Genomic DNA, 44,171 nt, shown 5'->3' on the forward strand with positions numbered 1-44,171 from the left:
GGTCCGGCCACCACCCCCCGGCTCCGGCGGGCCCCGGGAGCGGGAACCGGGGCCCGGGGGTGGTGGCGGGACCACCTCCCTGCCCGGCGCGTCTCCCGTCAGCCTCTGGACATCAGGGCCTTGAGGGCGATGTTGAGCTTGAGGACGTTCACCCGGGGCTCGCCCAGGAAGCCGAGCGTGCGGCCCTCCGTGTGGTCCGTGACGAGCTTGCCGACCGCGCCGGCATCGAGGTGGTTCCGCTCGGCGACCCGGTGGATCTGGAGCTTGGCGTACGCCGGCGGGATGTGCGGGTCGAGGCCCGAGCCGGAGGAGGTGACGGCCTCGGCCGGGATGTCGGACGGCTCGAGGGGGTGGCCGCTCACCGAGTTGTCCTGGATGACGGCCTGCTGGGCGGAGAGCACTTTGTAGCAGAGGGTGCCTTGCGCGTCCTCGGTCCTGTAGTCGGAGAGCTTCGCCGGGCACTTGCCGTCGACCGCGCCACTGTCGCCGGAGAGGTTCGTCGCGCCGGAGAGGATCAGCTCGTACTGCGTGTTGACGCTGTTCGCGCCGAGCCCGTGGGAGGGGCGGGGCTGGAACCAGCGCAGGTCCGCCTTCGGGGTCTCCTCGGGGTCGTCGGGGTTCTTCGGAGGGAGGTGGTAGCTCTGCCCGATGAGCTCGGACCCCACCACCCGCCCCGTTGCCGGATCCTTGATCTGGGAGCCGTTGGCCCTGCCGGAGAAGACGGCTTGGGCGATGCCGGTGACAGCGAGCGGGTAGAGCACGCCGCACACGACGGTGAGGACGAGCAGGGCGCGCAGCCCCGCCCAGAGCAACCGGGCTGTGTTTCCTGCGGAGTTGTTCATGACGTGATCAGCACGCTTTCTGGTTAACGCAGCCCGGGGACGAGAGAGAGGAGCAGGTCGATGATCTTGATGCCGATGAAGGGGGCGATCAGGCCGCCGAGCCCGTAGATCCCGAGGTTGCGGCGCAGCATCCGGTCGGCGCTCATCGGCCGGTAGCGGACGCCCTTGAGGGCGAGCGGTACGAGCGCGATGATGATCAGCGCGTTGAAGATCACGGCGGAGAGGATCGCGGACTGCGGGCTGTGGAGGTCCATGATGTTGAGCTTGTCGAGGCCCGGGTGGACCACCGCGAACATCGCCGGGATGATCGCGAAGTACTTCGCGACGTCGTTGGCGATCGAGAAGGTTGTCAACGCGCCCCGGGTGATGAGGAGTTGCTTGCCGATCTCGACGATCTCGATGAGCTTGGTGGGATTGGAGTCCAGGTCCACCATGTTCCCGGCCTCCTTGGCGGCCGAGGTGCCGGTGTTCATGGCCACGCCGACGTCGGCCTGGGCGAGGGCGGGCGCGTCGTTCGTACCGTCGCCGGTCATCGCGACGAGCTTGCCGCCCGCCTGCTCGCGCTTGATGAGCGCCATCTTGTCCTCGGGCGTCGCCTCGGCCAGGAAGTCGTCGACCCCGGCCTCCTCGGCGATGGCTTTCGCGGTCAGCGGGTTGTCACCCGTGATCATGACCGTCTTGATGCCCATCCTGCGGAGCTCGTCGAACCGCTCGCGCATGCCCTCCTTGACGACGTCCTTGAGGTGGACGACACCGAGGACCCGTGCGCCGTCAGCGTCTTCCAGAGCCACCAGCAGCGGCGTGCCACCAGCCTGGGAAATCCGGTCGGTGAGATCCTGGGCGTCTTCCGCAACACTGCCGCCCTGCTCCTTCACCCACGCCACGACCGACCCGGTCGCACCCTTGCGCACCTTGCGCCCGTCCACGTCCACACCCGACATCCGGGTCTGCGCCGTGAAGGCCACCCACTGCGCCCCGGCCGACTCACCCTGATGACGCTCGCGCAGGCCGTACTTCTCCTTCGCCAGTACGACGACGGAGCGGCCCTCGGGAGTCTCGTCGGCGAGCGAGGAGAGCTGGGCGGCATCGGCCAGTTCGGCCTCGGTGACACCTCGTACCGGAAGGAACTCGGCGGCCTGCCGATTGCCCAGCGTGATCGTGCCCGTCTTGTCGAGGAGCAGGGTGGACACGTCGCCCGCCGCTTCGACCGCGCGCCCCGACATGGCCAGTACGTTGCGCTGGACGAGGCGGTCCATGCCCGCGATGCCGATCGCTGAGAGCAGCGCGCCGATCGTCGTCGGGATCAGGCAGACGAGGAGCGCGACGAGCACGATCATCGACTGCTCGGCGCCGGCGTACGTGGCGAACGGCTGGAGCGTGACGACGGCCAGCAGGAATACGATCGTCAACGAGGCCAGCAGGATGTTCAACGCGATCTCATTGGGCGTCTTCTGCCGGGCCGCGCCCTCGACCAGGTTGATCATCCGGTCGATGAACGTCTCGCCGGGCTTCGTCGTGATCTTGATGACGATGCGGTCGGAGAGCACCTTCGTGCCGCCGGTGACCGCACAGCGGTCGCCGCCCGACTCCCGGATGACGGGGGCCGATTCACCGGTGATGGCGGACTCGTCGACGGAGGCGACGCCTTCCACCACGTCACCGTCGCCGGGGATGACGTCACCGGCCTCGCAGACCACCAGGTCACCGATCCGCAGGTCCGTCCCCGGCACCCGTTCTTCGTTCGGCCCGATGACGCGGCGCGCGACGGTGTCCGTCTTGGCCTTGCGCAGGGTCTCGGCCTGGGCCTTGCCCCGGCCCTCGGCGACCGCCTCGGCCAGGTTGGCGAAGACGGTCGTGAGCCACAGCCAGGCGGTGATCGCCCAGCCGAACCAGTCACCGGGGTTCATGACCGCGAAGGCCGTGGTCAGCACCGACCCGATCTCGACCACGAACATCACCGGGGACTTGACCATCACCCGGGGGTCCAGCTTGCGCAGCGCGTCGGGGAAGGACCTAAGGAGCTGCTTGGGGTCGAAGAGGCCCCCGCCGGTCCTCCCCCGGCCTCCGCCGTCGCTCTTGTGGCCGGGGGGTACGTCCGGGTGAGGTGCCCGGGTCCCGGAATTCCCGGTGGTCACAGTGGGTGTGCTCATGATGCGAGCCCTTCGGCAAGCGGTCCCAGCGCGAGCGCGGGGAAGTAGGTGAGACCGGTGATGATCATGATCGTGCCGACCAGCAGGCCGGTGAACAGCGGCTTCTGGGTGCGCAGAGTGCCCGCCGTCTCGGGGACGGGAGTCTGCTCGGCCAGCGAACCGGCCAGGGCGAGGACGAACACCATCGGCAGGAAGCGGCCGAGCAGCATCGCGATGCCGATCGTGCTGTTGAACCACTCCGTGTCCGCGCTCAGTCCGCCGAACGCGGAGCCGTTGTTGTTGGCGCCCGAGGTGTAGGCGTACAGGATCTCGGAGAAGCCGTGCGCCCCCGAGTTCAGCATCGAGTCGCCCGGGGTCGGCAGGGCCATGGCCACGGCGGTGAAGCCGAGCACCAGTGCCGGGGTGACCAGGATGTAGCAGGCGGCGAACTTGATCTGCCGCGTGCCGATCTTCTTGCCCAGGTACTCCGGGGTCCGGCCGACCATCAGGCCGGCGATGAACACCGCGATGACCGCCATGACGAGCATCCCGTACAGGCCGGAACCGACACCGCCGGGTGCGATCTCGCCGAGCTGCATGCCCAGGAGGTTGATGCCGCCGCCGAGTCCGGTGTTGGAGGAGTGGAAGGAGTTGACCGCGCCGGTCGACGTCAGTGTCGTGGCGACCGAGAAGATCGCGGAACCGGCGATGCCGAAGCGGGTCTCCTTGCCCTCCGTCGCGCCGCCGGCGAGGTCGAACGCGGGGCCGTGGTGGGCGGACTCCGTCCACATCATCAGCGCGGTGAAGCCGAGCCAGATGGTCGCCATCGTGGCCAGGATCGCGTACCCCTGCTTGAGGGAGCCGACCATCTTCCCGAAGGTGCGGGTCAGCGCGAACGGGATGACCAGGATGAGGAAGACCTCGAAGAGGTTGGAGAGCGCGTTGGGGTTCTCGAAGGGGTGGGCGGAGTTGGCGTTGAAGTAGCCGCCGCCGTTGGTGCCCAGCTCCTTGATGACCTCCTGGGAGGCGACCGCGCCGCCGTTCCACTGCTGGGTTCCGCCCGTGAACTGGCCGACCTCGTGGATGCCGGAGAAGTTCTGGATCGCGCCGCAGGCCACCAGGACGAGTGCGCCGATGACGGAGATCGGGATCAGGATGCGGACGGTGCCGCGCACCAGGTCGGCCCAGAAGTTGCCGAGCTCACCGGTGCGGGACCGGGCGAAGCCGCGTACGAGAGCGACGGCGACGGCCATGCCCACGGCCGCCGACACGAAGTTCTGCACTGCCAGGCCGCCGGTCTGGACGACGTGGCCCATGGCCTGCTCGCCCGCGTACGACTGCCAGTTGGTGTTGGCGACGAACGACGCGGCGGTGTTGAATGCCTGGTCCGGGTCGATGGAGGAGAAGCCGAGGGAGCCGGGCAGGCTGCCCTGCACCCGCTGCAGCAGGTAGAGAAAGAGAACGCTCACCAGCGAGAAGCCGAGGACGCCGCGCAGATACGCGGGCCACCGCATCTGAGCGCCGGGGTCGGCGCCTATCGCCTTGTAGATCCACTTCTCGACCCGCAGGTGGCGGGGCGAGGAGTAGACGCCGGCCATGTGGTCGCCGAGGGGGCGGTAGGCCAGCGCGAGAGCGGCGAGGAGTGCGAGGAGCTGGAGCACTCCGGCAAGGACGGGAGACATGACGGGCTCAGAACCTCTCCGGGTACACAAGGGCGAGGATCAGATAGCCCAGCAGGGAGACGGCCACGACCAGGCCGACGACGTTCTCGGCGGTCACAGCTTCGTCACCCCCTTGGCGACGAGTGCCACCAGCGCGAAAACCGCGAGCGTGGTCACGACGAAGGCCAGATCGGCCATCGCGAGCTCCTGAATGCAGTGGGTGGGTGGAGGGGGTCCGTACGACCCGGGGCGCGCGGCCTGCGCCGCACGTCCCGAGTAGAGAGAAACCCCTTCCAGCCACCTCTTGACCTGCGTTGACGCTCTCCTGACGCCCAGGGCCGTGCTCTTGACGCGTCCCCTACGGGTCTTGACGTGCCCCATACGCGGACACGCCGCTGCGGGTACCGGACAAGGCCGGTACCCGCAGCGGCGTGTCCGGGGCCGTCACCGTCGCTCCGACGGGCTCACCCCCTCGACGCGGCCTCCGCCTGCTCCGGCCCGTCAGGAGGAGTGCGGGACGGCGCCGCTCCGCGAGCGGATGCGGAGGCCGGTGACGATCTCGACGACACCGACGGCCACCAGCCAGCAACCGCCGACCACCGTCAGGACGGCCACCGAGTCCAGCGGCGACGTGATCAGCACGACTCCGGCGAGCGCGCTGAGGACGCCGAGGCAGATCTGCCAGCCCCTGGCGGGCATCTCGGAGTCCGAGATGCCCGCCACCGTCTGGGTGATGCCTCGGAAGAGCCAGCCGATGCCGATCCACAGCGCGAGCAGCAGCAGCGACTGCATCGCTCCGCGGAAGCAGAGGAGGCCCAGCAGGATGGACAGGGCGCCACTGATGAACGCCATCACCCGCAGTGCCGCCGACACATGCGTACCGAACGCCGCGACCAGTTGGAGGACGCCGCTGACCAGCAGATAGGCCCCGAAGAAGGAGGCCACCACGAGCAGTGTCACGCCGGGCCACACCAGTACAGCGACACCGAGGACCAGGGAGAGCACCCCCGCGGCGAGCACGGCCTGCCAGGCGCCCCGGGTGAGCCGGTGCAGCGGCCCCTCGGCGGGCCGGGGCCCCCACCCCTGGCGCTCCTCGTCCTGCCGGGGCGTCCGCTGCGGCGGTTCCTGCCGCGGATCCCGGGCGTGCGGATCCTGCGCCGCTCCCTGACGCGGCTGCTCCTGCTGCCACGGCTCCCTCGGGGGTTCCTGCCCGGGCGACTGCTGCCACGGCTCCCTCGGAGGTTCCTGCCCGGGCGCCTGCTGCCACGGCTCCCTCGGAGGTTCCTGCTCCGGCGCCTGCTGCCACGGCTCCTGGGCCGCTTCCCGACGCCGAGGATCCTGCTGCCACGGCTCCTGCGGCGGTCCCTGCTGCGGTTGGGTGGTCATGCGACAGCTCCTCCGCCGGGGCGCGCCGGCGGGTCACCGGCTGTCACCGCTGCCTCTCACTAGACCAAACGCCCCCAATAACCGCATTCCGGGCACTGACGGGCCCACACACCAGGACATGCCACCCCGTAGCCACGCTGCTACTTTTTGCCACATGTCCGTATTCACCCCATTCAACCGATACGGCGACTGAGGGCATGGGCGTCATCCGTGACCACCCCGAACTCGCCGTCTTCCTCTGTCTGGCCCTCGGCTATCTCTTCGGCAAGCTCCGGGTGGGCCCCATCACGCTGGGCGGCATCTGCGGCACCCTGATCGTCTCGCTGCTGCTCGGCACCCAGAAGATCAGCGTGGACGACGACGTGAAGACGCTCTTCTTCGCGCTGTTCATCTTCGCGCTCGGCTACATGGCGGGCCCGCAGTTCTTCGCCCATCTCAACCGCAAGGGGCTGCGTTTCGGCGTGCTGTCCCTGATCGAGATGGTCAGCGTCCTGCTGATCGCCTACGGCCTGGCCAAGGCGTTCGACCTGGACGTGGGTACCGCGTCCGGCATCCTGGCCGGTGCCGCCACCGAGTCGGCGGTGGTCGGCACGGCCACGGAGTCGATCGGCAAGCTGGCGAGTCTGACCCCCGACCAGATCACCCAGTACCAGAGCCATGTGGCCACCGCGTACACCGTCTGCTATCTGTTCGGCCTGGTCACCATCGTCATCCTGACCAGCCAGATCATGCCGATGATGATGCGGATCAACCTGCGCGACGCCTCCCGCGAGCTGTGGGAGAAGATGCGCGGCGACTCCGCGGCGCTGGAGGACGACGAGACGGAGGCCCTGCCCGCCCTGGTGGGCCGCACCTTCCTGGTGACGCACGCCGACGGCCGCACCATCGGTGACCTCGAGTCCGCCTTCGACGGGCGGGTCACGGTGGAGGGCATCAAGCGCGGCAGCCGGCTGCTCAAGCCGGAGCCGGGACTCGCCCTCTCCCTCAGCGACCTGGTGCAGGTGGTCGGCCGCCGGGCGGCTGTGATCCCCGCGGGCCGGGCGATCGGCCCGGAGACCCCGTCGATTCCCGGTCTGGACACTCCGATGGTGGTACGTCAGGTGGTCCTCACGGACAGGGCGATGGACCGCAAGTCCATCGACGCGCTCCAGAAGGCCCACCCCGAGTTCATCAAGTCCGGGGTGTACGTCACCGACGTCCTGCGTGCCGAGCAGCATCTGCCCGCCGCCCCGGAGACCGAACTGCGCCGTGGCGACGTCCTGACCCTGGTGGGTGCGCGGGCCGGGCTCGGCAAGGTCGTCGACAAGATCGGCGCCCTGGTCAAGAACGAGTCCACCGACTTCGTCTACATGGGTCTGGGTCTGGTCGTCGGCTCCCTGATCGGCCAGCTCGTCCTGCGGCTCGGTGACGTACCCCTGTCGCTGGGCACCGGCGGCGGCTGCCTGGTGTCCGGGCTGTTCTTCGGCTGGCTGCGCTCGCGCCGCCCCACGTTCGGCGCGTTCCCCCCGCAGGCCGCGAGCACCATCAAGGACCTCGGCCTGTCCGTCTTCATCGCCTGCACCGGGCTCGCCTCGGGCGCGACGGCGGGTCCGCTGCTCAAGCAGTACGGGGCGCTGCTGCCGCTGGCCGGCGTCGGCATGGTGCTGATCCCCGCGCTGATCTCGCTCTTCGTCGGCCTGAAGCTGCTGAAGATCGAAAAGCCTCTGCTGGTGGGCGCGATCGCCGGACAGCAGTGCTCGACGCCCGCGATCACCGCCATCACCCAGGTGTCGCAGAGCTCGGTCCCGCTGCTCGGCTACACGATCACCTACACCCTGTCCAACTTCCTGCTGCCGCTCACGGGACCGATCCTCGTCGGCGTACTGGGGGCCTGACATGATCGATTTCCTGGTGCGCGACATCTTCCGGCCGCACCCCGAACTGCTCGTCTTCCTGGTCGTCGCCCTCGGCTTCCTGGCCGGCAGGATCCACTACAGGACGATCGCCCTGGGCGCGGTCACCGGCTGCCTGGTCATGGGCCTGCTCTTCGGCGCGCAGCTGAAGGTGCCGGTCAACGGCACGGTGAAGGACCTGTTCTTCATCATGTTCCTGTTCGCCCTCGGCTACAAGGTCGGCCCCCAGTTCTTCCGGGGCCTGAAGAAGGACGGACTTCCCCAGGTCCTCAACGCGGTCATCGTCTGCGTGACCGGTCTGCTGGTGGCCTGGGGCTTCGCCGCGATGCTCGGTTACGGTCCCGGGCTCACGGCAGGTCTGATGAGCGGTTCGCTCACCCAGTCCGCGGCGATCGGCGTGGCCCAGGACGCCATCGGCACCCTGCCGGGCATCAGCGCGGGCGAAGCAAAGAGCGAAGAGAATTTGGTCGCGGTGGGGTACGCGGTGACGTACCCGCTGGGCACGATCCTGTGCGCGATGCTCCTGGCGAACGTGCTGCCCAGGCTCTACCGCCGCGACCTGGCCGCCGAGAGCACGGCCCTCGCCCAGGAGCTGGACGCCCCGAGCGACAACCCGGACCTGGGCGCCGGCTACTACGAGGTGGTGCTCCGCGCCTACCGGGTGGAACGCCCCGACCTCGCGGGCCGCACCATCGAGGACTTCGAGCAGCAGCAGAAGGAACTCGGCCGCCGCATCTACCTCACCCAGGTCAGACGCGACGGCGAGATCCTGCCGCAGTCCCAGTCGACCGTCCTGAGGCAGGGCGACGTGGTCGCGCTCAGCGCACTGCGCGGCGATCTCGTCGCGTACGACGCCCGTACCCACATCGGCGGCGAGGCCGACGACGTCAAGCTCCTCGGCTACCGGACCGAGCAGCTGCACGTCGTCGCCTCCCACAAGGCTCACCTCGGCAAGACCGTCGCCGAGCTGCGGCGCGAGCCGTTCATGGTCGGCGTGTACATCGAGAAGCTGTACCGCTCGGGAGCGGAGTTCCCCTTCCGGCTGTCCACCCCGCTGGAGCGCGGCGACACACTCGTCCTGACCGGCCCCGAGCGGCTCGTCGCTCCGGCGGGCAAGGAGCTCGGCAAGCCGGTTCCCACCAGCTTCGCCACCGACATGATCTGGGTCGGCCTCGGCATCTTCCTCGGCGGCTGCATCGGCATCCCGGCCCTCACCATGGGCGGCGTGCCGATCTCGCTCTCCACTTCCGGCGGCGGCCTGATCATGGGTCTGGTCTTCGGTTATCTGCGGGGCAAGTACCCGACGTTCGGCAATGTGCCGCCGGGCGCGCAGTGGCTGATGGACACCCTGGGGCTGTGCATGTTCGTGGCGATCGTCGGCATCAACGCGGGCCCCAGCTTCACCAGCGGCCTCTCGACGGCCGGCTGGGGCCTGCTCGTCTTCGGCGCCGTCACCACCGTGGTCCCTCTGCTCGTCGGCTTCCTCTTCGGCCACTACGTCCAGAAGATCCGCTTCCCGATCCTGATGGGCGTCCTGGCGGGCGGACAGACCACCACCGCCGCGATCGGCGCCCTCAACGAGAACGCCAAGTCCCAGATCCCCACGCTCGGTTACACGATTCCGTACGCCATCGGGAACGTGCTGCTGACGATCTGGGGCGCGGTCGTCGTCCTGCTCCACCACTGACCCTCCCCGCACCTTCCAAGGAGTTCCCGTGCCCAAGTCCACGTACAGCCGCGAGGAGATGAAGCGGCTCTCCTCGCTGAGCCCGTTCGAGCTGAAGGCGGAGTTCATCAAGCTCGCCGAGGCGCATCAGGAGGGCAGGCCCGGCCAGAAGGGCGAGGCCACCCGCACGATGCTCAACGCCGGGCGCGGCAACCCCAACTGGGTCGCCACGGGCCCGCGCGAGGCGTTCTTCGCCCTGGGCCACTTCGCGCTCTCGGAGTCCCGCCGCGTGTGGACCGCCGACAATCTGGGCGGCATGCCGGAGAAGAAGGGCTCCGCCGCACGCTTCGAGCGCTTCGTGCGGACGCATCCGGAGCTGCCCGGCATCGAGATGCTCAAGGCGGGCTTCGACCTGGCTGTCGAGCGCTTCGACTTTGACCCCGATGCCTTCGTGCACGAGATGAGCGACTCGGTCATCGGGGACAACTACCCGAGCCCGGACCGGATGCTGACGCACTGCGAGGACATCGTGCGCGGCTACCTCCAGGACGAGATGTTCGCCGGGAACCCGCCCTCGGACCGTCTCAGTCTGTTCGCCACCGAGGGCGGCACGGCGGCGATGTGCTACACCTTCGACTCGCTGATGAAGAACGGCATCCTGAAGAAGGGCGACAAGATCGCCCTGATGGTGCCGGAGTTCACCCCCTACCTGGAGATCCCCGAGCTCGACACGTACGACTTCGACGTGGTGCCCATCGAGGCGAACATGTTCGCCGAGGAGGGGGTCCGCGAGTGGCGCTATCCCACCGAGGAGGTCGCCAAGCTGGCCGATCCGCTGGTGAAGATGGTCTGTCTGGTCAACCCGTCCAACCCGCCGTCGCTGGCGCTGTCCCAGCGGGTCACCGACCAGATCAAGGAGATCGTCGCCGCCTCGAACCCGAACCTCGTCATTGTCACCGACGACGTGTACGGCACCTTCGTGGAGGGCTTCCGCTCGATCGCCGCCGACCTCCCGCGCAACACCCTCCTGGTCTACTCGTACTCCAAGCACTACGGGGCCACCGGCTGGCGTCTGGGCGTGATCGGGCTGCACGACGACAACGTCATCGACGACATGCTCCGCGCCCAGCCGCAGGAGCAGAAGGACCGGCTCAACGACCGGTACGGGACGCTGTCGCTGGAGCCGGAGAAGATCAGGTTCATCGACCGGCTGGTCGCCGACTCCCGGCAGGTGGCCCTCAACCACACGGCGGGGCTCTCGCTCCCGCAGCAGGTCATGATGGCCCTCTTCTCCCTCTTCGACATGCTGGAGGAGGGGCAGGCGTACAAGCTCCGGATCCGCGAGATCGTGCAGCGCAGGCTCCAACTGCTGCTCGAAGGCGCCCAGATGAAGATCGCCGAGGACCCGCAGCGGGCGGCGTACTACATCGAGCTCGACCTGCTCGCCGAGGCGGAGCGGGTCCAGGGCAAGGCCTTCGCGGACTTCCTCGAGCAGCACTACGAGCCGGTCGACCCGCTGTTCAGGCTGGCCGAGCAGACCGGGGTGGTCCTCCTCAACGGCGGCGGCTTCGACGGGCCCCAGTGGTCGGTGCGGGCCTCGCTGGCCAACCTCGACGACCTGGACTACCTCCAGATCGGCCATCACCTCCGCAAGATCTTCGACGACTACATCGCGGAGTGGAAGGCGGCGGGGGGCACTCCGGTGGGGTAGCAGGGCACGCACCGGCAGTTCACGGACCGCGGCCGCCCGGGGCCGCGGCCCGTACACCGCACCCCGTCAGCGGCAGGAGGCCAGGGGCATGAGGCGACACCTCAGCAGGATCGACCGGCGCTGGTTCGAGCAGGTGGCCAGTGCCCGGCTGGCCGGGGCGGAGCGGGTACTGCCCGCACTGTCCAGGGCGGCGAACCACGGCAAGCTCTGGCTCGGGGCCGCGGCGGTGCTGACGGTCGCGGGCGGACCCACCGCCCGGCGGGCCGCCCGCCGGGGGGCCGGCTCCCTGGTGCTGGCCTCGCTGACGACGAACGCGGTCGCCAAGTACGCGGTGCGCCGTGCCAGGCCCGTCGCCGACGGCGTCCCCTTCGTCCGGCGCCCGCTGACGGCCCCCTGGACGCCGTCCTTCCCCTCCGGCCACTCCGCGTCGGCGGCGGCCTTCGTCGCGGGAGTGGCGCTGGAGGCACCCCGCTACGGTGCGCTGCTGGCACCGCTGGCCGCCGCCGTGGCCTTCTCACGGGTGTACGTGGGGGTCCACTACCCCGGCGACGTACTCGCGGGGTGCGCGCTGGGTGTGGCCGCCGCCGCGGTCACCTGCCACTGGTGGCCGCCCCGCCCCGCTTCGGTACGCAGCGGCCGCACCCGGGTCGAGGCGCCCGCACTGCCGGACGGGGAGGGGCTGGTCGTGGTCGTCAACTCCGGGTCGGGAAAGGGCGTTCCCGGCCGGCTGCCCCCGCACGAGCACCTGCGGCTGCTGCTGCCCGCGGCGGAGATCCGGGTCCGGGGAACGGGCGAGGACCTCATGGCGGTGCTCGACAAGGCGGTGGTGCGGGCGCAGGAGCGGGCCGGGGTCCTCGGGGTGTGCGGCGGTGACGGCACGGTGAGCGCGGCGGCCTCCAAGGCGGCAGCCGCCGGACTGGCGCTCGCCGTGTTCCCCGGGGGCACGCTGAACCACTTCGCGCTGGACGTCGGCGCGGCCACCTTCGAGGACACGGCGCGCGCCGTCCGGTACGGGGAGGCGGTACGGGCCGACCTGGCGCGGGTCACCGACAGCGACGGCGGGCACGTCACGGACTTCGTGAACACCTTCAGCATCGGTTTCTACCCGGAGCTGGTGCGGCGCCGCGAGAAACTGGAGGGCCGGATCGGGAAGTGGCCCGCGGCCGCGGTCTCCCTGGTGCGGGTGCTGCGCGACGCCTCTCCGCTGCACATCGACGTCGACGGCAGGCCGCGCACCCTGTGGCTGCTGTTCGCGGGCAACGGCCACTACCTGCCCGACGGCCTCGCCCCGTCCCACCGCCCGCACCTCGACGACGGCCGCCTGGACGTCCGTACCGTCGACGCCGAGGCACGCCTCGCGCGCACCCGGCTGGTGATCTCCGCCCTGGCCGGCGCCCTGGGCCCGTCCCACGTCTTCCGGTCGCAGCGCGTGGAGCGCCTCGAACTGGGAGCCCTCGACAGCGTCGCCCTCCTCGCCTACGACGGCGAGACGGCCGCCGCGCCCGCCGGCCTGCTCCTCGCCAAGGAGGGCGCCGCCCTCACGGTCTACAGCCCGGTGCGGGACCTCGGCGAGATCGGCCCGCAGCTGCGCACCGCAACGGCCGCGGCCCGCGCGGGCCGCCAGGTCCCTTAGGGCTTCGGCGGCGCAGGCGCACCACCGCTCCCGGCGTCCCGCGTGCCCTTCGCCCAGCGCTCCACCACGTCCTGGGTGTCTGTCACGGTGGCCACCAGGGCCAAGGTGTGGCGCACCAGCTGGGCCGTGTAGGGCGAGGGCACGCCCGCGATGGCGTCGGCGGCGACCACCACCCGGTAGCCCGTGTTGACCAGGTCGAACACCGCGTTCGGAATCGCCACGTTCGCCGAGACCCCCACCACGACCACGTTGCGGCACCCGAGGTTGCGCAGCAGCGCGTCCACTTCCGTCCCCGCCACCGGCGACAGCCCGTGCAGCCGCCGCACCACGAGGTCCGCGTCCGCCACCTCGACGGGCGCGGCCACCCGTACTGCTTCGCTGCCCGTCCACTGCTGTACGGGCAGACGCTCCGCGGCCCGGAAGAGCCGTGCGTGCCGGCTCGCTCCGCGCCCGTCCGGCCGCCGCTCGGCGACCGCGTGCATCACCTGCACCCCGGCCCCGTGCGCGGCGTCGACCAGCCGCGCCACGTTCCGCAGGGCGCCCGAGGACCGCATTTCCTCGGCGAGTTCGGGCAGGGCGCTGCAGGTCCCGACCACCCCCTCCTGGCACTCCACGGTGAGCAGCACCGTGGCCGCCGGGTCGAGCTGTTCCGCGAGCTGTGCGGCACGTGGTTCCTGTGACGGCATGGCGACACCCCTCCGCTCCCCGGGCCCTGCGAACGGCCCGGAGGGTAGCGGGCATTGCGTACCGGGGGAAGGAAGCCCCATGATTCCTGACGGCACATCAGGCCTTCGTCCGGCTCACCGCAATCCCCACGAGGAGCACGAGATGACCAGCAGCACCCAGCGCCGCGGCCGCCGCATCATGATGAGCGACAGCGAGCGCGACACGTACCTCGGCGAGCAGCGCACCTGCCGGGTGGCCACCGTCTCTGCGGGCGGCGCCCCGCACCTGGGTGCGCTGTGGTTCGTGTGGGACGGCGGTTCGCTCTGGCTGTACTCGATCACCCGCAGCCGCCGCTGGTCCCAGCTCCGCAAGGATCCGCGGATCGCCGTGGTGGTGGACGACGGCGTCGAGTACGGCGACTTGCGCGGGGTGGAGCTCTCCGGTTCGGCGGTCTTCGTCGGCGAGGCGCCGCGCACCGGCGAGCTGTGCCCCGAACTCGCGTCACCGGAGCGGCTGTTCGCCCAGAAGTACTTCGGACTCACCGAGATGCCGCACGACGGACGCCACGCCTGGCTCCGGCTGACCCCGGACGCCGTCGCCTCGTGGGACTTCCGCAAACTGGCCTCTCTCTAGGGCCTGTCCGGCGCGCCTTGGCGCGGTCGCGGGTCACTCCCGGCCCGATCCGCCCAACCGGCCCCGGCCCGCGGCGGGCACTCGGCTCGCGACCCGCTCCCCCGCCGCCGCCAGCGCGTCGACCACGGCCCGGACGGACGGCCGGCGGTCGGCGTCGGCGCGCCACACCGCGTACACATGCCTGCGCATGGCATGGTGCACCGGGACCACCCGCACCCCGTCCGGGACCGGCCCGCGCCCGAGTCTGGGTGCGACGCACACCCCCAACCCGGCTTCCACCAGTGCGAGTTGCGTCGCGTGTTCTTCTGCGACGTGGGCGAGCCGGGGCTCCACTCCCTCGCCCCGCAGGGTGAGCAGCAGCCACTCGTGACAGAACTCCCCCTCCGCCCAGGTCACCCAGTCGTCGTCGGCGAAGTCGGCGAGCTCCACCTCGGTCCGTCCGGCGAGCCGGTGTCCGGCGGGCATCGCGACGTCCGCCGGGTCCTCCAGCAGGGCACGCTTGGCGAGCCCCGCCGGCATCGACAGCGGCTTGTTGTACCAGTCGAGGACGACCGCGAGGTCGAAGTCCCCGCGCACCACGCCCCGTACGGACCCCTCCGGTTCCATCTCCCGCATTTTCACCCGGAGTTGCGGATGCCGGTCGCGCAGTTCCGTGAGGGCCGGCGGCACGAGTCCCCGGGCGGCCGTCGGGAAGGCAGCCAGTGCCAGGTCCCCGACCACCCGTCCGCGCTGCGCCTCGATGTCGGACTGGGCGCGCTCCGCCTGCGAGAGGATCCGCGCCGCGTGGCCGGCGAGCAGCCGTCCGGCCTCGGTGAGCCGGACGCCCCGGCCGTTCTTGGCGAGCAGCGGTTCGCCGACCTCCCGCTCCAGCTTCGCCATCTGCTGCGACACGGCGGACGTGGTGACGTGGAGCCCCTCGGCCGCGCCGCTCACCGAGCCGTGCCGGGCGAGGGCGTCGAGGGTCCGCAGCCGCTCCAGGTTCAACATGTAAGCAATGCTACGCGATCGCCCCAACAGAACTTGCTTGTGCTACGAGGTTGCACCCGCCATGGTGGTCCCCATGCCCCCCGTGCCCGCGGCTCACCCCCGCACCACAGAGCCCCCGGCGACACCCACGCCCGCCGCTGCCGCGCCGCACCCGCGCCCCGCACTCGACTGGCGCGTCCGGTTCGCGGCGCTGGCCCTCATCTGGGGCTTCAGCTTCCTGTTCATCAAGGTGGGCACGCAGGGGTTCGCACCGTTCCAGGTCACCTTCGGCCGGCTGCTGTTCGGCACTCTGGTCCTGGTCGCCGCGATGGCGGTCAAGCGCACCCGGCTCCCCCGCTCCGCCCGCACCTGGGGTCACCTCACGGTCGCCGCGTTCTTCCTGAACGCCCTCCCCTTCTCGCTCTTCGCGTACGCCGAGCTGACGATCCCCTCGACGCTGGCGGGCATCTGCAACGCGACGTCGCCGCTCTGGGGCATGGTGCTGTCCCTGGTCGCCCTCTCGGAGGACCGCCCGTCCCGGCGCCGGGTGGCGGGGCTGGGTCTGGGTTTCCTCGGCGTGCTCACCGTGCTGGGAGCCTGGCAGGGGTTCTCCGGCCTGGACCTGACCGGTACGGCGATGGCCCTGCTGGCGTCGCTCAGCTATCCCGTCGGCTGGACCTATCTGCGCCGCACGCTCGGCGGCAGCAAGGACTCGGCCCTCTCGATGACGGGTGCGCAACTCCTGCTCGCCACGGTGCAACTGGCCGTCGTCACCCCCCTGTTCACCACTCTCCCCAGCTCCTTCCCGGTCCTCCCGCTGGCCGCGACGGTCGCGCTGGGGGCGCTGGGCACGGGCCTGGCCATGCTCATCCAGTACAACCTGGTGGCGGAGATCGGCCCGACGACGGCCCAGATGGTCACGTACTTCGTCCCGGTCATCGCCACGGTCGCGGGCGTCACCCTGCTCGACGAGCACCTCGCCTGGAACACCCCTGTGGGCGCCCTGGTGATCCTGGCCGGCGCCGCCCTCACCCAGAGCAGACCCCGCCGCAGGAGCGCGACCCCCTAGACCTGCCGCAGAAGTGCGTTCCCCCAGACCTCACCGCAGAAGCGTGATCCGCCGGACCTCGCCACAGAAGCCCGATCCGCCGGAACGTCACAGGCACGCGACCTCTGGACCCCGCCGGGGACGCGGGCCCCACCCGACCTCGCCGCGACGCGGGCGACCTCCCGCACCCCCGCGTCCCTGCGTCACCGGGCCCCCGTCCCGCCCTCACTCGTACCGCCGTCCCACGACCTCCCCCACCGCCGCCGCGAAGACCCGTGCGAGGTCCGCCATCTCGCCGGGCTCCAGCGTGGACACGGTCACCCGCACCCCTTGCCCCGCCCCCAGCCGGAACCGCGCTCCCGGCGCCACCGCCCATCCCGCGTGCAACAGCCGTGACACCACCCCCGTCTCGTCCCCGACCGGGATCCACACGTTCAGCCCGCTGCGCCCGCGTGCGGCGATCCCCCGTTCGGCGAGCGCCGCGATCAGTGCCCCCCGCCGTTCTCCGTAGGAGCGCGCCACCGCCGCCGTGTCGACCGCACCGGTCTCCCACAGCCGTACCACCGCCCGCTGGAGCAGCAGACTCACCCACCCGGGGCCCAGCCGCTGCCGCCCGCGCACCCGGTCCAGCGTCTGCGCGTCCCCGGTCAGCACCGCCACCCGCAGATCGGGCCCGTACCCCTTGGACACCGACCGTACGAACACCCAGGGCCCGCCGCCTGCTCCGGTTCCGCTGCTCCGTGGCCCGGTTCCGTCTCCGGCAGCCCCGCTCCCCCGCACCCCCACCACCGGATGCACCGGCAGGTCCACGATCCCGTGCCCGTGGTCGTCCTCGACCAGCAGCACCGAGGGGTACGCGCGGAGCGCCTCCCGCAGGCGCAGCGCGCGCTCCTCGCTCACCGCGGCCCCCGTCGGATTCTGCGCCCTGGCCGTGACGACGAGGGCTCGCGCTCCGCCCCGCAGCGCGCGTTCCACGGCGTCGGGCAGCGGTCCCTCGTCGTCCACGGCGACCGGGACCGCGCGCAGGCCGAGCGCCGGCACCAGGTCGAGCATGGCCCCCCACCCCGGATCCTCCACGGCGACGGCGTCCCCCGGCTTCAGATGGACCGCGAGGGCCCGCTCGATCGCGTCCAGCGAACCGGAGGCGACGGCGACCGGCCCCCCGGGCACCCCGGCGGCGTCGAAGCCCTCCCTGGCCAGCCGCGCGAGAACGGGGTCGACGGCCTCCTCCCCGTACATCCGGGGCCGGGCGTCGGCCTGCTCGGCCGCGTACCCCAGCGCGTCCCGCAGCGGGGGGAGCAGCGCGGTGTCCGGGTTGCCCAGCGAGAGGTCCCGTACGCCTGCCGGGACGTCGGCCCGGATCGCGTCGCGCGCGGTGCTCACCGGTCTGGCCCGGATGCGACTGCCCCGCCGGCCGGCGGTCTCGATGACACCGCGCTCACGCAGGGTCCGGTAGGCGGCGGCGACGGTGTTGGGATTGACCCCTAGTTGCGTCGCCAACTCCCGCATGGGGGGCAGGACTTGGCCTGGCTCCAGGGCGCCTTCACTCACCCCCCGCTCCACACTGGCGGAAATCTCCGATGCACGCCGACCGCTGATCCGATACTCTCCTAGCACAAACCATAGTATGCACTAGTGCAATGGAGAGCGCAATGCAGGACAGCACCGCCGCCGCCACGGAGCCCATCGCCCCCACGCCCTCCGGCGCGTACACCCCCACCGCCCGTACGGTCCCCACCCGGTCACCCGAACGCGCCTCCTACGACCGCGAGCTGGTGCACTCGATACTCGACGAGGGGTACCTCTGCCACCTGGGCTTCGTCCGTGACGGCGCTCCGGTCGTCCTGCCGACCCTCTACGGCCGGATCGGCGAGAGTCTGTACGTGCACGGCTCAACCGGTTCGCGTCCGCTGCGCGCCGCGGGGCGCACCGCAGAGGCGCCGGGCATCGAGGTCTGTCTGACCGTGACCCATGTGGACGGCCTGGTGCTGGCCCGTTCCGCCTTCCACCACTCGATGAACTACCGGTCCGTGGTGGTCCTGGGCACCGCTCGGCCAGTGGTCGACGAGCAGGAGCGGCGGACCGCTCTCGACGCCCTGATGGACCAGGTCGTCGCCGGCCGCTCCGCCGATTCCCGCCCCGCCAGCGCCAAGGAGCTGGCCGCGACCGCCGTACTGCGCCTGGACCTCGACGAGGTGTCGGCGAAGGTCCGCACCGGCGGGCCCAACGACGAGCCCGAGGACGCGGACCTCCCGTACTGGACCGGCGTGGTCCCGCTCACCCGCGGCCACGGCGTGCCCGTCCCCGCCGACGACCTCGACCCGGCGATCCCGCTGCCCGGTTACCTCGCCGGCCTCTGAGACGGAAACCTCCGGGACGGGGACCTCCGAGACGGCGACCTATCGGACGGGACCTCCGAGACGGGGGCCTTCAAGGCGGGGGCCTCCAAGACGGGGGCCGGGCAGCGGCGGCACACACCGCCGGTGCCCGGTCCCCTCTGCCGGACCTACTGGACCGCGATGGCCGTCCGGCGCACCCTGGCTGCCTCCCGTGCCTCCCCGTATGCCAGCGCGGCCACGGCGGTGAGCAGCAGCAGCGTCCCGAGGACGGTGGCGGTCGTCAGCCGTTCGCCGAGCACGGCGACGGCGATGACCGCGGCGCTCACCGGTTCGAGCAGCATGATCACGGACACCGTCGCAGAACGCACGACGGAGGCCCCCGCGAAGTAGAGGGCGTAGGCGAGTGCGGTCGGCACCGCGGCGACGTACACCAGCAGGGCGATCACCGGCCCGAGCACGGCGGTCTGCGGCAGCATTCCCTCGGCCAGTGCGAGCGGCAGCAGGCACACCGTGCCGATCCCGAAGGACCAGGCGGAGGTGGTGACGGGGTCGCCGCCCTCGCCCTCCCTGCCGAACCAGCGGGTCAGCAGTGTCATCACCGCGTACCCCGCGGCGGAGAGCAGCGCGAGGAGCACTCCCGCGGGGCGCACCTCGCTCCCGCCGCCGCCCAGCACCAGCACCCCGAGCCCGGCGAGCGCGCCCGTCACCGCGCAGACCCCGCCGGCGCCGAGCCGCTCGCCGAGCAGCGCTCGCGCGCCCAGCGCGATCAGGACGGGCCCCGCACCGAGGGTGACCACGGTGCCGACGGCCAGCCCGGTGTCCTGGACGGCGGCGAAGTAGGCGGTCTGGAAGACGGTGAGGGTGAGCCCGGTGGCCAGCAACCGGCCCACCCGCCGGCGGCGCGGCCCGGCTGCCGCCCGCCTCTCCCGGCCGGCGGCGCCACGCCTCAGCAGCAGCCGGGTGGCCAGCAGCAGCAGGCAGCCGCCCGCGCACCGCCAGAAGGACAGGGCCATCGGCCCGAGGTCGCTCACCCCGTACAACAGGGAGGCGGCGGCTCCCGCCGTACCCCAGGCGATTCCGGCGAAGATCAGATACGTCAGGCCACGCCCGACGGACAACACCACAGCAGACACGTACGTCTCCACGTGAAGGAAGCGAGACAGGAAGGTGGTCGGCTCCGCACGCGGGCAGCGACGAACCGCTCGGGGACTTCCCGAGCCCGGTCTTCGTCCTCAGTGGGCCTCGCGCGCTAGGACGCGGCGGGAGGCGGAAGTACGGTCAGCTGCATGGGCGCCACCCTAAGGCGCGATCCGTCCGGCGGACAATGTCCCTTCCGCATCCTGGACCCCACCGTCCCGCGCCGGGCCGGGTCCGCCCGCCACCGGCCCCTCGCCGGGCGCCTTCGGTGTGGACGACTGCGCGATGAAAGCACCGATCAGCACCACGGCCCCGCCCACGATCTGCGGCAGCGACAGGTGCTCCCGCAGCAGCACCCATGCCGCCACCGTTGCGATGACCGCTTCCAGACAGGCGACCACTCCGGCGACCTGCGGCGACAGCTTGCGCACGGAGACAACTCCCATGGCGTACGCGAGCACGGTCGCCACCAGCACGATCCAGCCGAGCAGCAGCCAGGCCCGCACCGGGGTGCCGCCCATGTCGGCGGTACCGCCGAGGAGTTCCCACTTCATGCCCCACGGCTGGGCGACCACCGTCAGGACGGCGGCGCCGACGAGCAGCCCGTACGCGATGACGCCCAGCGGGTCGGCGGCGTCGTCGCCTTCCCCGCCCTGGTCGGACAGCACGAAGTAGCCGACCTGGCAGCAGGCGGCCCCGATTGCGAGCAGCAGTCCCAGCACGTCGAAGGAGAGTCCCGCCCACACCTCGACCACACACGCCAGCCCGCCCACCGCGAGCACCACGCCCACGGCGGCGGCCCTGGTCACCGGCCTGCGCTGGACGAACCGCACCCAGCCGAGCACCAGCGCGGGCGCCAGATACTCGATGAGGAGGGCCACGCCGACCGGGATGCGCGAGAGCGAGGCGAAATAGAAGGCCTGCACGCCCGCCACGGCGAGCAGGCCGAACCCCACGAGCAGCGCGGGCTTGCGCCGCACCAGGTCGCGGTGGCGCCAGGCGACCGGCAGCATCACCAGCGCCGCGCCGGCCACCCGCAGCCACACCACGTGCAGCGGGTCGAGCCCCGCCTCGATCAGCGGCTTGGCCGCGACACCTGAACCACCGAATGCGAGCGCCGAGACCAGGGCAAGACCCAGGCCGACGCTCCTCCCCTGAGCGTGCATCGGCACATCATGCCAGGTGGAGTCAGGACCTTCACCCGGATGACACCTGTCGAGACGCGGCCTCGGCATACCGCCGCAAATCCCCCCGGAGGCCGGTGCACGCTGCCGTTCTCGTCAGGCCCGGCGGGCCTCGGCGTCTCCCAGCCGTTCCACCAGCAGCTCCGTATCCACTCCGGCCCGTCGCAGCACCTCCACGGCCCGGCAGTCCGGATCGGCCGCGAGCGCGGCCAGTAGATCGGCACCCCCGGCGCGCGGGTCCGTACGCTTCACCGCCCGCTCCAGGGCCACTTCCATCGCCGTGACGGCCGCGGGGGACCAGCCCGTGAGGAGGGCCGACCCCTGCATGCCCTCCGCACCGGCCTGCCAGCGCAGTCCGTAGCCGATGCTGCGCTGCACGAGATAGCCGAGCACCTTGGCCACCTGCTCCCCGTCCGGGAACGCGGCGCGGGCTTCGGGGTCGGCCTCCAGCAGGGAGTGCAGCAGATGGGCGGTGTCGATCTGACGGTCGCCGTCACGCAGCGCCCGGCGGCGTGCGCCCGCGACCGTCCTGGCCATCTCGTCGGTGAGTCCGGTCTCGATGCCTGCACTGAGTGGGACGGTCTCTCCGGAATCGGAGACCCGTCGGAGGGGGCTTTGCACCCCTCCACCCCATCATCACGGGCCCTCCCCGGGCATCCGCGCGGGGGAGCATTCCGGCATCCCACCGGAGGTGGGCACGGCGGCCCGGATTCTCCTCCTCGCGGAGGAGATCAGCTGAATCTTCCCTGAGGAGCAACTCGGCCTGACGGCTCATCAGTATGGAATGTTCGCGGCCGTTCCGCTACGTTCCGCGACACCGGTCAGGCACCGGGCAGGCACCGGGCAGGCATCCGGCATTCCCGGTCAGGCACCGCGCAGTGGTCGGATCAGGCATCCCGTCGGAAGGAACCGCCCCATGGCCGAGGTCAGCGCAGAGGCACGCATCGAAGCACCGGCCGGCCGGATCTGGGAGCGGATGACCGACTTCACGACGTACGCCCAGTGGAACGCCACGCACACCTCGTTCCCCAAGGGCGGCCCGGACACCCTCGCGGTCGGGGCGACGTACGAGGAGAACCTGAAGCTGATGGGCTTTCCCGCGGAGGTCGCCTGGACGGTCGAGGAACTGGAGCAGGACCGGCTGCTCACCGTCCGCGGCAAGGGCCCCATGGGTGTGAACCTGGCCATGCGCTATTCCCTGGCCCCCACCGACGCGGGCGGCACACTGGCGCGTATCGACGGCGAGTTCACGGGCGCGGCCGTGTCCCTGATGGCGGCCAAACTCAAGGACTCGGCGACCACGGCCCTCCAGGAGTCGCTGCGCAAGCTGGCGGCCCTGGCTGTTTGACTGCTGCCGGAAGCCGGCGGCCCCCACCGCCTGACGGCTGCCCGGAACCCGGAACCGGCCACCGGCCACCGGCTCAGCCGAGCTTCCCCGCCAGCTTCCCGTGCATCGCCGCGCTCGTCTCGTTGAGCCCGGTGACCGTGACGGTCTTGCCGTACCGCGCGTACTTTGTCTCGACGGCGTCCAGGGCCGCCACGGACGAGGCGTCCCAGATGTGCGCCCGGGACAGGTCGATCACGATCTCGTCCGGGTCGTCCCGGTACCGGAACTGGAAGACGAGGTCGTTCGACGACGCGAAGAACAGCTCACCGGTGACGGTGTAAACGGCTCGCCCGCCGTCCGCGCTCCGCACCACGTCCACGAGGTGCGCGACCCGCTTGGCGAAGATGACCATCGCGCTGACGGACCCGACGATCACGCCGATGGCAAGGTTGTGGGTGGCGACCACGCACGCCACCGTGATCAGCATGACCAGCGTCTCGCCGAGCGGCAGCCGCCGCAGTGTCTTCGGGCTCACCGAGTGCCAGTCGAAGGTCGCTGCGGACACCAGCACCATGATCGCGACCAGCGCCGCCATCGGAATGTCGGAGACGACGGGCCCGAGGGCGAGACACAGCACCAGCAGGAAGGCGCCCGCCAGGAAGGTCGAGAGCCTGGTTCGTGCCCCCGACACCTTCACGTTGATCATCGTCTGGCCGATCATCGCGCAGCCGCCCATGCCGCCGAAGAGCCCGGTCACGATGTTGGCGACGCCCTGCCCGATCGACTCGCGGGTCTTGTTGGAGTGCGTATCGGTGATGTCGTCGACCAGCTTCGCCGTCATCAGTGACTCCAGCAGCCCGACGAGGGCGAGCGCGAAGGCGTACGGGGCGATGGTCGTCAGCATGTCCATGGTGAACGGCACCTGAGGCAGCCCCGGCACCGGCAACGACGACGGCAGCTCACCCCGGTCCCCCACCGTCGGTACGGCGATGCCCGCCCCCACCGTGATCAGCGTGAGGATCACGATCGACACCAGCGGCGCGGGCACCGCGGTGGTCAGCCTGGGAAACAGGACGGTCAGCACCAAACCGCCCACGACCAGCGGATACACCGCCCAGGGAACGTCGGTCAGCTCCGGGAACTGCCCCATGAAGACCAGAATCGCCAGCGCGTTGACGAACCCCACCATCACGCTGCGCGGCACGAACCGCATCAGCCGCGCGACCCCCAGTGCCCCCAGCACCACCTGCATGATCCCGCCGAGGATCACGGCGGCGACCAGATAGCCGAGGCCGTACTCCTTGTTGAGCGGGGCGACCACGAGCGCGACGGCCCCGGTCGCCGCGGAGATCATCGCCTTCCGCCCACCGACGAACGAGATCACCACGGCCATGATCACCGCGGAGAACAGCCCGACGCTGGGCGAGACCCCCGCGATCACCGAGAAAGAGATCGCCTCGGGAATCAACGCGAGCCCGACCACAAGACCGCCGAGCACCTCGGTACGGAACACTCGCGGGGAGGCCAGCCAGTCGGGACGGGACGGGCGGGGCAGGGACAGGGAGGACATGGAACCGTTTCCTTAGGCGCACCGAGGTGCCACTGGGCGCAAAGACTCCACTCTAATACCGCGCCCCAGGACCGCACGAAGCACCATGCCCCGCCCCGGCCGGCCACCCGCTCACCCGCACGGCCCCCGGCACCGCCACCACCGCCGCTCCCGCCATCGACCTCATGGAACGGGCCTCACCCCCGCCCGGGGGCACCGCCACCGCCTCAGTAACACCACCAGGTGCCACTCGCGGGCTGCGGAATCCATCCGTAGCTCCCGGAGTCCCCCGGCCCGCGCCGGAACACCGCCGTCACCGCGTCGGGCCGATAGGTCTTGATGCGAACGGGCTTGCCCGAGGCGTCGGCGGCCTCCAGCACGATCTCCCCCGACTTGATGCGCCCGGCCGCCTGTGCCTCGACCACATCATCGACACCTTCGGCCAACTGCACCATAAACACGGCCACAACGCCTCCTCAGCCCCAACTGCGAACCGAAGCACCCTAACCCCCCAAACCCCAACACCCTCCCCACAACCACCCATTAAGCCCAACCCCCACCCCCTCCCCCTCAGCCCCCTTGGGCGACGGGGCCGCCCACACCCTTGCACCCCAGCCCCCTTGGGCGACGGGGCCGCCCACACCCTTGCCCCCAGCCCCCTTGGGCGGCGGGGCCGCCCCCGGGGGCGGAACGGGCGGGCAAGGGGGCGGCCCCCGGCGGAGCCGAACAATCCGGTCCTGCCGCACCGGAGCCCGCCCGCCCCACCGAACCCCCGCCCCACCCTCCGCCCCCCACCCGGCACCCCCACTCCACCCAACCCGAATTGGCCCTACCCCTCTCCCCGACCCACCCCCCTACCCTCTCCCCATGCGCATCCGAACCGTCGACGCCTTCACCTCCACCCCCTTCCACGGCAACCCCGCCGCAGTACTCCTCCTGGAGGACCCCGCCTTCCCCCACGCCGACTGGCTCCAGCAGGTCGCCACCGAACTCAACCTCTCCGAAACGGCATTCGCCCACCCCCTCGCGCCCGGCGAGGACAAGGACGCCGACTGGGCCCTGCGCTGGTTCACCCCCACCACCGAGGTCGACATGTGCGGCCACGCCACCCTGGCCACGGCCCACGTCCTCCGCACCACGGGCATCGCCACAGGCACCGTCCGCTTCACCACCCGCAGCGGTGTCCTCATCACCACGGCCCGCCCCGACGGCTCCCTGACCATGGACTTCCCCACGGCTCCTCTCATCCCGGTGGAGGCGCCGCCCGGCCTCGCCGAAGCCCTTGGCACTGAGCCCCTCAGCATCCACTTCACCGGTGACCTCGTGGGCGACCTGCTGGTCGAATGCCGTTCCGAGCAGGACGTACGGAACCTCGACCCGGACCTCCGGGCCCTGGCCGGTCTCTCCCGCCGGGGTGTCATCGCCACCGCGCGGGCCGAGGACCCGGAAAGGGGCTACGACTTCGCCACCCGTTGCTTCTTCCCGGCCGTGGGCGTCGACGAGGACCCGGTGACCGGTAGCGCGCACACCGCGCTTGCCCCGTTCTGGTCCGCCCGTCTGGGCCGCACCGAACTCACGGGGCTCCAGGGCGGCGCCCGCACCGGCCTCGTACGTACCTCCGTGCACGGCGACCGCACCCACCTCACGGGCCACGCGGTCACCGTGGTCGACGGCGAGCTCCTGCACCCACTCCCTGGCGCCCACTAGCCACCGGCCAACCCCAGCACGAATCGCCCACCCACCTGGCCGCGACCGCGCCAGCAGCAGCACCAGCACCAGCACCGCCAGCAGGCCACTCCCCCGACCTAGAGGGTGGGCAGCCAGTCCACCTTCCCCGCCAGCACCGCGTACCCCACGAACGCCCCGATGTCGAGCAGCGCGTGGGCCGCCACCAGCGGCCCCACCCGCCCCCACTTCCGGTAGAGCAGGACGAAGACCACGCCCATCACCACGTTGCCGATGAAGCCGCCCACCCCCTGGTAGAGGTGGTACGAGCCCCGCAGTACCGAACTCGCCACGAGTGCGGCCATCGGCGTCCACCCCAACTGGCCGAGTCGGCGCAGTAGATAGCCGACGACGATGACCTCTTCCAGCACCGAGTTCTGGATCGCCGACAGGATCAGCACCGGGTACTTCCACCACACCTCGGGGAGCGACTCCGGCACCACGGTCAGGTTGAATCCGGTGGCATTGGCCACCAGGTAGAAGGCCAGCCCCGCGCTGCCGATCCCCGCAGCGACCAGCGTCCCGCGCCCGAGGTCCGACCACGGCCGCAGCCGGTCGAAGCCGATCGCACGCAGTCCGCTCCCTTCCCTGAGCAGCAGATGCGCCACCAGTGCCACGGGCACCAGAGCGGTCGAGATGCTGAACAACTGCCAGGCGAGATCGAGCCACGGCCGGCCCGGCGCGGCGGAACTGTTCAGGTTCGCCGCCTGGTCCTTCAGCCCGCCCGGCCTGGTGACCGCACCGATGAACCGGATCAGGGCGGAAACGCCGCTCGCCCCCAGTGAGAGGGCCAGCACGAGCAGCAGTTCGGTGCCCAGCACCCTGCGGCTCAGAACCTGTTCACGCCGCGGAACCGGCCCCTCGGGCGACACTCCGGCCGTCTGCCCCGGATCCGCTCGCACTTCAACCTCCAGTTGGGTGGTCCCGCCTCATCCCGCCCCCCGCACCCAAGGCACTCGCCCCCAGGCACGAAGATCGCACACGCCAGTCACAGCTTGCCCGACCCCCACCCCAAACCCCCACCCACCCCCAGCCCCCTGGGGCGCCCACCCCCCTCGGGCGCCAAAACCGCCCCAATTACCCCAGCTCCCTCGGACGCCCATTGCCCCAGCCCCCTTGGGCGGCGGGGCCGCCCCCCGGGGGCGGAACGGGCGGGCAAGGGGGCGGCCCCCGGCGGAGCCGAACCCTGGGCCCCGGCCCACCCCGGCCCCCGGCCCCGGGCCCCGGCCCCGGGCTGGACGGAGCCACTCACTCCCACCCCACCCACACCACTCCCCCGCCCCGCGCCCGCCGCCCCCTCACCCCTGCCCCGGAAACCCCACCGGCCACAAATGCACCGCCTCCCCCTCCCCCGCCAACTCCCCATACCGCCGGGTCATCGCGGCCAGCGCCGCCTCCCGCCCCAGCCCCGCCTCCACCGCCCGGTGGTACGTCTCCACCTGCCACGAAGCCCCGTTCACCTTCCTCCGGCACCGCTCCTCGATCACTCCCAGATACCGGTCCCGGTCCGCCGCCTCCACCCCCCACGCATCCAGCCCCGCCGCCGCCAGCGGCAGCAGTTCGTCCCGCACCAGCTTCACCGCCGGCACCCGCTGCGTCCCCGACCCCCGCCCCGCCCGCGGCCACACCAGCTCGGCATCGATCCCGTACCGGCACGCCGCGTCGAAGTTCGCCTCGGCCTCCTCGAACCCCATCCGCCGCCACACCGGCCTGGAGTCCTCTGCGAGCGCCCGCACCAGCCCGTAGTAGAAGGCGGCGTTGGCGATGACGTCGGTGACCGTCGGCCCGGCCGGCAGCACCCGGTTCTCCACCCTCAGGTGCGGCACGCCGTCGGCGATCCCGTACACCGGCCGGTTCCACCGGTACACGGTCCCGTTGTGCAGCACCAGCTCGTGGAGGCTCGGCACCCCGCCGTCGTCCAGCACCCGCAACGGATCCTCCTCGTCGCAGATCGGCAGCAGCGCGGGGAAGTAGCGCAGGTTCTCCTCGAAGAGCTCGTACGCGGAGTCCACCCACTTCTCCCCGAACCAGGTCCGCGGGCGTACCCCCTGCGCGACCAGCTCCGGCGGCCGGGTGTCGGTCGCCTGGGTGAACAGCGGCGGCCGCGACTCCCGCCACAGCTCCCTGCCGAAGACGAAGGGCGCGTTGGCCCCCACCGCGATCTGCGCGCCGGCCACCGCCTGCGCCGCGTTCCACACATCGGCGAACCGCCCCGGCGTCACCTGGAGGTGCAGCTGCACGGAGGTGCACGCCGATTCCGGCACGATCGACGCGGAAGTGCAGGTCAGCCGCTCGACACCCTCGATGTCCAGCTGGAAGTGCTCGCCCCTGGCCGCCATGATCTGGTCGTTGAGCAGCACATAACGGTCCACATCGGAGAGGTTCGAGTGCACCAGGTCGTCCTGCCCCAGCGTGGGCAGAATGCCGATCATCATGATTCCCGCATCGAGCTCGGCAGCCTTCCTGTGCGCATAGCCGAGCCCGGTCCGCAGCTCCTCCGCCAGTTGATCGAGAACACGCCCGCCCAGCCGGTGCGGGACAATGTTCACTTCCAGGTTGAACATCCCGAGCTCGGTCTGGAAATCACGGCTCGCAATGCGCTCGAGGACCTCCGCATTCATCATCTTCGGCATCCCGTCGGGGCCCGCAAGATTGAGCTCGATCTCCAGCCCCATAAGATTCTTCGGCTTGTCGAACCGCTTCTCTTCCAGGAGCCTCCCGAGCCCCTCCAGACACTCGTGGAGCTTCCGCCGGTACCTCTGCCGGTCCGACAGATCGAACCCGTCTGCCACGACCTTCTCACCCATCAAGCGTCCTTCCTGGAACGGGAGAGCCTGCGGCAACGGCCGCTGCACCTGTGTGTTCACGGTCGATGATGCCCCGGCGGGCTGATCCATAACGCCCCGCCCGCACCAGGCACGTAGTACGCTCGACACGAATTCGCCCAGGCACATTCCGCAGGCAAGGTGCAGGGTGCAGTTACCGGCCCCGGCAAAGTGGTCATAAACGCCGACGACTTCAAGCCGACCGCTCCGGTCGTCGGCACCTGGGATAAGCCCTCCGGGGACCGGACCAATCGGGTGATTTCCCGTGCCGGAAGGGCATGCGGAAAGGCTGAATACCGCCTTGCTCGCAATATCCCGGACAGCTAGCTGAAACGCGATGTGAACACGTGTCGTATAAACTCCGCGAACGAGGCGGAGAGTTGACGCCGGGCCCCCGCCCAAGGCCTCCTCCGGCCCCGCACCGCTGACAGCGTCGTCCGCACTTCCCAGGCTTCACCGTGTCTCCCGAGCGAGAGGCGACCCACCATGCCGCTGCACGTACCCCCGGCTCCCGCGCCCGCCCTGCGCAGCGTCCTCGCGGCACTCGGCTCCCCCACCGCCGTACGCGAGCCCCGCACCCCGGCCCTCCGCTCCCACCAGGGGCCGCTCACCGCCGAACTGCCCCTGCCTGTGCACGTCTGGGACGAGATCACCGTCGGGGGCCGACCGCCGCACACCCGGCTCACGGGTTGGCGGTTCCTGATCCGGGACGCCGGCCGGGCCGTGGCCGCGGCCGACACCGTCCTGACCCCCGACGGCTGGACCTTCTCGCACTTCTTCGAAGGTCCCTACCTGAGCTCCACCGAGCGGGCACTGCGCCACGCCGAGTCCATGCCCACCGCCTACCAGCCGCGACTGCTGTCCATACCCGCCCTGTACATGCTGACCCTGTGGCTGCACGGCGATCCCACCGCGGACGCCACCGCGGGCGCTCCCGCCCCGTCCGACGTCCTGGTGCCGCTGGCCCCCGCCCCGCCCGGCATCGCCGCGCACCGCCCGTGCACCGTCGCCGACCTGCTGCCCGTGCTCTCCCTGCGGCTGCGTCCCGCCCCGGCCCCGGCCGCCCCGCTCCTCGGCCAGCCCGCCTGACCCTGTTCGCGTACGGTGCCCCGCCCCGGCCGCCCCGGCGCGGGGCACGGCGCTGCCCGGATACCCCATCCGGAGTAGCCCACCCGGGCCATCCCGAACCACCCGAAGAGAGGGGCAGTTGGACTGAACCGTCCGCACGGGTGACGCGTCCTCACCCAATAAGAAGTGCTGCCGTGAAATCCCTGCGGATCGACGCCCGTGGGGCAACACTGGGACCGGACCAACTGATACGGGGGGCGGCCATGAACACCGATTCGAGCCGCGGGACCACCTTCACCACCACGACGCAGCGAAAGAACCCATCCATGTGCCAGCACCAGCCACTCTGCCCGTCCGCCGAATCCGCCGACCGTGAGGCCGCCCGTCCGATGGCCCACCACCCGGAGCAGGGCTGGAGCCTGCTGTGCAACGGCGTCCTGCTCTTCGAGGACACCGGCGAGCTGCTGCCCAACGGGCAGATCATCGCGCCGCACCGCCCGCTGGACGTGGCCACCGCGGCCTGACCGGACGCGGTCACGCTGCCTGACAGCCCGCCGCGGACCAAGCGGCGGGCGCACAGTACGCACGACGAGGGGCCGGCCCGGAGCATCCGCTCCGCACCGGCCCCGACGCAGTTCAGCGTCCCGTCAACCGCCCGCCACCGTGCGTCAGTTGTCGTACTCGTCGATCGGCGGGCACGAGCAGACGAGGTTGCGGTCGCCGTAGGCGCCGTCGATCCGGCGCACCGGCGGCCAGTACTTGTCGGCGGCCGAGACCCCGGCCGGGAAGACCGCCTCCTCGCGGCTGTAGGCGTGGTCCCACTCGCCGCCGAGCGCGGCGGCCGTGTGCGGGGCGTTGCGCAGCGGGTTGTCCTCGGCGGGCCACTCGCCGCCGGCGACCTTCTCGATCTCGCCGCGGATGGCGATCATCGTGTCGCAGAACCGGTCCAGCTCACCGAGGTCCTCGCTCTCGGTCGGCTCGATCATGAGCGTTCCTGCGACCGGGAACGACATGGTCGGCGCGTGGAATCCGTAGTCGATGAGCCGCTTGGCGATGTCGTCCACGCTCACGCCGGTCGCCTTGGACAGCGGGCGCAGGTCGACGATGCACTCGTGGGCGACGAGGCCGTGCGGGCCGGTGTAGAGGACCGGGTAGTGCGGCTCCAGACGCTTGGCGATGTAGTTCGCCGCCAGTACGGCGACCTGGGTCGCGCGCTTGAGGCCCTCCCCGCCCATCAGGCGTACGTACGCCCACGAGATCGGCAGGATGCCCGCGGAGCCCCACGGAGCGGCCGAGACCGGGCCGACGCCCGTCTCGGGACCCGCCGACGGCTGCAGCGGGTGGTTGGGCAGGTAGGGCGCGAGGTGCGCACGCACACCGACCGGGCCGACGCCCGGACCGCCGCCGCCGTGCGGGATGCAGAAGGTCTTGTGCAGGTTCAGGTGGCTGACGTCGCCGCCGAACTTGCCCGGCTTGGCGAGGCCGACGAGCGCGTTCAGGTTGGCGCCGTCGACGTACACCTGGCCGCCGGCCTCGTGGACGGTCGCGCAGATGTCGGCGACGTGCTCCTCGAAGACTCCGTGCGTGGACGGGTAGGTGATCATCAGCACCGACAGCTGGTCGCGGTACTGCTCGATCTTGGCCCGCAGGTCCTCGACGTCGATCTCGCCGTCGTCGGCGGTCTTCACCACGACGACCTTCATGCCGGCCATGACCGCGCTGGCGGCGTTGGTGCCGTGCGCGGAGGACGGGATCAGGCAGACGGTGCGCTGCTCGTCGCCGTTGGCGCGGTGGTACGCCCGTACGGCGAGGAGTCCGGCGAGCTCGCCCTGCGAACCGGCGTTGGGCTGGATGGACACCGCGTCGTACCCGGTGACCTCGGCGAGGCGCTCCTCCAGCTCATGGATGAGGGTGAGGTAGCCGTCTGCCTGCTCGACCGGCGCGAAGGGGTGGATCTGCCCGAACTCGGGCCAGGTCACCGGCTCCATCTCGGTCGTCGCGTTCAGCTTCATGGTGCAGGAGCCGAGCGGGATCATGCCGCGGTCGAGCGCGTAGTCGCGGTCCGCCAGCTTGCGGAGGTAACGCAGCATCGCGGTCTCGGAGCGGTGCTGGTGGAAGACCGGGTGCGTCAGGAACTCGTCGGTCCGCAACAGTGCCTCGGGCAGCGTCTCCGCGGTCGCCTCGTCCAGTGCCTCGATGTCGGCCTCGACCCCGAAGGCCGCCCACACCGCGTCGACCTGGGCCCGCAGGGTGGTCTCGTCACAGGCGAAGGAGACGGTGTCGGCGTCGACCAGACGCAGGTTGACGCCGCGGTCACGGGCGGCGGCGACGATCTGCGCGGCCTTGCCCGGCACCTGCGCGGTCACGGTGTCGAAGAACGCGTCGTGCGCGAGGGCGACCTTGCCGGCCCGCAGCCCCTCGGCGAGGATCACGGCGTAGCGGTGGGTGCGCCGGGCGATGCCCTTGAGCCCGTCGGGGCCGTGGTACACGGCGTACATCCCGGCCATGACGGCGAGCAGGACCTGCGCCGTACAGATGTTGCTGGTGGCCCGCTCGCGGCGGATGTGCTGCTCGCGCGTCTGCAGGGCGAGGCGGTACGCCTTGTTCCCGTCCGCGTCCACGGAGACGCCCACGAGCCGACCGGGCAGGCTGCGCGCGAACTTCTCGCGTACGGCCATGAATCCGGCGTGCGGTCCGCCGAAGCCCATCGGCACACCGAAGCGCTGCGTCGTACCGACCGCGATGTCCGCGCCGAGCTCGCCGGGCGAGGTGAGCAGCGTCAGTGCCAGCAGGTCGGCCGCCACGGTGACGACGGCACCGAGCTCGTGCGCCGCGTCGATCACCGGCTTGATGTCGCGCACGACACCGGAGGCGCCCGGGTACTGCAGCAGCACGCCGAACACACCGCGCTCGGCGATCTCGGCCGGAATGCCCTCGGACAGGTCCGCGACGACGACCTCGACACCGGTCGGCTCGGCGCGCGTCCGGATCACGGCGATGGTCTGCGGAAGCGTTTCAGCATCGATCAGGAAGACGCCGTCCTTGACCTTGCCCACCCGGCGCGCGAGCGACATGGCCTCGGCGGCCGCGGTGCCCTCGTCGAGCAGCGAGGCCCCGGAGGTCGGCAGCCCGGTCAGCTCGGCGACCATGGTCTGGAAGTTGAGCAGCGCCTCCAGCCGGCCCTGCGAGATCTCCGGCTGGTACGGGGTGTAGGCCGTGTACCAGGCGGGGTTCTCCATCACGTTGCGCAGGATGACCGGCGGGGTGAAGGTCCCGTAGTACCCGAGCCCGATCATCGGGGCGAGCACCTGGTTGCGGTCGGCGAGGGTACGCAGTTCGGCCAGCACCTCCTGCTCGGTGCGCGCCTCCGGCAGCCCGAGGGCCGCAGCGTTCTTGATGGCATCCGGTACGGCGGCGTCGGTCAGCTCGTCGAGCGACCCGTAACCGACCTGCGCCAGCATCTTCGCCTGAGCCTCGGCATCGGGTCCGATGTGACGGTGCTCGAAGGGGATGCCACGCTCGAGTTCTTCGAGCGACATACGGTTGGCGGTCATCTGCGGAAGGCCTCCTGGTCTGACACGACCTGCGAGGGGCACCACGGCACGGGCGCCCGGACGGCCTCCCCCTCTGTCATCTCAACCTGAGAGCTTCACCAGGACATCAAGAGCGCGGATGTCCCGACTTTCACCGTCGGTGAGGATGGTCCACGCCCCGGCCTGCGCCGTGTACGTGTTCCACCCTGCTTTCCAGAGTGACCTCGTCCGTGCGGTACAGGGGCCTGAGAGATTCCGGGGAGGAGTTGCTCCTTCGGCGCCTCCGACACATTCCTCTTCGAAGGACTCTCCCGCACGGGGTCAGCAGCCATTGGCCAGCCTACCAGCGCACTCCCGCCCCGATCCCTCGAGTGGCCAGCCTCCCGAATCTGCACTTTCGTAGTGTTTTACGGGGTTCATGCAGGAGTGGCGACCAGTTGGAGGGACCGTGCAGACCGACGTCGATCCGCGCAGCCTGATCGGCCGCAAGGCACTTGACCGCAACGGCAACAAGATCGGAACGGTGGACGAGGTCTATCTGGACGATGCCACCGGCACCCCGGAGTGGGCGGCCGTCCGCACCGGACTCTTCTCCCGGGACGCCTTCGTGCCGCTGGAGCCCAGCACCCTCGTCGGCAACACCCTGCGCATCCCGTTCGAGAAGTCCCTGATCAAGGACGCCCCCGACTTCGGCGTGGGCCGCCACCTCTCCCCCGAGCAGGAGCTCCAGCTCTACCGCCACTATGGGCTGGACTCCCCGGCCCCCACGCCCCCGGACCGCGACTTCGGCACCCTCGCGGGCGACGACAACTAACCACAACCACCTCTCCGCGAACCGCCAGGCCCCCACGCCAGAAGCCAAACCCCCAGGCCCCAGCCCCCTCTCACGCCTCCCGCGGCTCCGTTCCCACCAACGGCAAGGGCTCCGCCGGTTCCAGCTCCGGGTCGTCCACCCGGAAGGTGCGCACGCGCCCCGGCACCCGCGACCCCGGCTCCTCGAACCGCACCGTCACCCGCCCCACACCGCTCCCCTGCACCCACCCTGCCCCGTATTCCGCATGCCGCACGTCGTGCCCCGCATGCCATCGCCGCTCAGCCGCTTCTTGGGCCTGTGCCGCCGCCGACAGCTCGCCGCCCAGCCCCGCCTCGGCGCCACCCGAAGCCTGGTCACCCGCTTTCGGGCCCTCCGAAGCCGCGCCGCCCAGTACCTCCACGTCGCCCTCGCCCTCGGCCGCCTCCGCGGCCCCCACCAGAGCCCCCGCGCCCATACCGCCTCCTGCTTGCGCTTCCGCTGCCGCCAGCGCCTCGCGGGCAGCGGCCTGCGCGAACAGGTCCTCCTGCGTGAAGTCCGCCAGTCCCGTCACCCCCACCCCCAGCAGCCGCACCCCGCCCGTGGTGTCCACACCCTCCAGCAGCCGCGCCGCGGCCTCCCGCACCACCCCGGGGTCGTCCGTGGGCCCGCGCAAGGTCTCCGACCGCGTCAGCGTCGAGAAGTCGAACCGGCGCACCTTGAGCACCACGGTCCGCCCCGACCGCCCCGCCCCGCGCAATCGCTGCACACACCGCTCGGCCAGCCGCTCCACCTCGCCGCGCACCCGCACCCGGTCGTGCAGGTCCACGTCGAAGGTGTCCTCGACCGACACCGACTTGGCGTCCCGCTCCGCCACCACGGGCCGGTCGTCCAGCCCGAGAGCCATGCGGTGGAGCGAGGCCCCGTGCGCCTTCCCCAGGAGCCGTACGAGCTCGTCCACGCCCGCGGACGCGAGGTCGGCCACCGTCGTCATCCCGGCCCGCCGCAGATGGTCCCCGGTGGCCGGACCGACCCCGGGCAGGATCCGCACCGACATCGGAGCCAGCAGCTCGCGCTCGGTGCCCGGCTCCATCAGCACCAGCCCGTCCGGCTTCGCCTGCTCGGAAGCGATCTTGGCCAGCATCTTGGACCCCGCGAGCCCCACCGACCCGCTGAGCCCCGTGACCGTACGGATGTCCTTGCGCAGCTGCTCCCCGACCGCCCGCGCGGACTCGGCGTCATCGGCCGTGCCGCCCGCCTCCAGGTCCACGAAGGCCTCGTCCAGGCTCAGCGGCTCGACCAGCGGCGACAACCGCCCCAGCAGCTCCATCACCTGGTCGCTGACCGCCCGGTACAGGGAGAAGCGCGGCACCAGATATGCCGCGTTCGGCGCCAGCCTCCGCGCCTGCGCGGTCGGCATCGCCGAGTGCACCCCGAACCGCCGCGCCTCGTACGAGGCGGTGGCCACCACTCCGCGCGGACCGAGTCCGCCCACCACGACCGGCTTCCCGCGCAGGCTCGGCTTCGCCGCCTGCTCCGTGGCGGCGTAGAAGGCATCCATGTCCAGATGCAGGATGGTCGGCACGCTTCTCACACCAACGATGCTGCCCTACGCCACTGACATTCGGCCGGACCGGCCGAGGGGCACCCCGCCCGCCCCGTACGGCCCGGCGGCCGGGCGCAACCGGTGCAGCTGCGCAGCCGGTGCAGACGCACGGTGGGCGCACCCTCACGGTCGGCTCAGCCGGGACGGCGGGTGCGGCCCTTCAGCCGGCCCGGTTCCGCCGCCGAGCCAGCTCGTCCCGGGGGTTGTTCCCGATCAGCGTCTCACCGGTGTCGACCCGCTCGCCGTGCAGCTGCGAGAGCGCCGTCTCGACGTCCCGCCACACCACACCGACGGCGATCCCGAAGATGCCCTGCCCGCCCTGCAGCAACGTCACGACCTCGTCCGGCGACGTGCACTCGTACACGGTGGCACCGTCGCTCATAAGTGTCATCCGCTCCAGGTCCTCGAATCCCCTGGCCCGCAGGTGCTGCACCGCGGTCCGGATGTTCTGCAGGGCGACCCCGGTGTCCAGAAACCGCTTGACGATCTTCAGGACGACCACGTCGCGGAAGCTGTAGAGCCGCTGCGTCCCGGAGCCGTAGGCCGGCCGCACGCTCGGCTCGACCAGCCCGGTGCGCGCCCAGTAGTCCAGTTGCCGGTACGTGATACCCGCGGCCGCACACGCGGTGGGCCCCCGGTATCCGACCGTCTCGGCCGCTTCGGCGGCCCGCGCCGGAGCGAGGGGGTGCTGACTGCTCATGGGGTCGGCCGGACTGCCGAGCGGATACGGCCCGCCCGTCGCCGTACCGTCGCCGCTGATTCTCACGCCGACCTCCGTCCTTGACCTGCCCTGTCGACGGTAGGCAGTCACCCGGGGTGCGTCAACGATCGCCACACTCGGCATGCCGAGTGATAATCACCCTGAGAGTGGTTTCCCGTATCTCTCATCGGGGAAAGGCTACTCGAATGCCCTGAAAAGCCAGGGCCGCACATGCCCCTCAAGCAACGGTGCCCGGCCGGGAATCCCGGCCGGGAATCCCGGCCGGGCAGCGCCGCTCACTGACTGTTGGTACCGAAATCCTCCGGCGAGATCTGGTCGAGGAACTCGCGGAACTTCTCCACCTCGTCCTCCTGCTCGTCCGGAATCGCGATCCCGGCGTCGTCCAGCACCCCGTCACTGCCGTAGATGGGCGTACCGGTGCGCAGCGCCAGCGCTATGGCATCGGACGGGCGCGCACTGACCTCCACCCCGCTGGCGAAGACCAGCTCGGCGAAGAACACCCCGTCCCGCAGGTCGGTGATCCGTACTTCGGTGAGCTCCTGGCCCACCGCTTCCAGCACGTCCTTGAACAGGTCGTGCGTCAGCGGCCTGGCAGGCGCCAGACCCTGCTGGGCAAAGGCGATCGCTGTGGCCTCACCCGGTCCGATCCAGATGGGAAGGTACCGATCGCCTCCCACTTCACGCAGGAGCACGATCGGCTGGTTGTTGGGCATCTCCACCCTGACACCTACGACGTCGAGCTCGTTCACACAGCAACCCTAGGACGTGCCCGACCGGTTTGGGTAGTCGGGCTCCTGTTCACTCCGAGTACAGCTCAGTTCGAGCCGGACCTCAGCGCCGTCTGCACCAGTGCCGCGTGCAGCCGCACCGAGATGCCGGCCAGCTCTCTGGTGGTGGCCTCGGCATGTGCCCTGGTCTGCGGATTACGGTGCCGGCGCAGGGGAGCGACGACGTTGTCGATCAGCCCGGCCTCCCGGTCCGCGGCGGCCTTCATGGCCCGCAGATGGCGCGGTTCCAGACCGAATCGCCCCAGATCCGCCACAAGCCTGGCGACGGTGACTGCCTCCGCGTCGTAGCCGCCGTCCGGCAACGCCGAGATCAGGCCGTACGCCTCCCACTCGCCGAGGTCGCTGTCCACCACCTCGGCGGCGGCGAGCAGCTCCTCACGGCCGATGCGGGCAGCGGTCGGGCCCTCGCCTGCCGTCTCGGGGGCACCGTCGAGCAGCTCGCGGGGCCCGCCGGCAGCCGGCAGCTGGACCTGCTCGCCGCGCTCCAGAGCGTCCAGGTGCTCCTTGATGACCTTGAGCGGCAGGTAGTGGTCGCGCTGCATGCGCAACACCTGGGCGAGCCGCTCCACGTCCGCCGGGCTGAACTTCCGGTACCCGGACGGCGTGCGCTGCGGCTCGACCAGCCCCTCCGCCTCCAGGAAGCGGATTTTCGAGATCGTGACTTCGGGAAATTCCTCACGCAGCAGGCTGAGCACAGAACCGATGCTCATCAGCCGGCTGCCGGCTGAGGTGGTGCCGCGCACGGCACCACCTGTCGGGATTCGCAGCATGGACCTTCCCTGGAAGGATCAGACGCCCTGCTGGCTCGCGTAGAAGACCAGCCGGTACTTACCGATCTGCACCTCGTCGCCGTTCGCCAGCAGGACCGCGTCGATGCGCTCCCGGTTGACGTACGTGCCGTTGAGGCTGCCGACGTCGGAGACGGTGAATCCGCCGTCCGCACCCCGGCGGAACTCCACGTGCCGTCGCGAGACGGTCACGTCGTCGAGGAAAATGTCGCTCTGCGGGTGACGGCCGGCCGTGGTCAGCTCGCCGTCGAGCAGGAAGCGGCTCCCCGAGTTCGGGCCGCGGCGCACCACCAGCAGCGCCGCACCGAGCGGAAGCGCGTCGACCGCGGCCTGGGCCTCGGGCGACAGCGACGGCAGAGAGGTCTGTCCGGTCTTCTCCGCCTCGTACGCCTCCAGCCCCGAGATCGAGATGGTCGAGGTCGTCTCCGAAGGGCGCTCGGCGGCGGCCCCGCCCCGCAGCGGCGCTCCGCAGTTGGAGCAGAACCGGCTGGCCTCGGCGTTGCGGTGCCCGCACCTCGTACAAACCGGCAAGGCCGACATGGACGGATCCTCCTGCCGCGGCTGCCCCGCGTGGTGGGCGCTGGTTGCGTACGGATCGGCGGCAAACCCTCCACCCGTACCTGAGGTTGATGGATCCCCGGAACCTATGCGGCCGGGACCTGCCGGGTCAACAGACGACGCGCCGTGTCCGCCGACCTCGTCACGGAACAGCGGGCGCTCGCCGCTCTGCTCCTCGGCCTCGCCGGGGCGCGGGGCACGGTGACGCGCAGTGTGGGAGCTGCTGTCGTCACGTGCACTCTTGCCGAACAATTTCGCAAACAACTTCACGGGCGATTCCCCTTGACCGAAACAGACCCGCCCGTGGGGCAGGACGAACCCTGCATCAACAAACTCTGCATCTACCGACAACCTGCTGACGTGGACATCTGTACAACGTCCGTATCCATCAGACAGTTTCCACCACGCACCGCGTCCTGGATGCGCCGACCCCCCGCAACCTCATGCCCGTGTCCGACACCGCTCATTCGCCCCGCCTTCACTGGGGTGACAACCGAGCGTAGTCAGGCCGCTTCGCCGGTCGCAAGGCATTCACGACGATCTTCTCAAGTCGTTGCACGACGGCCGTGGCCTGCTCCTTCTCCAGAGTCTGCACAACACCGCCGGGGATGTTGAGCGCGGGCTCCAGGTCCTGCGGCTTGCCGATCACCTTGAAGCTGTACGGCGCGGAGACCTTCTTGCCGTCCACCTGGATGCTGCCGCCGACATCGGAGAAATAGGTGTTGGCGACGACTCGTACGTCATTGATCTGGATCGCTTCCGCCCCTGCCGCCCGCAGTTCCTGAATGGTGTCCAGCAGCCGGTCCGCCTCGACCACCCCGCGCGGATCATTGATGGTCAAGGTGATTCCCGGCCCCTGTGCGCCCACCGTCCCCGCGAGCACCCCGAGCTGACGCTCCTTCTCCTGCGTCTGCTTGCGGGCCTCTTCGGCCTGGTCCGAACTGCTCTCCAGCTCCGTCCGCTGGTCGACCAGCCGCTGCTTCTCGTCCTCGAGCCGCTGCGTACGGTCGTCCAGCTCGTCCAGGATCCGTACGAGGTCCTCCTGCCGCGCACCGCGAAGCGCCCCGTTGTCACTGGTCGAATTGACCTGAATGGCCAGCCCGAGCCCCAGCCCGAACAGCAGCAGGGCGACGATGAGCTGGGCGCGGCTGAACCTCGGCGGCCACAGTCCCGCCGCCAGCCGCTGGCGTCCGGTCAGCTCCGGCCGCTCTTCCTTCTCCTCCGTGCTCACCGGCATCACGCCCGGAAGATGTGCCGCCGGATGGCGGCAGCGTTGGAGAAGATCCGGATGCCGAGAACGACGACCACGCCCGTCGACAGCTGCGCGCCGACGCCCAGTTTGTCGCCCAGGAAGACGATCAGGGCAGCCACGACCACGTTGGACAGGAAGGAGACGACGAAGACCTTGTCGACGAAGATCCCGTCCAGCATCGCCCGCAGCCCGCCGAAGACCGCGTCCAGTGCGGCCACGACCGCGATCGGAAGGTAGGGCTCGACCACCGCCGGCACTTCGGGCCGGACCAGCAATCCGACCACGACTCCCACGACGAGGCCCAGTACTGCGATCACGATGTGCCCTTCTCCGTCTTCTGTGTGTCGGCCACGCCCTTTCCGGCGTCCGCGGCCTGCGGTTGTGCGATGCGTACGATCAGGCTCGGCGCGGCCGGCAGCCGCACCTCGTCCTGGTCGGACATGCTGGTGCGGATGCCGTAGCTCTCCTGCAGCACGTGCAGGTACTGGCCGTCCGCGCTGTCGTTGAACGCGGTGTTGAGGTGCTTTCCGCCCACGGCCAGCACGGTGTAGGGCGGCACCAGAGGCTTGTTGTCGACCAGTATCGCGTCGCCCGCCGCCCGGATCGCCGAGAGCATCGTCAGGCGCTGGCCGTTGATGGCCACGGCCTCGGCGCCGGACTGCCAGAGCCCGTTGATGACGCGTTGCATGTCGCGGTCCCGCACCCGGCCGGTGTCGGAGAATCCGCTGTCTCCGCGCGGTCCGTCGGCTCCCCCGCCGGTCTCCTTGGCATCGTCCACGACGAGTTTGACGCCCGGACCCTGCACCGGGGTTGCTCCGGACAGCAGAGCAACCAGTGCACCCTGATCTCCGCCGTGTTGCTCAAGAGCCTTGCGCTGGCGCTCACTCACGTCACCGCGGAGCGCCTCGACGTCCTTCTCCAGGCCGTCGGCATCCGAGGTCTCCGTCTGGATCCGCTCGACGAGTTCCTCACGTTCCTTGGCCACTACCGGAGCAGCTATCCGCGCGTTCGCCGCTCCCAGCGTGACCACCGCGGCCGCCAGTACGAGACCGCCCGCCAGGGCGAGTTTCGTCTTCAGGGTGCGCGGCATGCCGGCGGTGCCGTCGGCCTTCTGACGGGCGGCCGCCTGTGCGTAGCCGTCGTCGAGACTGTGCTCCATCACGTTCGTCAGCAGCGACATCGACGCATCCGGGCGTCGCGGTGGAGATGAGGTGCTCCGGACGGGGGGCTGCTGCGACATGCCGCACATCGTCGCACGTCGCGGCCGCTCCCACCGAATGGCCCCACCGGTGTGCAGGAAGGCTCCGTGAGGCGCCTTCCTGCACACCGGCGTGACGTCAGTGATCTGCGCCGTCGACGATCGCCGCCCACTCGTCGAGGAGCGCCTGGGCGGACTCGTCGTCCGGTCCCTCGGCCCACAGATGAGTGACGGCCTCCGCGGGATCCGGCAGCACCATCACCCAGCGCCCGTCGGCCTCGACCACCCGCACACCGTCGGTGGTGTCCACCGACCGGTTCCCGGCCGCCTCGACCACTCGTCGCATGACCAGGCCCTTGACCGCCCACGGAGTGGCGACGTCGCGCCGCAGCACATGCGCCCGCGGAATCCGCGCGTCGATCTGGCTGAGCGTCAACTGGGTCCTGGCCACGAGCCCGATCAGCCTGACGAAGGCCGCGGCCCCGTCGAAGACGCTGCTGAACTCCGGCACGATGAACCCGCCGCGCCCGTCCCCGCCGAAGATGGTCGTCTCCTCGCGCCCGACCCGTGTCAGGTCGTCGGGCGAGGTGGTCGTCCACTCCACCTGCGTTCCGTGGTACGCGGCGACCTGCTCGGCCACGCGCGTGGTCGTCACCGGCAGCGCTACCCGCCCGCTGCGCCGCTCCGCGGCCACCAGGTCGAGCATGACCAGCAGAGCACGGTCGTCCTCGATGATGCGGCCCCGCTCGTCGACGAGCGAGAGCCGCTCACCGACCGGGTCGAAGCGCACCCCGAAGTCCGCCCTGGCCGACGCCACGATCTCACCGAGCCGCACGAGCCCCGCCCGCCGCGAGTCGGCAGTCTCGGTGGGACGCGCCTCGTCCAGCCCCGGGTTGATCGTCAGCGCGTCCACCCCGAGCCGTCCGAGCAGGCTGGGCAGCACGAGCCCCGCGCTTCCGTTCGAAGCGTCGACGACGACCTTCAGCCCGGCTTCCGCGATCCCTGTGGCGTCCAGGTTCCGGAGCAGCGACCCGGTGTACGAGTCGAAGACGCTCGCCGGGAAGTGCAGGTCGCCGATCTCGCCGGGGAAGGCCCGCCGGTACTCCTGCCGCGCGTACACCCGGTCCAGCTTCCGCTGACCGGCCTGCGACAGATCCGCACCACGCTCGTCGAAGAACATGATGTCCACCGAGTCCGGCACACCGGGTGTCGTACGGATCATGATCCCGCCGGCACTGCCACGCGCGGTCTGCTGCCGCGCCACGGGCAACGGCACGTTCTCCAGGTCGCGTACATCGATGGCGCTGGTCTGCAGCGCGGAGATCATCGCCCGCTTCAGCGCTCGGGCACCACGGGAGTGGTCCCGGGCCGTAGTGACCGTGGACCCCTTCTTCAGGGTCGTCGCATACGCGCCGGCCAGGCGGACAGCCAGCTCCGGCGTGATCTCCACATTCAGTACGCCGGAGACGCCGCGCGCACCGAAGAGGTGCGCCTGCCCCCGCGACTCCCAGATCACCGAGGTGTTGACAAACGCACCGGCCTCGATGGTCTTGAACGGGTACACCCGCACATTGCCCTGAATGATCGATTCTTCGCCGACCAGGCACTCGTCGCCGATGACCGCCCCGTCCTCGATCCGGGCCGCCCGCATGATGTCGGTGTTCTTGCCGATCACGCAGCCGCGGAGATTGCTGTGCTGCCCGATGTAGACGTTGTCGTGCACGACAGCCCGGTGCAGGAAGGCGCCGCTCTTCACCACGACGTTCGAGCCGATGATGCTGTGCTCGCGGATCTCCGCCCCGGCCTCGACCTTCGCGTAGTCACCGATGTACAGCGGGCCCCTGAGTACGGCGTCCGGGTGCACCTCGGCGCCTTCGGCAACCCATACTCCGGGAGAGATCTCGAAGCCGTCGAGCTCGACGTCGACCTTGCCCTCGAGGACGTCCGCCTGGGCCTTCACATAGCTCTCGTGCGTACCGACGTCTTCCCAGTAGCCCTCGGCGATGTAGCCGTAGACCGGCTTGCCTTCCTTCATGAGCTGCGGGAAGACATCGCCCGACCAGTCCACCGGAACGTCGGCTTCGACGTAGTCAAAGACCTCCGGCTCCATCACGTAGATGCCGGTGTTCACCGTGTCGGAGAAGACCTGGCCCCAGGTCGGCTTCTCCAGGAAGCGTTCGACCTTTCCTTCCTCGTCCACGATCGTGATGCCGAATTCCAGTGGATTCGGCACCCGCGTCAGGCACACCGTGACCAGCGCGCCCTTTTCCTTGTGGAAGCGGATGAGGTCGGTAAGGTCGAAGTCCGTGAGCGCGTCGCCGGAGATGACCACGAAGGCATCGTCCTTGAGCGCTTCTTCCGCATTCTTGACGCTGCCCGCAGTGCCGAGTGGCTTCTCCTCGTTGGCATAGGTGAGCTCCATTCCGAGCTCTTCCCCGTCGCCGAAGTAGTTCTTGACGAGCGAGGCCAGAAACTGCACGGTTACGACGGTCTCACTGAGCCCATGCCGTTTGAGCAGCCTCAGTACGTGCTCCATGATCGGCCGGTTGGCGACCGGCAGGAGCGGCTTGGGCATGCTCGAAGTCATGGGGCGAAGGCGTGTGCCTTCGCCGCCGGCCATCACGACGGCCTTCATGTCGGAAGAGTCCTCCTTTGAAGAGAAAATCTGGCCGACTTCACCCGCCCGGAGCCCTCCCGAGGACGTCAGAGGTCCGGAAGGGCCGGCGCCTCACTGCGCCACTGCGACAGGTTCAATCAGCCGGGGCGTCGGCCTTGACCAGCCGACGGACCTGAACCACGTAAAGAATTCCTGCCCACCAATAGAGGGTTGTACCCCATCCGGCGAACGCCCATCCGAAAATAGCACCGATTGGCCCGAGCCACCCGGGCTGAGCGCTGAGCAGCAACAGGGGGAAGGCGTACATGAGATTGAAGGTGGCTGCCTTGCCGAGGAAGTTCACCTGGGGCGGAGGATAACCGTGCCGACGGAGGATACCCACCATCACGAGAAGCATGAGCTCACGGGCCAGGAGGGCTGCCGTGACCCACCAGGGAAGGATCTCCCGCCAGGTGAGGCCGACCAGAGTGGACAGGATGTAGAGCCGGTCCGCGGCCGGGTCGAGCAGCCGCCCCAGCTTGCTGATCTGATTCCACTTACGTGCAAGCTTGCCGTCGAGGTAGTCGCTGACACCACTGAGCATGAGCACCGCCAGCGCCCACCAGTCACTGTTGGGACCGCCGAACACAGGGCGAAGGATCAGCCACAGGAACACGGGTACGCCAACAAGACGAGCCATGCTCAGAATGTTGGGGATGGTGAGGACTCGGTCGGTCTGAACGCGAGTCTCCTGGACCTCCACCCGGGGGCCTCCTGTGGGAACGTGCCAACGATTTTCCCCCCGACCCTACCCTCAGCCACCACGGCCGGCCGCACAGGGGTACAGAGCCTCGCGGTGAACGCAAAAAAGCCCCGTACCGGTATCCCCGGTACGGGGCTCTTCGCAATGATTGTTCGGCGGCGTCCTACTCTCCCACAGGGTCCCCCCTGCAG

At 70.4% G+C, this 44,171-nt stretch carries 39 protein-coding genes and 1 riboswitch; of the genes, 12 read left to right on the plus strand and 27 right to left on the minus strand.

What is annotated here, in order from left to right; genetic code table 11:
• Positions 1-98: 98 nt before the first annotated feature.
• The 6 genes from ACFWVV_RS33670 to ACFWVV_RS33695 form a co-directional block, all read right to left on the minus strand.
• Positions 99-842, minus strand: a complete 744-nt coding sequence (locus ACFWVV_RS33670; RefSeq protein ID WP_384358260.1) for a potassium-transporting ATPase subunit C — start codon at positions 840-842, stop codon at positions 99-101.
• Between the two features lie 23 nt (positions 843-865).
• On the minus strand, positions 866-2,992 hold the full coding sequence (gene kdpB, locus ACFWVV_RS33675) for a potassium-transporting ATPase subunit KdpB (protein WP_384358258.1): 2,127 nt from the start codon (positions 2,990-2,992) through the stop codon (positions 866-868).
• Positions 2,989-4,653, minus strand: coding sequence for a potassium-transporting ATPase subunit KdpA (kdpA, locus tag ACFWVV_RS33680; RefSeq protein ID WP_384358256.1), 1,665 nt, complete (start codon positions 4,651-4,653; stop codon positions 2,989-2,991). Before kdpA ends, kdpB begins: the two co-directional genes overlap by 4 nt.
• 7 nt (positions 4,654-4,660) lie before the next feature.
• On the minus strand, positions 4,661-4,750 hold the full coding sequence (gene kdpF / locus ACFWVV_RS33685) for a K(+)-transporting ATPase subunit F (RefSeq protein WP_384358254.1): 90 nt from the start codon (positions 4,748-4,750) through the stop codon (positions 4,661-4,663).
• The gene (locus tag ACFWVV_RS33690) at positions 4,747-5,013 is read right to left on the minus strand and encodes a hypothetical protein (RefSeq protein ID WP_384422879.1); all 267 of its coding nucleotides are present in this window, start codon (positions 5,011-5,013) and stop codon (positions 4,747-4,749) included. Before ACFWVV_RS33690 ends, kdpF begins: the two co-directional genes overlap by 4 nt.
• A gap of 120 nt (positions 5,014-5,133) precedes the next feature.
• Entirely contained in the window at positions 5,134-5,685 is a 552-nt protein-coding gene (locus ACFWVV_RS33695; RefSeq protein ID WP_384358485.1) for an HdeD family acid-resistance protein, read from the minus strand.
• Between the two features lie 530 nt (positions 5,686-6,215).
• On the opposite strand from ACFWVV_RS33695, the gene aspT (ACFWVV_RS33700) reads away from it, so the two are divergent.
• From aspT (ACFWVV_RS33700) to ACFWVV_RS33715, 4 genes are all read left to right on the plus strand, one after another.
• Positions 6,216-7,892, plus strand: coding sequence for an aspartate-alanine antiporter (gene aspT / locus ACFWVV_RS33700; protein ID WP_384358448.1), 1,677 nt, complete (start codon positions 6,216-6,218; stop codon positions 7,890-7,892).
• A gap of 1 nt (position 7,893) precedes the next feature.
• Positions 7,894-9,597 (plus strand): aspartate-alanine antiporter, encoded by a 1,704-nt coding sequence (gene aspT, locus ACFWVV_RS33705; RefSeq protein WP_384358451.1) that lies wholly within the window; start codon positions 7,894-7,896, stop codon positions 9,595-9,597.
• Positions 9,598-9,625: 28 nt separating this feature from the next.
• A complete protein-coding gene (locus ACFWVV_RS33710) occupies positions 9,626-11,287 on the plus strand; it encodes a bifunctional aspartate transaminase/aspartate 4-decarboxylase (protein ID WP_384358453.1) in 1,662 nt (553 codons plus the stop codon).
• An 88-nt stretch (positions 11,288-11,375) separates the two neighbouring features.
• Positions 11,376-12,920 carry a bifunctional phosphatase PAP2/diacylglycerol kinase family protein gene (locus ACFWVV_RS33715; protein ID WP_384358455.1) on the plus strand — a complete coding sequence of 515 codons (1,545 nt, stop codon included), beginning with the start codon at positions 11,376-11,378 and terminating at the stop codon, positions 12,918-12,920.
• Here the strand turns inward: ACFWVV_RS33715 and ACFWVV_RS33720 are convergent.
• Entirely contained in the window at positions 12,917-13,606 is a 690-nt protein-coding gene (locus ACFWVV_RS33720) for an isochorismatase family protein (protein WP_384358457.1), read from the minus strand. The genes ACFWVV_RS33715 and ACFWVV_RS33720 overlap by 4 nt on opposite strands.
• Before the next feature lie 142 nt (positions 13,607-13,748).
• Between ACFWVV_RS33720 and ACFWVV_RS33725 the strand changes: the two genes are divergently transcribed.
• Positions 13,749-14,219, plus strand: coding sequence for a pyridoxamine 5'-phosphate oxidase family protein (locus ACFWVV_RS33725; protein ID WP_384358459.1), 471 nt, complete (start codon positions 13,749-13,751; stop codon positions 14,217-14,219).
• Positions 14,220-14,252: 33 nt separating this feature from the next.
• On the opposite strand, the gene ACFWVV_RS33730 is transcribed toward ACFWVV_RS33725, so the two are convergent.
• Positions 14,253-15,206: a LysR family transcriptional regulator gene (locus ACFWVV_RS33730; RefSeq protein WP_384358461.1), complete on the minus strand. Its 954-nt coding sequence runs from the start codon at positions 15,204-15,206 to the stop codon at positions 14,253-14,255.
• Between the two features lie 37 nt (positions 15,207-15,243).
• On the opposite strand from ACFWVV_RS33730, the gene ACFWVV_RS33735 reads away from it, so the two are divergent.
• Positions 15,244-16,254, plus strand: a complete 1,011-nt coding sequence (locus ACFWVV_RS33735) for a DMT family transporter (RefSeq protein WP_384358463.1) — start codon at positions 15,244-15,246, stop codon at positions 16,252-16,254.
• A 204-nt stretch (positions 16,255-16,458) separates the two neighbouring features.
• Here ACFWVV_RS33735 and ACFWVV_RS33740 read toward each other — a convergent pair whose 3' ends face one another.
• Positions 16,459-17,850, minus strand: coding sequence for an aminotransferase class I/II-fold pyridoxal phosphate-dependent enzyme (locus ACFWVV_RS33740; RefSeq protein WP_384358465.1), 1,392 nt, complete (start codon positions 17,848-17,850; stop codon positions 16,459-16,461).
• Positions 17,851-17,885: 35 nt separating this feature from the next.
• Here ACFWVV_RS33740 and ACFWVV_RS33745 point away from each other — a divergent pair, with 35 nt between their 5' ends.
• Positions 17,886-18,593 carry a pyridoxamine 5'-phosphate oxidase family protein gene (locus tag ACFWVV_RS33745; RefSeq protein WP_384358467.1) on the plus strand — a complete coding sequence of 236 codons (708 nt, stop codon included), beginning with the start codon at positions 17,886-17,888 and terminating at the stop codon, positions 18,591-18,593.
• 146 nt (positions 18,594-18,739) lie between these two features.
• On the opposite strand, the gene ACFWVV_RS33750 is transcribed toward ACFWVV_RS33745, so the two are convergent.
• The 3 genes from ACFWVV_RS33750 to ACFWVV_RS33760 all read right to left on the minus strand — a co-directional run bounded on the left by ACFWVV_RS33750 (position 18,740) and on the right by ACFWVV_RS33760 (position 21,514).
• A complete protein-coding gene (locus ACFWVV_RS33750; RefSeq protein ID WP_384358469.1) occupies positions 18,740-19,705 on the minus strand; it encodes a DMT family transporter in 966 nt (321 codons plus the stop codon).
• A 165-nt stretch (positions 19,706-19,870) separates the two neighbouring features.
• Entirely contained in the window at positions 19,871-20,875 is a 1,005-nt protein-coding gene (locus ACFWVV_RS33755) for a DMT family transporter (RefSeq protein WP_384358471.1), read from the minus strand.
• A gap of 114 nt (positions 20,876-20,989) precedes the next feature.
• Complete coding sequence (locus ACFWVV_RS33760; protein WP_384358473.1) at positions 20,990-21,514, minus strand: Clp protease N-terminal domain-containing protein; 525 nt, start codon at positions 21,512-21,514, stop codon at positions 20,990-20,992.
• 295 nt (positions 21,515-21,809) lie between these two features.
• Here ACFWVV_RS33760 and ACFWVV_RS33765 point away from each other — a divergent pair, with 295 nt between their 5' ends.
• A complete protein-coding gene (locus ACFWVV_RS33765) occupies positions 21,810-22,241 on the plus strand; it encodes an SRPBCC family protein (RefSeq protein WP_384358475.1) in 432 nt (143 codons plus the stop codon).
• Between the two features lie 73 nt (positions 22,242-22,314).
• Here the strand turns inward: ACFWVV_RS33765 and ACFWVV_RS33770 are convergent, their stop codons facing one another.
• Positions 22,315-23,790: a SulP family inorganic anion transporter gene (locus ACFWVV_RS33770; RefSeq protein ID WP_384358477.1), complete on the minus strand. Its 1,476-nt coding sequence runs from the start codon at positions 23,788-23,790 to the stop codon at positions 22,315-22,317.
• A 206-nt stretch (positions 23,791-23,996) separates the two neighbouring features.
• Complete coding sequence (locus tag ACFWVV_RS33775; RefSeq protein WP_384358479.1) at positions 23,997-24,236, minus strand: hypothetical protein; 240 nt, start codon at positions 24,234-24,236, stop codon at positions 23,997-23,999.
• 400 nt (positions 24,237-24,636) lie between these two features.
• On the opposite strand from ACFWVV_RS33775, the gene ACFWVV_RS33780 reads away from it, so the two are divergent.
• Positions 24,637-25,476 (plus strand): PhzF family phenazine biosynthesis protein, encoded by an 840-nt coding sequence (locus tag ACFWVV_RS33780; protein WP_384358481.1) that lies wholly within the window; start codon positions 24,637-24,639, stop codon positions 25,474-25,476.
• Between the two features lie 98 nt (positions 25,477-25,574).
• On the opposite strand, the gene ACFWVV_RS33785 is transcribed toward ACFWVV_RS33780, so the two are convergent.
• Both ACFWVV_RS33785 and ACFWVV_RS33790 read right to left on the minus strand, forming a co-directional pair.
• Positions 25,575-26,396, minus strand: a complete 822-nt coding sequence (locus tag ACFWVV_RS33785) for a CPBP family intramembrane glutamic endopeptidase (protein WP_384358483.1) — start codon at positions 26,394-26,396, stop codon at positions 25,575-25,577.
• Positions 26,397-26,792: 396 nt separating this feature from the next.
• Positions 26,793-28,301: a glutamate--cysteine ligase gene (locus tag ACFWVV_RS33790; RefSeq protein ID WP_384358768.1), complete on the minus strand. Its 1,509-nt coding sequence runs from the start codon at positions 28,299-28,301 to the stop codon at positions 26,793-26,795.
• A 504-nt stretch (positions 28,302-28,805) separates the two neighbouring features.
• On the opposite strand from ACFWVV_RS33790, the gene ACFWVV_RS33795 reads away from it, so the two are divergent.
• A complete protein-coding gene (locus ACFWVV_RS33795; protein WP_384358766.1) occupies positions 28,806-29,408 on the plus strand; it encodes a hypothetical protein in 603 nt (200 codons plus the stop codon).
• Positions 29,409-29,713: 305 nt separating this feature from the next.
• Positions 29,714-29,911, plus strand: a complete 198-nt coding sequence (locus ACFWVV_RS33800; RefSeq protein ID WP_384358770.1) for a DUF5999 family protein — start codon at positions 29,714-29,716, stop codon at positions 29,909-29,911.
• Between the two features lie 144 nt (positions 29,912-30,055).
• Here the strand turns inward: ACFWVV_RS33800 and gcvP are convergent, their stop codons facing one another.
• Positions 30,056-32,941, minus strand: coding sequence for an aminomethyl-transferring glycine dehydrogenase (gene gcvP, locus ACFWVV_RS33805; RefSeq protein ID WP_384358764.1), 2,886 nt, complete (start codon positions 32,939-32,941; stop codon positions 30,056-30,058).
• Positions 32,942-33,143: 202 nt separating this feature from the next.
• Positions 33,144-33,244, minus strand: a riboswitch (glycine riboswitch).
• 94 nt (positions 33,245-33,338) lie between these two features.
• Here gcvP and ACFWVV_RS33810 point away from each other — a divergent pair.
• A complete protein-coding gene (locus tag ACFWVV_RS33810) occupies positions 33,339-33,734 on the plus strand; it encodes a PRC-barrel domain-containing protein (protein ID WP_384358762.1) in 396 nt (131 codons plus the stop codon).
• Between the two features lie 70 nt (positions 33,735-33,804).
• On the opposite strand, the gene ACFWVV_RS33815 is transcribed toward ACFWVV_RS33810, so the two are convergent.
• From ACFWVV_RS33815 to ACFWVV_RS33860, 10 genes are all read right to left on the minus strand, one after another.
• Positions 33,805-35,304, minus strand: a complete 1,500-nt coding sequence (locus tag ACFWVV_RS33815; RefSeq protein ID WP_384358760.1) for a DNA polymerase IV — start codon at positions 35,302-35,304, stop codon at positions 33,805-33,807.
• Between the two features lie 172 nt (positions 35,305-35,476).
• Positions 35,477-36,082 carry a MerR family transcriptional regulator gene (locus ACFWVV_RS33820; protein WP_384358758.1) on the minus strand — a complete coding sequence of 202 codons (606 nt, stop codon included), beginning with the start codon at positions 36,080-36,082 and terminating at the stop codon, positions 35,477-35,479.
• A gap of 230 nt (positions 36,083-36,312) precedes the next feature.
• A complete protein-coding gene (locus ACFWVV_RS33825) occupies positions 36,313-36,786 on the minus strand; it encodes a bifunctional nuclease family protein (protein ID WP_345225142.1) in 474 nt (157 codons plus the stop codon).
• A 65-nt stretch (positions 36,787-36,851) separates the two neighbouring features.
• The gene (locus tag ACFWVV_RS33830; RefSeq protein WP_384358756.1) at positions 36,852-37,595 is read right to left on the minus strand and encodes a MerR family transcriptional regulator; all 744 of its coding nucleotides are present in this window, start codon (positions 37,593-37,595) and stop codon (positions 36,852-36,854) included.
• Between the two features lie 18 nt (positions 37,596-37,613).
• On the minus strand, positions 37,614-38,522 hold the full coding sequence (locus ACFWVV_RS33835; protein ID WP_384358754.1) for an FHA domain-containing protein: 909 nt from the start codon (positions 38,520-38,522) through the stop codon (positions 37,614-37,616).
• A 127-nt stretch (positions 38,523-38,649) separates the two neighbouring features.
• Positions 38,650-39,408 (minus strand): DUF881 domain-containing protein, encoded by a 759-nt coding sequence (locus tag ACFWVV_RS33840; RefSeq protein WP_384358752.1) that lies wholly within the window; start codon positions 39,406-39,408, stop codon positions 38,650-38,652.
• Entirely contained in the window at positions 39,408-39,740 is a 333-nt protein-coding gene (locus ACFWVV_RS33845; protein WP_040019805.1) for a small basic family protein, read from the minus strand. Before ACFWVV_RS33845 ends, ACFWVV_RS33840 begins: the two co-directional genes overlap by 1 nt.
• The gene (locus ACFWVV_RS33850; RefSeq protein ID WP_384358749.1) at positions 39,737-40,663 is read right to left on the minus strand and encodes a DUF881 domain-containing protein; all 927 of its coding nucleotides are present in this window, start codon (positions 40,661-40,663) and stop codon (positions 39,737-39,739) included. Before ACFWVV_RS33850 ends, ACFWVV_RS33845 begins: the two co-directional genes overlap by 4 nt.
• 97 nt (positions 40,664-40,760) lie before the next feature.
• The gene (locus tag ACFWVV_RS33855; RefSeq protein ID WP_384358747.1) at positions 40,761-43,256 is read right to left on the minus strand and encodes a sugar phosphate nucleotidyltransferase; all 2,496 of its coding nucleotides are present in this window, start codon (positions 43,254-43,256) and stop codon (positions 40,761-40,763) included.
• A 115-nt stretch (positions 43,257-43,371) separates the two neighbouring features.
• Positions 43,372-43,980 carry a CDP-alcohol phosphatidyltransferase family protein gene (locus tag ACFWVV_RS33860; protein WP_384358745.1) on the minus strand — a complete coding sequence of 203 codons (609 nt, stop codon included), beginning with the start codon at positions 43,978-43,980 and terminating at the stop codon, positions 43,372-43,374.
• Between the last annotated feature and the right edge of the window lie 191 nt (positions 43,981-44,171).

Origin of the sequence: Streptomyces sp. NPDC058663 (assembly GCF_042716745.1) — a bacterium.
GTDB lineage: Bacteria > Actinomycetota > Actinomycetes > Streptomycetales > Streptomycetaceae > Streptomyces.

Coding starts and splice junctions, on each gene's coding strand:
- ACFWVV_RS33790 (WP_384358768.1), bottom strand. CDS start 28,301: ATGGGTGAGAAGGTCGTGGCAGACGGGTTCGATCTGTCGGACCGGCAG.
- ACFWVV_RS33745 (WP_384358467.1), top strand. CDS start 17,886: ATGCAGGACAGCACCGCCGCCGCCACGGAGCCCATCGCCCCCACGCCC.
- aspT (WP_384358451.1), top strand. CDS start 7,894: ATGATCGATTTCCTGGTGCGCGACATCTTCCGGCCGCACCCCGAACTG.
- ACFWVV_RS33715 (WP_384358455.1), top strand. CDS start 11,376: ATGAGGCGACACCTCAGCAGGATCGACCGGCGCTGGTTCGAGCAGGTG.
- ACFWVV_RS33690 (WP_384422879.1), bottom strand. CDS start 5,013: ATGGGGCACGTCAAGACCCGTAGGGGACGCGTCAAGAGCACGGCCCTG.
- ACFWVV_RS33810 (WP_384358762.1), top strand. CDS start 33,339: ATGCAGGAGTGGCGACCAGTTGGAGGGACCGTGCAGACCGACGTCGAT.
- ACFWVV_RS33770 (WP_384358477.1), bottom strand. CDS start 23,790: ATGTCCTCCCTGTCCCTGCCCCGCCCGTCCCGTCCCGACTGGCTGGCC.
- aspT (WP_384358448.1), top strand. CDS start 6,216: ATGGGCGTCATCCGTGACCACCCCGAACTCGCCGTCTTCCTCTGTCTG.
- kdpB (WP_384358258.1), bottom strand. CDS start 2,992: ATGAGCACACCCACTGTGACCACCGGGAATTCCGGGACCCGGGCACCT.
- ACFWVV_RS33725 (WP_384358459.1), top strand. CDS start 13,749: ATGACCAGCAGCACCCAGCGCCGCGGCCGCCGCATCATGATGAGCGAC.
- ACFWVV_RS33850 (WP_384358749.1), bottom strand. CDS start 40,663: ATGTCGCAGCAGCCCCCCGTCCGGAGCACCTCATCTCCACCGCGACGC.
- ACFWVV_RS33670 (WP_384358260.1), bottom strand. CDS start 842: ATGAACAACTCCGCAGGAAACACAGCCCGGTTGCTCTGGGCGGGGCTG.
- ACFWVV_RS33830 (WP_384358756.1), bottom strand. CDS start 37,595: ATGCTGCGAATCCCGACAGGTGGTGCCGTGCGCGGCACCACCTCAGCC.
- ACFWVV_RS33720 (WP_384358457.1), bottom strand. CDS start 13,606: ATGCCGTCACAGGAACCACGTGCCGCACAGCTCGCGGAACAGCTCGAC.
- ACFWVV_RS33800 (WP_384358770.1), top strand. CDS start 29,714: ATGTGCCAGCACCAGCCACTCTGCCCGTCCGCCGAATCCGCCGACCGT.
- ACFWVV_RS33755 (WP_384358471.1), bottom strand. CDS start 20,875: ATGCACGCTCAGGGGAGGAGCGTCGGCCTGGGTCTTGCCCTGGTCTCG.
- kdpA (WP_384358256.1), bottom strand. CDS start 4,653: ATGTCTCCCGTCCTTGCCGGAGTGCTCCAGCTCCTCGCACTCCTCGCC.
- ACFWVV_RS33855 (WP_384358747.1), bottom strand. CDS start 43,256: ATGAAGGCCGTCGTGATGGCCGGCGGCGAAGGCACACGCCTTCGCCCC.
- ACFWVV_RS33765 (WP_384358475.1), top strand. CDS start 21,810: ATGGCCGAGGTCAGCGCAGAGGCACGCATCGAAGCACCGGCCGGCCGG.
- ACFWVV_RS33840 (WP_384358752.1), bottom strand. CDS start 39,408: ATGCCGGTGAGCACGGAGGAGAAGGAAGAGCGGCCGGAGCTGACCGGA.
- ACFWVV_RS33795 (WP_384358766.1), top strand. CDS start 28,806: ATGCCGCTGCACGTACCCCCGGCTCCCGCGCCCGCCCTGCGCAGCGTC.
- gcvP (WP_384358764.1), bottom strand. CDS start 32,941: ATGACCGCCAACCGTATGTCGCTCGAAGAACTCGAGCGTGGCATCCCC.
- ACFWVV_RS33730 (WP_384358461.1), bottom strand. CDS start 15,206: ATGTTGAACCTGGAGCGGCTGCGGACCCTCGACGCCCTCGCCCGGCAC.
- ACFWVV_RS33780 (WP_384358481.1), top strand. CDS start 24,637: ATGCGCATCCGAACCGTCGACGCCTTCACCTCCACCCCCTTCCACGGC.